The organism is Geothrix sp. SG200 (assembly GCF_022808935.1).
Classification (GTDB): domain Bacteria; phylum Acidobacteriota; class Holophagae; order Holophagales; family Holophagaceae; genus Geothrix; species Geothrix alkalitolerans.
The window spans coordinates 57346-114054 of record NZ_JAKZFR010000002.1; the positions used below are offsets into that span (position 1 = coordinate 57346).

Annotated in this window: 52 protein-coding genes and 1 pseudogene (2 of these 53 cut by a window edge); 19 read left to right on the forward strand and 34 right to left on the reverse strand. The window is 68.6% G+C overall.

All coding sequences use genetic code 11. The features are described from left to right. Nucleotides 1-916 carry the end of an adenosylcobalamin-dependent ribonucleoside-diphosphate reductase gene (locus tag ML539_RS05600; protein ID WP_243321479.1) on the forward strand. It extends 2489 nt beyond the left edge of the window, so the window shows 916 of its 3405 coding nt (coding positions 2490-3405); its start codon lies beyond the left edge, outside the window; its stop codon occupies nt 914-916. Nucleotides 917-989: 73 nt separating this feature from the next. Here ML539_RS05600 and nudC read toward each other — a convergent pair whose 3' ends face one another. From nudC to ML539_RS05630, 6 genes are all read right to left on the reverse strand, one after another. Further along, entirely contained in the window at nt 990-1772 is a 783-nt protein-coding gene (gene nudC / locus ML539_RS05605; protein ID WP_243321482.1) for an NAD(+) diphosphatase, read from the reverse strand. Between the two features lie 24 nt (nt 1773-1796). Next, on the reverse strand, nt 1797-2030 hold the full coding sequence (locus tag ML539_RS05610) for a hypothetical protein (protein ID WP_243321483.1): 234 nt from the start codon (nt 2028-2030) through the stop codon (nt 1797-1799). 62 nt (nt 2031-2092) lie between these two features. Then, nucleotides 2093-3199 (reverse strand): hypothetical protein, encoded by a 1107-nt coding sequence (locus tag ML539_RS05615; RefSeq protein ID WP_243321485.1) that lies wholly within the window; start codon nt 3197-3199, stop codon nt 2093-2095. 1 nt (nt 3200) lies between these two features. Continuing rightward, a complete protein-coding gene (locus tag ML539_RS05620; protein ID WP_243321487.1) occupies nt 3201-3470 on the reverse strand; it encodes a MoaD/ThiS family protein in 270 nt (89 codons plus the stop codon). A 62-nt stretch (nt 3471-3532) separates the two neighbouring features. After that, nucleotides 3533-3751 (reverse strand): hypothetical protein, encoded by a 219-nt coding sequence (locus tag ML539_RS05625; protein WP_243321490.1) that lies wholly within the window; start codon nt 3749-3751, stop codon nt 3533-3535. Between the two features lie 117 nt (nt 3752-3868). Then, the gene (locus tag ML539_RS05630; RefSeq protein ID WP_243321492.1) at nt 3869-4858 is read right to left on the reverse strand and encodes a malate dehydrogenase; all 990 of its coding nucleotides are present in this window, start codon (nt 4856-4858) and stop codon (nt 3869-3871) included. Between the two features lie 176 nt (nt 4859-5034). On the opposite strand from ML539_RS05630, the gene ML539_RS05635 reads away from it, so the two are divergent. Then, a complete protein-coding gene (locus ML539_RS05635) occupies nt 5035-8085 on the forward strand; it encodes a ligand-binding sensor domain-containing diguanylate cyclase (RefSeq protein ID WP_243321495.1) in 3051 nt (1016 codons plus the stop codon). A gap of 3 nt (nt 8086-8088) precedes the next feature. Here the strand turns inward: ML539_RS05635 and mtgA are convergent, their stop codons facing one another. Continuing rightward, nucleotides 8089-8814, reverse strand: coding sequence for a monofunctional biosynthetic peptidoglycan transglycosylase (gene mtgA, locus ML539_RS05640; RefSeq protein ID WP_243321497.1), 726 nt, complete (start codon nt 8812-8814; stop codon nt 8089-8091). A gap of 55 nt (nt 8815-8869) precedes the next feature. Between mtgA and ML539_RS05645 the strand changes: the two genes are divergently transcribed. Next, nucleotides 8870-10018 (forward strand): hypothetical protein, encoded by a 1149-nt coding sequence (locus ML539_RS05645; RefSeq protein WP_243321499.1) that lies wholly within the window; start codon nt 8870-8872, stop codon nt 10016-10018. An 85-nt stretch (nt 10019-10103) separates the two neighbouring features. Here the strand turns inward: ML539_RS05645 and ML539_RS05650 are convergent, their stop codons facing one another. From ML539_RS05650 to ML539_RS05665, 4 genes are all read right to left on the reverse strand, one after another. Further along, the gene (locus ML539_RS05650; protein ID WP_243321501.1) at nt 10104-10340 is read right to left on the reverse strand and encodes a cysteine-rich CWC family protein; all 237 of its coding nucleotides are present in this window, start codon (nt 10338-10340) and stop codon (nt 10104-10106) included. Nucleotides 10341-10410: 70 nt separating this feature from the next. After that, a complete protein-coding gene (locus ML539_RS05655; RefSeq protein ID WP_243321503.1) occupies nt 10411-10761 on the reverse strand; it encodes a DUF2200 domain-containing protein in 351 nt (116 codons plus the stop codon). A 150-nt stretch (nt 10762-10911) separates the two neighbouring features. After that, nucleotides 10912-11328 carry a hypothetical protein gene (locus tag ML539_RS05660; protein WP_243321504.1) on the reverse strand — a complete coding sequence of 139 codons (417 nt, stop codon included), beginning with the start codon at nt 11326-11328 and terminating at the stop codon, nt 10912-10914. A gap of 162 nt (nt 11329-11490) precedes the next feature. Beyond that, a complete protein-coding gene (locus tag ML539_RS05665) occupies nt 11491-14718 on the reverse strand; it encodes a S41 family peptidase (protein ID WP_243321506.1) in 3228 nt (1075 codons plus the stop codon). Nucleotides 14719-14993: 275 nt separating this feature from the next. On the opposite strand from ML539_RS05665, the gene ilvA reads away from it, so the two are divergent. After that, on the forward strand, nt 14994-16532 hold the full coding sequence (gene ilvA / locus ML539_RS05670; protein ID WP_243321508.1) for a threonine ammonia-lyase, biosynthetic: 1539 nt from the start codon (nt 14994-14996) through the stop codon (nt 16530-16532). A gap of 430 nt (nt 16533-16962) precedes the next feature. Here the strand turns inward: ilvA and ML539_RS05675 are convergent, their stop codons facing one another. Genes ML539_RS05675 through ML539_RS05685 form a run of 3 tightly spaced genes read right to left on the reverse strand, consistent with a single transcriptional unit; the run spans nt 16963 to nt 18562 of the window. After that, a complete protein-coding gene (locus ML539_RS05675; RefSeq protein WP_279341524.1) occupies nt 16963-17670 on the reverse strand; it encodes a 16S rRNA (uracil(1498)-N(3))-methyltransferase in 708 nt (235 codons plus the stop codon). Next, nucleotides 17667-18200: a GNAT family N-acetyltransferase gene (locus ML539_RS05680; protein ID WP_243321511.1), complete on the reverse strand. Its 534-nt coding sequence runs from the start codon at nt 18198-18200 to the stop codon at nt 17667-17669. Before ML539_RS05680 ends, ML539_RS05675 begins: the two co-directional genes overlap by 4 nt. A gap of 5 nt (nt 18201-18205) precedes the next feature. After that, the gene (locus ML539_RS05685) at nt 18206-18562 is read right to left on the reverse strand and encodes a TfoX/Sxy family protein (protein ID WP_243321512.1); all 357 of its coding nucleotides are present in this window, start codon (nt 18560-18562) and stop codon (nt 18206-18208) included. Between the two features lie 61 nt (nt 18563-18623). Here ML539_RS05685 and ML539_RS05690 point away from each other — a divergent pair, with 61 nt between their 5' ends. After that, complete coding sequence (locus ML539_RS05690) at nt 18624-19526, forward strand: bifunctional enoyl-CoA hydratase/phosphate acetyltransferase (RefSeq protein WP_243321514.1); 903 nt, start codon at nt 18624-18626, stop codon at nt 19524-19526. A 5-nt stretch (nt 19527-19531) separates the two neighbouring features. On the opposite strand, the gene ML539_RS05695 is transcribed toward ML539_RS05690, so the two are convergent. The 5 genes and pseudogenes from ML539_RS05695 to ML539_RS05710 all read right to left on the reverse strand — a co-directional run bounded on the left by ML539_RS05695 (nt 19532) and on the right by ML539_RS05710 (nt 25050). Beyond that, nucleotides 19532-20386 (reverse strand): hypothetical protein, encoded by an 855-nt coding sequence (locus ML539_RS05695; protein WP_243321515.1) that lies wholly within the window; start codon nt 20384-20386, stop codon nt 19532-19534. Between the two features lie 56 nt (nt 20387-20442). Continuing rightward, entirely contained in the window at nt 20443-21585 is a 1143-nt protein-coding gene (gene buk, locus ML539_RS15650) for a butyrate kinase (RefSeq protein WP_347710744.1), read from the reverse strand. A 36-nt stretch (nt 21586-21621) separates the two neighbouring features. Further along, nucleotides 21622-22662 (reverse strand): annotated as a pseudogene (locus tag ML539_RS15655) (phosphate acyltransferase); the annotation flags it as partial. A 64-nt stretch (nt 22663-22726) separates the two neighbouring features. After that, complete coding sequence (locus ML539_RS05705) at nt 22727-23362, reverse strand: hypothetical protein (RefSeq protein WP_243321521.1); 636 nt, start codon at nt 23360-23362, stop codon at nt 22727-22729. Nucleotides 23363-23400: 38 nt separating this feature from the next. Continuing rightward, complete coding sequence (locus ML539_RS05710) at nt 23401-25050, reverse strand: hypothetical protein (RefSeq protein WP_243321522.1); 1650 nt, start codon at nt 25048-25050, stop codon at nt 23401-23403. Between the two features lie 211 nt (nt 25051-25261). Between ML539_RS05710 and ML539_RS05715 the strand changes: the two genes are divergently transcribed. The 6 genes from ML539_RS05715 to ML539_RS05740 all read left to right on the forward strand — a co-directional run bounded on the left by ML539_RS05715 (nt 25262) and on the right by ML539_RS05740 (nt 32599). Continuing rightward, the gene (locus ML539_RS05715; RefSeq protein ID WP_243321524.1) at nt 25262-27295 is read left to right on the forward strand and encodes an SPFH domain-containing protein; all 2034 of its coding nucleotides are present in this window, start codon (nt 25262-25264) and stop codon (nt 27293-27295) included. 85 nt (nt 27296-27380) lie between these two features. Continuing rightward, on the forward strand, nt 27381-28226 hold the full coding sequence (locus tag ML539_RS05720; RefSeq protein WP_243321527.1) for a tetratricopeptide repeat protein: 846 nt from the start codon (nt 27381-27383) through the stop codon (nt 28224-28226). A gap of 80 nt (nt 28227-28306) precedes the next feature. Further along, on the forward strand, nt 28307-28726 hold the full coding sequence (locus tag ML539_RS05725) for a DUF1801 domain-containing protein (RefSeq protein WP_243321529.1): 420 nt from the start codon (nt 28307-28309) through the stop codon (nt 28724-28726). 46 nt (nt 28727-28772) lie between these two features. Beyond that, nucleotides 28773-29423: a class II aldolase/adducin family protein gene (locus ML539_RS05730; RefSeq protein WP_243321531.1), complete on the forward strand. Its 651-nt coding sequence runs from the start codon at nt 28773-28775 to the stop codon at nt 29421-29423. A gap of 135 nt (nt 29424-29558) precedes the next feature. Next, the gene (gene mtnA / locus ML539_RS05735; RefSeq protein ID WP_243321532.1) at nt 29559-30554 is read left to right on the forward strand and encodes an S-methyl-5-thioribose-1-phosphate isomerase; all 996 of its coding nucleotides are present in this window, start codon (nt 29559-29561) and stop codon (nt 30552-30554) included. A gap of 59 nt (nt 30555-30613) precedes the next feature. Beyond that, entirely contained in the window at nt 30614-32599 is a 1986-nt protein-coding gene (locus tag ML539_RS05740; RefSeq protein WP_243321534.1) for a TonB-dependent receptor, read from the forward strand. On the opposite strand, the gene purF is transcribed toward ML539_RS05740, so the two are convergent. The 4 genes from purF to ML539_RS05760 all read right to left on the reverse strand — a co-directional run bounded on the left by purF (nt 32589) and on the right by ML539_RS05760 (nt 37191). Then, nucleotides 32589-34025 (reverse strand): amidophosphoribosyltransferase, encoded by a 1437-nt coding sequence (gene purF, locus ML539_RS05745; RefSeq protein WP_243321537.1) that lies wholly within the window; start codon nt 34023-34025, stop codon nt 32589-32591. The two genes, ML539_RS05740 and purF, sit on opposite strands and share 11 nt — an antisense overlap. Nucleotides 34026-34112: 87 nt before the next feature. Continuing rightward, nucleotides 34113-34490 (reverse strand): hypothetical protein, encoded by a 378-nt coding sequence (locus ML539_RS05750; RefSeq protein WP_243321540.1) that lies wholly within the window; start codon nt 34488-34490, stop codon nt 34113-34115. Further along, entirely contained in the window at nt 34487-35506 is a 1020-nt protein-coding gene (locus tag ML539_RS05755) for a glycosyltransferase family 9 protein (protein ID WP_243321543.1), read from the reverse strand. Before ML539_RS05755 ends, ML539_RS05750 begins: the two co-directional genes overlap by 4 nt. Next, entirely contained in the window at nt 35503-37191 is a 1689-nt protein-coding gene (locus ML539_RS05760; protein ID WP_243321545.1) for a glycosyltransferase family 39 protein, read from the reverse strand. The genes ML539_RS05755 and ML539_RS05760 overlap by 4 nt, the downstream gene beginning before the upstream one ends. Before the next feature lie 53 nt (nt 37192-37244). Between ML539_RS05760 and ML539_RS05765 the strand changes: the two genes are divergently transcribed. Then, a complete protein-coding gene (locus ML539_RS05765; RefSeq protein ID WP_243321547.1) occupies nt 37245-37487 on the forward strand; it encodes a hypothetical protein in 243 nt (80 codons plus the stop codon). A 67-nt stretch (nt 37488-37554) separates the two neighbouring features. On the opposite strand, the gene ML539_RS05770 is transcribed toward ML539_RS05765, so the two are convergent. Genes ML539_RS05770 through ML539_RS05800 form a run of 7 tightly spaced genes read right to left on the reverse strand, consistent with a single transcriptional unit; the run spans nt 37555 to nt 45217 of the window. Then, nucleotides 37555-39222, reverse strand: coding sequence for a glycosyltransferase family 39 protein (locus ML539_RS05770; RefSeq protein ID WP_243321549.1), 1668 nt, complete (start codon nt 39220-39222; stop codon nt 37555-37557). A gap of 15 nt (nt 39223-39237) precedes the next feature. Beyond that, nucleotides 39238-40290: a bifunctional UDP-4-keto-pentose/UDP-xylose synthase gene (locus ML539_RS05775; RefSeq protein ID WP_243321552.1), complete on the reverse strand. Its 1053-nt coding sequence runs from the start codon at nt 40288-40290 to the stop codon at nt 39238-39240. 60 nt (nt 40291-40350) lie between these two features. Continuing rightward, complete coding sequence (locus tag ML539_RS05780) at nt 40351-41253, reverse strand: CorA family divalent cation transporter (protein WP_243321553.1); 903 nt, start codon at nt 41251-41253, stop codon at nt 40351-40353. Continuing rightward, nucleotides 41253-42317, reverse strand: coding sequence for a zinc-binding dehydrogenase (locus tag ML539_RS05785; RefSeq protein WP_243321555.1), 1065 nt, complete (start codon nt 42315-42317; stop codon nt 41253-41255). The genes ML539_RS05780 and ML539_RS05785 overlap by 1 nt, the downstream gene beginning before the upstream one ends. A 10-nt stretch (nt 42318-42327) precedes the next feature. Beyond that, nucleotides 42328-43326 carry an NAD(P)H-dependent glycerol-3-phosphate dehydrogenase gene (locus ML539_RS05790; protein WP_243321557.1) on the reverse strand — a complete coding sequence of 333 codons (999 nt, stop codon included), beginning with the start codon at nt 43324-43326 and terminating at the stop codon, nt 42328-42330. Beyond that, nucleotides 43313-43978, reverse strand: a complete 666-nt coding sequence (gene plsY / locus ML539_RS05795; RefSeq protein WP_243321559.1) for a glycerol-3-phosphate 1-O-acyltransferase PlsY — start codon at nt 43976-43978, stop codon at nt 43313-43315. The genes ML539_RS05790 and plsY overlap by 14 nt, the downstream gene beginning before the upstream one ends. 12 nt (nt 43979-43990) lie before the next feature. Next, on the reverse strand, nt 43991-45217 hold the full coding sequence (locus tag ML539_RS05800) for a CinA family nicotinamide mononucleotide deamidase-related protein (RefSeq protein WP_243321562.1): 1227 nt from the start codon (nt 45215-45217) through the stop codon (nt 43991-43993). A gap of 29 nt (nt 45218-45246) precedes the next feature. Between ML539_RS05800 and ML539_RS05805 the strand changes: the two genes are divergently transcribed. After that, nucleotides 45247-45543: a hypothetical protein gene (locus ML539_RS05805; RefSeq protein WP_243321563.1), complete on the forward strand. Its 297-nt coding sequence runs from the start codon at nt 45247-45249 to the stop codon at nt 45541-45543. On the opposite strand, the gene ML539_RS05810 is transcribed toward ML539_RS05805, so the two are convergent. Then, nucleotides 45522-46049: a DinB family protein gene (locus ML539_RS05810; RefSeq protein WP_243321567.1), complete on the reverse strand. Its 528-nt coding sequence runs from the start codon at nt 46047-46049 to the stop codon at nt 45522-45524. The genes ML539_RS05805 and ML539_RS05810 overlap by 22 nt on opposite strands. Before the next feature lie 10 nt (nt 46050-46059). Then, nucleotides 46060-47481: a pyruvate kinase gene (pyk, locus tag ML539_RS05815; protein ID WP_243321570.1), complete on the reverse strand. Its 1422-nt coding sequence runs from the start codon at nt 47479-47481 to the stop codon at nt 46060-46062. A 140-nt stretch (nt 47482-47621) separates the two neighbouring features. Here pyk and ML539_RS05820 point away from each other — a divergent pair, with 140 nt between their 5' ends. From ML539_RS05820 to ML539_RS05830, 3 genes are all read left to right on the forward strand, one after another. Further along, nucleotides 47622-47846 (forward strand): helix-turn-helix domain-containing protein, encoded by a 225-nt coding sequence (locus ML539_RS05820; RefSeq protein ID WP_243286319.1) that lies wholly within the window; start codon nt 47622-47624, stop codon nt 47844-47846. Nucleotides 47847-47966: 120 nt separating this feature from the next. Then, nucleotides 47967-48971, forward strand: coding sequence for a type I glyceraldehyde-3-phosphate dehydrogenase (gap, locus tag ML539_RS05825; RefSeq protein ID WP_243321572.1), 1005 nt, complete (start codon nt 47967-47969; stop codon nt 48969-48971). Nucleotides 48972-48974: 3 nt separating this feature from the next. Next, nucleotides 48975-49985: a glyceraldehyde 3-phosphate dehydrogenase NAD-binding domain-containing protein gene (locus ML539_RS05830; protein WP_243321576.1), complete on the forward strand. Its 1011-nt coding sequence runs from the start codon at nt 48975-48977 to the stop codon at nt 49983-49985. Here the strand turns inward: ML539_RS05830 and ML539_RS05835 are convergent. Both ML539_RS05835 and ML539_RS05840 read right to left on the reverse strand, forming a co-directional pair. Next, complete coding sequence (locus tag ML539_RS05835) at nt 49982-51211, reverse strand: aminoacetone oxidase family FAD-binding enzyme (protein WP_243321578.1); 1230 nt, start codon at nt 51209-51211, stop codon at nt 49982-49984. The genes ML539_RS05830 and ML539_RS05835 overlap by 4 nt on opposite strands. A 149-nt stretch (nt 51212-51360) precedes the next feature. Continuing rightward, the gene (locus tag ML539_RS05840; protein WP_243321580.1) at nt 51361-52812 is read right to left on the reverse strand and encodes a serine/threonine-protein kinase; all 1452 of its coding nucleotides are present in this window, start codon (nt 52810-52812) and stop codon (nt 51361-51363) included. 58 nt (nt 52813-52870) lie between these two features. On the opposite strand from ML539_RS05840, the gene lipB reads away from it, so the two are divergent. The 3 genes from lipB to ML539_RS05855 all read left to right on the forward strand — a co-directional run. Continuing rightward, nucleotides 52871-53998, forward strand: coding sequence for a lipoyl(octanoyl) transferase LipB (gene lipB / locus ML539_RS05845; protein WP_243321582.1), 1128 nt, complete (start codon nt 52871-52873; stop codon nt 53996-53998). A 137-nt stretch (nt 53999-54135) separates the two neighbouring features. Then, on the forward strand, nt 54136-55275 hold the full coding sequence (locus tag ML539_RS05850; RefSeq protein ID WP_243321584.1) for an acyl-CoA dehydrogenase family protein: 1140 nt from the start codon (nt 54136-54138) through the stop codon (nt 55273-55275). Between the two features lie 151 nt (nt 55276-55426). After that, on the forward strand, nt 55427-56709 hold the 5' portion of the coding sequence (locus ML539_RS05855) for a TolC family protein (RefSeq protein WP_243321586.1). 253 nt of this gene lie beyond the right edge of the window; only the first 1283 of its 1536 coding nucleotides appear in the window; the start codon lies at nt 55427-55429; its stop codon lies beyond the right edge, outside the window.

Sequence of the window (56709 nt, forward strand, 5' to 3'; positions counted from 1 at the left end):
GGCCACCGTGGGCGAAATCGGGAAGATCTACGAAGCCAGCTGGCAGCTCATGCTCAAGGCCGTGGCCCTCTATCGCGACGGCTCCAAGATGAGCCAGGCCATGGCCACCAACCTGGACCTGCTGGACGGCGCCGACACGCTGCTGGACGAGTCCGCCACCGCCACCGAGAAGGCCCCGGCCGTCGCCCAGGCCCTCACTCAGCAGCTGGTGCGCACCTACCGGCGCCGCATGCCCAACCGCCGGGGCGGCTACACCCAGGCGGCCACCGTGGGCGGAACCAAGCTCTACCTCCGCACCGGCGAATACGAGGACGGCAGCCTCGGCGAGATCTTCCTCGACATCCACAAGGAGGGCGCCGCCTTCCGCGCCGTGCTCAACTGCTTCGCCATCGCCGTGAGCATGGGCCTCCAGCACGGCGTGCCCCTGGAAGAGTTCTGCGACGCCTTCCTCTTCACTCGCTTCGAGCCTGGCGGCATGGTCATGGGCAGCGACACGATCAAGATGAGCACCAGCATCATCGACTTCGTGTTCCGCGAGCTGGCCATCAGCTACCTGGGCCGCTACGACCTGGCCCATGTGGAGCCCGAGCAGATCGTGAACGCCGCCACGGGCCTGCGCCCCGGTAGCCAGGCACCCGGCCTGGCCGGCGCCCTGCCCAGCCTGCCCACGGGCACGCCCCTGCCCTTCCCCGAGGCCGGCGGCGCCGAACCCGCCGCCGCTGCGCCCGCCCCTGCGCCGCAGCCGGTCCTCCAGCCCGTGCTCGTGGGCGCGGCCAAGGCCGTCTCCGCTGCGCAGGCTGCCCGCGAGAAGGGCTACACCGGCGACCCCTGCCCCGAGTGCGGCCACCTCACCCTCGTCCGCAACGGCGCCTGCATGAAGTGCCAGACCTGTGGCGCCACCACCGGGTGCAGCTAGTAGACGCCAACCGCAGAGAACGCGGAGAACGCAGAGAAAGACGGAAGGGCGGGAGCGATCCCGCCCTTTGCTTTCATCCGTGTGAATCCGTGTTCATCTGTGGCTGATCCGTCTTTCCCGCCACGGCCGCATCCAGCATCCACCTCGCGATGCTGAGGGGGGCGGGCAGGTCGGGGAGGGCATCGAGGCGGAACCAGCGGGCGTCCTCCAGTTCGGCGGGATCGGGCCGCAGCTCGCCGTCGAGGTGGTCGGCCAGGAAGGCCACCATGAGGCCGTTGGGGAAGGGCCAGGGCTGGCTGCCGAAGTAGCGCAGGCGGTGGACGCGGATGCCCAGCTCCTCGGCCACTTCGCGGTGGACGGCCTGCTCCAGGGATTCGCCGGGCTCGGTGAAGCCGGCGATGGCGCTGTACACGCCGGGCTTGAAGTGGGGCGAGCGCGCCAGGGCCAGCTCCCGCGCCGCCCCTGCCCCGCGCTGGATGAGCACGATGATGGCCGTGGCGTTGGAGGGGAACACTGTCCGCCCGCAGGCCGGGCAGCGGCGGCCATGCCCTGCCTCGGGCCCTTCGCAAGGCTCCAGGGCCGTGGCGCAGCTCCCGCAGAAGCGGTGTCCCGCCGCCCACTCCAGCCACTGGCTGGCCCGGCCCGCCCGGGCCCATGCCTCCGGGTCCATGCGCGGGAAGGCATCGCGCAGGCCCACGGCCTCCACGCCCTCGGGCACCGGATGATCCTCGGCCACCCTCAGCGCCAGATGTCCCTCCGGCAGGCGGAGCTGAAGCTCCGCCTCGACCTCGGGAAGAACCGCCTCTGGCGCAAGCCAGAGGCGGTTCCCCTGGAAGATGATCCGCCGTTCGCTCACGCCGCCTCTCTCCGGGATCAGGCCTTAGTGCCGGTCACGCCCCTTGCGCTCCCGCCCCTCGCGCTTCTGGTGACCTTTGTGCTTGCTGTGGTCCCGCTCACGGCTGGGCCTCCGCTCGGCTCGGCGGCCGTCCCGGCTCGGCGCGGGGCTCTTGGAGAGGCCCAGGGGATCCGGCAGGCCCAGGGGGTTGGGGAGCTGCGCCATCAGCAGGGTGCCGCCGAACATCAGGGCGGCCAGGGTGCGGGCCATTCGGGTCACGGATTCTCCGGGAAGCGGCGGGCGGAGGGTCCGCCGCGCCAGTCGTCCATGGTACCCGGCCGCTACACGAACAGCACCGCATGCACCGGCGGCAGGTGCTCCGCGAGCGTGATCCAGTCATCGCCGCTGTTCTCGCTGATCCACACGGAACCCGTGGTGGAGCCGAAGGCCAGGCGCTCGCCGCTGTCGTCGAGATCCAGCCCGTGGCGGTAGACCAGATCGTAGGCCCAGGATTCGGGCAGCCCGCGACCCAGCGTCTCGAAGGTTCGGCCGCCGTCGCGGGTGCGGTTCACCACCACGCGGCCCTCCACGGGGATGCGGCGCTCATCCTTGATGGCGGGCACGAACCAGGCCGTGTCGGGATCCTTCGGATGCACCACCACGGGGAAGCCGAAGACCGAGGGCTTGACGTTCTTGATCTCGGTCCAGGTCATGGCGTCGTCCGTGCTGCGGAAGATGCCGTTGTGGTGCTGGACCCACCAGACGTTCGGCGCCCCGGGGCACTGCACCATGCGATGCGGGTCCTGGGATTCCGGCGCCTCCACCAGCTCCGGCGGCGCGTAGTCGGCGCGCATGCCCTTGGTGTGGGCGGTCCAGGTCTTCCCCAGGTCCTTCGTGCGCCACACGCCGCCGCTGGAGACGGCCACCGCCACGCGGTTCCCGTCCCGGGGGTCGACGAAGATGGAGTGGATGCCGGGCGAGTCGGCGCCCCCGCCGGCCCACTTGCGGCGCTCCGGCATGTGCCAGAGCGATTCCACCAAGTGCCAGGTGGCGCCGGAATCCTCGCTCCAGAAGAGGCCGCCCGGCAATGTGCCCGCCCAGAGCAGGCCCGGTTGCGAGGCCAGCCCCGGGGTGAGGCACCAGAACCGGATGAGGCGCCAGGGGATCTCCCGGCCCAGGAAGTCCTTCTCCACATGGCCCTCGGGCGGGGTGGGATAGGCGGGCACGCCGACCTCCTCCCAGCTAGCGCCGCGATCCTTCGATCGGTGCAGCTTGGCCCCGAAGTGGCCGTGGTCCAGGGCCGCGTACCAGGCGCCGTCGCGGGGATCCTGCATGGCCAGGGAGACGTTGTCGCCCAGGAAGGACACGGATTCCAGGTCCCAGACACCCCGCTGGGTGCGGCGGGCGGAGAAGAGCCCCTTTCGGGTGGAGATCAGCAGCTGGTCCATCTCAGCCTCCGGAAAGGGCCTGCATGACGTAGATCTCGCTGGCCTCGGACACGGAATCGCTGAGCCCCCAGCGATCCGTGATGGGCGCGCCATCCACGAAGACGGCCATGTGGAACCTCAGGGCGCCATGCTCATCCAGCACGTAGCCCCGCAGCCTCGGATACAGGGTGAAGGCCGCCTCCAGGCTCTCCCGCACCGTGCCGCCCACCACCGCGCATGGCGGGCAGGCCACGTGGCGCTGGAGGTTGCGGGTGAAGGCGACATGGGCCATGCGAATCCTGGAAGCCCGGCCACTGTCCTCCAGGGATTTCTACCTGTCAAGACACGAAAGGTCTAGTCGAACCAGTCCGGATCATCTTTCGGTTCGCCTTTCCTGGCGGACTTCCTCCTGGCCGCCTCGAGTTCGGCTTGGGCGGCCACGAATTCCTCGTCCTCCAGCCGCGTGGGATCAGGCAGGGGGTGTCCGGCCAGATCGTGCAGCGGCGCCGCCCGCCGCTCCACTCCGACGATCCGGCTCCAGGGCTTCTTGCGCCGTTCGACCTGTTCGATCATGGTCCACCTCCGGCTCAAACCAAGCATAGGTTCCAGACCCCGGTTCGCCATTGTAAAAAAGCGCAGGGGGATCGCTCCCCCCGCGCTTCCACTTGGTTTCCCTGCTGAAGGGGATTCCTACTTGACCAGGCCCAGGTCCTTCACAGCCTGGCGCTCCTCTTCGAGCTCCTTGGCGGTGGCGTCCATCTTGGCGCGGCTGAAGGCATTGATCTCCAGGCCCTTCACGATCTCCACCTGACCGTTCTTCACGGTGACGGGGAACCCGTAGACCAGGCCCTCGGGCACGCCGTAGCTGCCGTCGGAGGGGAAGGCCATGCTGGTCCAGTCGCCTTCGGGGGTGCCCAGGGCCCAGGAGCGCATGTGGGCGATGGCGGCGCTGGCGGCGCTGGCGGCGCTGCTGAGGCCGCGGGCCTCGATGATGGCGGCGCCGCGCTTGGCGACGGTGGGGATGAAGGTCTTCTCGTACCACTCGTGGTCATTGACCAGCTCGTAGGCGTTCTTGCCGTCGACGGTGGCGTGGTAGAGGTCTGGGAACTGGGTGGTGCTGTGGTTGCCCCAGATGGTCATCTTCTGGATGGCGGTGACGGGCTTGCCGGTCTTCTCGGCGAGCTGGGAGATGGCACGGTTGTGGTCCAGGCGCACCATGGCGTGGAACTGGCTGGGCTTGAGCTTGGGCGCGTTGGACAGCGCGATCAGGGCGTTGGTGTTGGCGGGGTTGCCCACCACCAGCACCTTCACGTTGCGGCTGGCCACTTCGCTCAGGGCCTCGCCCTGGGGCTTGAAGATGCCGCCGTTGGCGTTCAGCAGGTCGCTGCGCTCCATGCCGGCCTTGCGCGGCAGGGCGCCCACGAGCAGCGCGTAGTCCGCATCCTTGAAGGCGACCTTGGGATCATCGGAGGTGACGACGCCCGCCAGCAGGGGGAAGGCGCAATCCTTGAGTTCCATGACCACGCCGTTCAGCGCCTTCAGGGCCGGGGTGATCTCCAGGAGCTGCAGGATCACCGGCTGGTCCTCGCCCAGCATCGCGCCACTGGCAATGCGGAAGAGGATGCTGTATCCAATCTGGCCGGCTGCGCCGGTCACGGCCACGCGAACGGGGGGCTTCATGAGATTCCTCCTGAAAGATGGTTCATTCTATACCTCGCGCTGACACTGAAAACCGACAGGTCGGGAATCCGTGATCTAGATCCCCCCACTGGTCAGTCCCATGGAAAGATTCGGCCATCCCACCAATAGGAAAGATCCGGCGTCCATCATCCGATAGGATGGAATCTGACCGTTCCATGCGCCTCCTCCTCCACCTCGCCCGCCTCCTCCTGCTCGCCAGCCTCGCGCTGGACGCTCCGGCTGCAGGCCTTCCCGTCTCCGGGCGGATGGTCTTCCGAAGCTACGGCCCGGCGGAGGGCCTGGAGCACACGAGCCTCAGCACCATCGCCCAGGACGCGGAGGGCTTCCTCTGGGTGGGGACTGAAGGCGGCGCCTACCGCTTCGATGGCACGGGCTTCCGCTTGTGGAGCCTCCCCGAAGGCCTGCCCTCGGCCTGGGTCCGTGCGTTCGGCCCCAACGAGGACGGCAGCCTCTGGATCGGCACCCGAGCAGGCCTCTGCCTGCTGCGCCAGGGCCAGATCCAGACCCTCGACCCCGCAGATCCCCTGGCCAGGGCGCAGATCCACCAGATCCTGCTCGACACCCAGGGCAGCGTCTGGGTCGCCGCGGAGTCGGGGCTGTTCGAGAGCGAGGATGGCGAACCCCACTTCAAGCCGGCCCCAGGCTGGCCGGGCGGCCCAGCCTATTCGCTGGGCCTGGACGGCGAGACCCTCTGGGTGGGCGGATCATCCGTCCTCTACCAGCGCGGCGGAGATGGCACCTGGAAGGCCTGGTCGGCCCACGAAGGGGTGCCCGCCGAGCAGGTGAAGGCCCTGCTGAAGACCCGCTCGGGCACCCTGTGGGTTCGGACTCCCAGCCAGCTGCGCGTGCTCGCCCCCAAGGGCACGCGCCTGACCCTTCCGGCTCTGGGTCTCCCACCCCTGGGCGTCAGCTTCTACGAGGAGTCCCTCTGCCCCGACGGCGACGGCGGCGTGTTCGTCCCCACCGCCAAGGGCCTGCTCCACTTCACCGATCGCTCCTGGAGGATCCTGGACGAAAGCCGCGGGTTGCCCTCGGGCTGGGCCAACCAGGCCTTCGTCGACGCCGCGGGCAACCTCTGGGTGGCCAGCCTGGGGCTGCACCGTCTCCTCGGCCGTGGCGCCTGGGAGAACTTCACGCGGCTGGACGGCCTGCCGGCGGACAACATCTGGGGCCTGCTGCGGGACCGCTCCGGCGTGCTCTGGGTCGACACCAGCGGCGGCCTCGCCCGCATAGAGGCCAAGGGCCCGGCACCCTTCCCCGCAGCGGCAGGGCTGGTGCTCTACGCGCTCAGGGAAAGCGCGGATGGGTCCATCTGGGGGGCCGGTGAGCACCCCTTCCTGGTCCGCATCAGCCCGGATCGGTCACGGCTGACGCGGATCCAGCTGCCTCCCTCGAAGGCTCCGGCGCTCCCTGTGGCACTGCTTTTCGACCGGCACGGCGACCTGTGGGTGGGAACCACTCATGACGGCCTGTGGCGCGTCTCGGATCCCGCCGGTCATCCCGAATTCCACCGGGCGGAGATCCCCGGGACCACCGCGGAGGACGCCATCACCGCCCTTCACGAGGACGCCCAGGGCCGCCTCTGGGCGGCGACAGGACAAGGACTGGCCCGCCAGGACGGCGACACCTGGCGGACCTGGGGGCCAGACATCGGCCTCCGGCCAGCCCCCCTCGCCGCCCTGGCGCCCCTGCCCGACGGAACCGCCTGGGTGGCCTACCGGGAGCCCATGGGGCTCACGCTCGTGGACCTCCGGGGCGAGGCACCCAGGGTGGTGCGGCACTGGACCCGCAAGGAGGGCCTCGCCAGCGATTCGGTCTACAGCCTGGCGACGGATGCCGCAGGCCGCCTGTGGGTGGGCGGTCCCCGGGGCGTCCAGTGGGTGGATGGGACGGAGCACCGCCTGTTCAGGCGGGAGGACGGCCTGACGAGCACGGACTGCAATCCGTTCTCCACCTGGGTGGACGCGGATGGAGGCGTCTGGTTCGGCTCCACGGCGGGACTCCTCCACCACAGCCCCGAGCGGCGGTTCCAGGCCCAGAATCCGCCTTCGACCCTCTTCGTCTCCTTCCGGCTGGGGGACCGCCAATGGAGCCACCCTTTCGCGGGCCCCGTGGACCTGGGACCCGTGCCCTACGGGAACCGCACGCTGGCCGCCCACTTCACCTCCCTGACCTTCGAACACGAAGGGCGGATCCGCTTCCAGTCCCGCCTGACCGGCCTCGACGAGGGCTGGGTGGACATCCCGACCCAGGACCTCCGCTACCAGGCCCTGCCGCCCGGCCCCTACCGGCTGGAAGTCCGGGCCCTGCTGGATGACGGCACGGCCGGTCCCGTGGCCGCCGTGACCTTCCTGGTGCTGCACCCATGGTGGCTGCGCTGGTGGGCCTGGCCCGTCTGGGGCGGCCTGGCCGTGTGCGCTGGGTTGATGGCCTTCCGGTGGCGGTTGCGCCTCCTGGAGAAGCGCAACGAGGAACTGAAGGTCCTGGTCTACCAGCGCACCGAAGCCCTGGAGCTGAGCAACCTCGCCCTGGCCACCATCTCCACGACGGACCCCCTCACGGGCCTGCGCAACCGGCGCTACCTGGAGGAGGAGCTGCCCCCGGTCATCGCTCTCGTCCTGCGCGCCCAGCGCGACCACCTGGCCGCGGAGCACAGCGCCAGCGAGACCTGCCTCGTCTTCGCCATGATCGACCTGGATCACTTCAAGCGCGTGAACGACACCTGGAGCCACGCCGCGGGCGATCTGGCCCTGAAGCAGGTGGCGGACGTCCTCCGCCACGAGGCCCGCGAGTCCGACTTCCTCATCCGGTGGGGCGGCGAGGAGATCCTCTTCGTGGGCCACACCGCCGATCTCGACGGCGCCGCCACCGTGGTGGCGCGCCTCCACCAGGCCATCCGGGAGCACGCCTTCAACCTGGACCTGCCGCAACCCATCCAGATCACTTGCTCCATCGGCTTCTCGCTCTTCCCCTTCCAGTCAGACCACCTCGAGGCCGCCTCCTGGGAGGACCAGGTGCGCGTGGCCGACCGCTGTCTCTACGCCGCCAAGCGCTCCGGCCGGGACGGCTGGGTGGGCGTCGCGGCGCATTCCGGCCTGCCGGAGGGCCTGGCCCAGCGCTTCGATCAGGGCCCCGCCCTCTGCGCCCAGGCCGGCGCCGTCGAGCTGCGCCACAGCCCCCGCGAGGGGGATCTGGTGTGGCACTGAGGCCTACAGCTTCGCCTCCATCTCCTTCACCATCTGCTCACCGCCCAGCTGCCGCATCTGGTTCAGGATCCAGGCCTGGCGTCCCCGGACGTACTCGCTGGGTGCATTCGCGCGGAACTTGCGGGGGTTGGGGAGCACGGCGGCCAGCAGGGCCGCCTCGCCGGGCGTGAGGCGCTTGGCGGGCTTGCCGAAGTAGGTGCGGGCCGCGGCCTCGGCCCCGTAAACACCGTCCCCAAACTCCACGATGTTCAGGTAGACCTCCAGGATCCGCTTCTTCGACCAGCCCAGCTCGATCATCAGCGTGAACCAGGCTTCCGCGCCCTTCCGCGTCCAGGAGCGGCTGTTCCACAGGAAGAGGTTCTTGGCCGTCTGCTGGGAGACCGTGGAGGCGCCGCGCTTCTTGCGGCTGTGCTCGTTGTGCTGGACGGCCTTCTCGATGGCGTCCCAGTCGAAGCCGAAGTGGTCCGGGAAGTTCTGGTCCTCGGCGGCGATCACCGCCGCGCCCAGGCTGGGCGAGATGTCCTCCAGGGGCACCCAGCGATGATGGGAGACATAGGGCCTGCCGCTGGACCAGGATTCCACCCGGCGCTGCACCATGAGGGCCGACACGGGCACGGGCACGAAGCGGAACACGGCCACCAGCACCACGCTGGCCCCCAGGAACAGGCCCAGCATCCAGCCCAGGACCACCAGGATCCGTCTGCCCCACCCGCGCTTCTTCTTCGCCATCCCTCCAGGATGCCAGCCCCGCCGCCCTGTGGCATCCTCGCAGGCGGAGGAAGGCATGAGCGAAGCCCTGACGGGACCCGAACTGGTGGCGCTGGTGCGGCGGGTGTTCCAGCCGCGGCCGGAGGACAAGGCCCTGGCCATCCTGGTGGACCTGCCGGACCTGCACGTGCCGGACGACGCCGGCTGGATCGAGCGCCGCGCCATCGCCCAGGCCTGGGCTGACACGCTGAACGCCCACCGCCATGAACTGGGGCTGGAGACCCGGCTGGTGGTCTACCCCAACGTCCACACCAACAACGGCGACCTGCCCGAGCGCGCCTGGATCCACGCCGGCGGTCCCCTGCCCTCCGCCGATTCGCTGGACCCCGCGGCCTCCGTGAGCTTCGCCGAGCTCTACGCTGGCCACCCCATCCTCATCGCCCTCACGAAGTTCTCCGCCACGGCCCCCCTCAAACTCGCCGCGAAGACCCACCCCATCCGCGCCGCCACCATGCCAGGCTTCCGCTCGGACATGATCCCCGCCCTGCGCCTGGACTACACGGAGGTGAACCGCCGCGTGAACCTCCTGAAGGAGCTGCTGGACCGGGCCGAGGGCGCGGCCTTCCGCTTCGGCACCCCCGACGGCCCCTGCGAGCTCTTCGTGGACCTGCGCCACCGCACGGGCCACGCCTCCGGCGGCCTGCTGCCCGCGCCAGGCGCGGCGGGGAACCTGCCGTCGGGCGAGGCCTACATCGTGCCCTACGAGGGCGAGCGTGACGGCGATCCCAGCCGAACGGCGGGCGTGATGCCCGTGCAGTTCGGGGCTGAGGTGGTGCGCTACCGCCTCGAGGGCAACAAGGCCCTGGAAGTCGTCTCCGAAGGGCCGAAGTCCCGGGAGGAGGCCGCCCACCTCGCCAAGGAGCCCGCCTACGGCAACCTGGCCGAGCTGGGCCTGGGCGTGCTCGCCGCCTTCGGCGTGAAGCCCATCGGCGAGATCCTCCTGGACGAGAAGCTGGGCCTCCACCTCGCCTTCGGCCGCAGCGACCACTTCGGCGGCCAGGTGGGACCGAAGGACTTCAGCGGCCCCGAGGCCGTCATCCACATCGATCGCGTCTATGTACCCGAGACTCAGCCCGACGTGAAGGTGCTGTCCGTGGATCTCGCGATGGCCGACGGCAGCGCCGCGCCGCTCATGCGGGATGGAGCCTACACCGTCGGATTCTGATCCCATGCCGCAGGGAGTTTTGCCACGGATGAACACGGATAGACACGGATGAAAGCCAGCGCGCCTGATCGGTGTTCATCTGCGGTCATCCGTGGCTGACTTCCTTACGTGGCGGCGCCTCGGCGCAGCGGCGGCAGAGACAGACCACGTTCCGGAGTTTCTCGGGGACCAATGCCAGCGAAGCCGGGTTGAAGGTGGCGGTGGTGCACCAGCAGGGCGCGTCCAGATGGCCGCAGGCGGCGGGGGCACATCCGTTCGGCCCGCCGCAAAGGGGGCAGGTCTGTCTCTGGGCGGCGGTCAGGCTCTGGTCGTCGAGGGGCATGGTCGGAACTCGGAATGGCGGTTCAGGGACGCAAGGTGGCGATGGTGGCCTGCAGGCGGGCCACCCCCTTTTACTGGCGCAAGATCTTGTCCATGGATCTGCCCTTCGCGAGCTCGTCGATGAGCTTGTCGAGATACCGGATCTTCTGCGTGATGGCGTCCTGGATGTCCTCGACCCGAACGCCGCACACGACCCCCTTGATGTGAGAACTGTTCGGGTGGATCGCCGGGGCCTGGTCGAAGAAATGCTGGAAATCAATATTGACCGCGGCGTGGTGGCGGAGCTGCTCGCGGCTGTAGCCCGTCAGCCAGCAGATGATGGTGTCCACCTCCTCCTTCGTCCGGTTCTTGCGCTCGGCCTTCTGCACGTACAGCGGATAGACCGTCGTGAAAAGCAGCTTGGAGATTTCGCGAGGGGGCATGGGGAGTCTCTTGGTTCGATCGTTTCAGGGATGCCTGTCGAATGAGGCTAAACGGACCCGCCTGCACCGAGACGCTGAGCGGAGCCGAGGTAGCGAGATGCTGAGAGAGAGCGAATGGCAATGCAGGCGGGTTCTGGCTTGAGCGGGAGGTTAGGCGTCTGCATTTGAATCGCCATTCTGGCTTGAAGTGTGGAATGCCATGGTGATGATTGACGGAAAAATAAAGCCCTTGAGATAGGAGAGCGGATGCCTACCCAGGGTGAAATCGACGGGCAGTTTCCCGAAGTGCGCCCAATAGTGCGTCGCAACAAGCCCGGTGATAGCGGCCCACATTCCATACAATGCCCAGCGTTTACCAAAGACGACGAGCAATAAACTGAGAGTAATCATTACTCGAAGGACCGATTGCACGTATTCGAATGTTGTATGCGTACTAGTTCCAACACTTAAATACAGATCGCACAGGGTATAAATGTGGTAACAGATCAGCAGTCCGGCGAGAATAAAGATGATCAGGCGCCGGAATAACAGAAATCGGCTCGTCTTCATTTTAGGCAGTGTGCTCACTTCGGCCCTCCTTTCTACAGACGCCTAAGTTCCTTTAGACGGAGATGAACGAAGAGGACGCTATTGGGATCACTCTCCCACCACCGTCCTTCCTCGTCCATCGCCAGCTGCCTTGTCTTTTCTTGGTGCCTTGGTAGTGATCCTTCTTTTACCGCGAACGGCTCATCGCTTCGGATACGCCGGCACCGCGGGGAAGGCAGGTGTGGGGTTGTCGCGCAGCTGCTTCAGCAGGGCCTCGATGCCCACTTCGAGCTGGCGGTCGTGGCCCTGCAGGAGGCTCGCGGGGTCGTTCTCCACGGTGAGGTCGGGGTCGGCGCCGTGGTTCTCCACCCACCACTTTCCTTCACGGCCGTAGAAGCCGTTGTTGCTCTGCTCGACGCGGCCGCCGTCCAGGGTGAGCTGGGTGTTGATGATGCCCACGAGGCCGCCCCAGCTGGGCACGCCCACGATGGTGCCGAGCTTGCGCGCCTTCACGTGCTCGAGGAAGGCTTCGCCGTCGCTGCCGTTCTGCTCATTCGTGAGGAAGACGTAGCGACCGTCGCTGGCGGTGCCGGGGTAGCGGAAGGGCCCCATGCCGCGCAGCACGTTGAAGCCCACCTGCTTGCGCTCCAGCTTGTCGATCATGAAGAACTCGGTCCAGCCCCCGCCGTTGCCGCGCACATCGATGACGATGCCCTTCTTGTAGCGGAAGGCGCGCCAGTACTTGTCGAACTGGCCGATGTTCTGGTCGCCCATGGCCGTGAGGTGCATGTAGCCGAGCTGGCCGTTGGAGGCCTTGTCCACGGCGGCGATGTTGCCGGCCACCCAGTGCTCATAGCGCAGAGATCCGTCATTGGGGACGGGTTCGACCTCGATGATGCGGGCGCCATCCAGGGTGGGCTTCGCGTTCACCGTCAGCGTGACCTTCTGGCCCTTGATGACCTGGAGGCGGGACTCGATGGCCTCGGGAGCCTTGAGGGGCTTGCCGTCGATGGCTAGCAGGTAGTCGCCCTCCTTCACCTTGGGCGCGGGATCGGCCAGCGGCGCCTTGAGGTCGCGAGCGTAGGCCGTGGGGCCATAGACCTTGGTGAAGCGGTAGACGCCGTTCTCGGCCTTGAAGTCGGCGCCGAGGAACCCCGGGTGGACCGGACTGGGCGCCAGCTTGGCCGGGCCCAGGTCGCCGCCGGACACATAGGTGTGGCTCACGCACAGCTCGCCCACCATCTGGCTCAGCAGCCAGTTCAGCTCCTGGCGGGAGTTCAGCTCAGGCAGCCAGGCGCGGAACTTGGCGCCGATGGCGTTCCAGTCGTTCCCGTTCATGTTCGCGTCATAGAAGAAATCCCGGTACCAGCGCCAGGTGTCCTCGAAGATCTGCCTCCACTCGGCCCGGGGGTCGGCGATCATGATCATCCGCTCCAGGTCCAGCTTCTCGGGCAGGGCCTTGGAGGTGAACACAGCCGCGGCCTCGCCCACGTGGAAGTTCGGCCCCTTGCGGAGGAGCAGGCGCTTGCCCTCGGCATCGAAGGTCCAGTCACTGACGGCGTCATTCAGCACCACCTCCTTGTCCTTCTTGGCGGAGGCGTCATAGAGGTGCAGCTTCCACTTGTCGGCGCCGCGGGGTGCGTAGAACTCCTCCACCACGTTGTCGTCCCAGCCCCCGACCTCGTCCCAGCCGACGATGCCGCGGCCGGCCTTGAGGTGGAAGAGGTTGCCGGGCTTCACAGGCAGGGGCGCGATGCGGTCGGACAGCCCGGCCACATCGATGCGGAAGGCGGAAGCGCCCGAAAGCGAAGACACGGCGGAGGTCTTGTCATCACCGGCCCGCAGCTTCACCGCCATGACCTGCACCGGCGCGGACTGGATGTGGTTGTCCTGGCTGGGATCGAGCTGCGTGTGGAAGTTGCTGTAGCTCAGGAAATAGAGGGTGCTGCCGTCCTGGTCGAAGGCGGGGTTCACGCAGTCGTAGAACCCGTCCGTGAGGGCCACCTTCTGCTTCGTGGCGAGGTTGAACAGGATGATGCGACCGTTGCGGCTGGGCTCCACCACCGAGTAGGCCACCCACTGGGAGTCCGGCGCCCAGGTGTAGTCGCTCACCTCCCAGGAGAACTGGTCGTTCTTCAGGTCGTGGAATTCGTCCACCTTGGTGAGCTTCTTCGTGGCCACGTCCATGACGTAGATGGCGAAGCTCTTGTCGCCGAAGAGGATCTTCGTGCCGTCCGGACTCCACGTCAGGTGGTAGAGGGCGGTCTTGAGACCTGTGGGGATGCGCTCCGCCGCGCCGCCCTCCGCGGGCTGCACGTAGAGGTCGTAGTCGCCGCTGGCGTCGCTGAAATAGGCCACGCGCTTGCCGTCCGGCGACAGGCGCGGGAAGCGCTCGCGCACGCCCGGCGTCTGCGTGAGGTTCTTCGCAGGCTTCGCCGCGTCCGTGGGGAGCAGGAAGACCTCGCCCCGGGCCTCGAAGACGGCGGTCTGGCCCGTCAGGCTCATGGCCTGGATCCACTCCTTGGGATTCACGGGATGGCGCGCCACCTTCCAGCCGTCGCTGGCGGTGGTGACGGGTACGGCATGGACGGTCTTCGTGGCCAGGTCCAGGGCCTGGAGGTATCCGCCCTGTTCGAAGACCACCGTGCGGCCGTCCGTGCTGGGCTGCTGCACGTCGAAGTCCTTCAGGTCCGTGAGCTGCTCCACAGCCTTGGTGGCGGGATCGACCGCATAGAGGTTGGTGATGCCGTCGGCGCCGCGGTCGGACTCGAAGAGCACCTTGCCGTCCGCCCAGATGGGGGCGCCGTTGCGGCCCACGTAGTCCGTCAGCTTCGTGAAGCCGCCGGTCTTCAGGTCCGCCAGCCAGAGGTCCTGGTGCAGGCCGCCCTTGTAGCGCTTCCAGTAGTACTCGACATGCCCCTTGGAGCTGTAGGCCAGGCGCTGGCCATCCGGCGACAGCGTGCCCTGGACGGCCCGCGGGACCGCGAGGGCCGCGGGTTCGTGGCCTTCCAGATCGACGGTGAAGAGCCGCTCGATGGGGCGGCGGTCGTACCCGCCGAGGGCCTTGACCACCACCTGGAGGCTGTCCGGCGTCCAGCCCTGCACGGAGGCGTACCCACTCCAGGTGAGGCGCTTCGGCGTGCCGCCCTCGGCGGGCATGACATAGGCTTCGGTGACCCCGTCGTACTGGGCGCTGAAGGCGATCCACTTGCCATCGGGGCTGAAGCGGGCCGCGGTCTCCACGCCGGGATGCGATGTCAGGCGGCGGGCCGCGCCGCCCTTGAGGGAGCCCAGCCAGAGGTCGCTTTCCCAGGTGAAGACCACGCGATCGCCATGCACATCCGGCGAGCTGACGAAGCGGGGCGCGCGGTCCTGGGCCACGAGGGCGCAGGCCACGAGAAGCACGGCGGAAGCACGGAAGCGCGGCATCAAAGACTCCGGTGAAGGGTGGATCACTATACATCGCTTCACGAGGAGGGAGCGAGCCCCACGTGGACGAAGTCCCGAATCGCCTTGTGGCGCCTGGAAATCGATGCTAGGTTGACCTTCCAACAGGCTTTCCATGTTCCACGCCGGTCCCGCCATCATTAGCGCCGCCAACGCGATCATTCCGTCGCGCGAGGGGGCATAGGCCGGATCCGATCCACGATTCCAAGCCCCCCGCACCGCAAGGTCGGGGGGCTCTTCTTTATTCAGGAGTACCCATGAGCCCAGACACGGTCCAGCCTCCCCAGGATCTCCTCGAGCGCATCCTCACGGCCCTGGTCTACGACGTGGCCATCGAGTCGCCCCTGGAGGCGGCGCCTCGGCTGTCGGGCCGGGTGGGCTGCCCCGTGTGGCTGAAGCGCGAGGACCTCCAGCCCGTGTTCTCCTTCAAGCTCCGGGGCGCCTACAACAAGATCGCCCAGCTTGAGCCCTCGGAGCGGGCCAAGGGGGTCATCGCCGCCTCCGCGGGCAACCACGCGCAGGGCGTGGCCCTGGCCGCCCGGAAGCTGGGGTGCGAGGCAGTGATCGTCATGCCCGTGACCACGCCCCGCATCAAGGTGGATGCTGTGCGGCGCCTGGGCGCGGAGGTCGTCCTCCACGGGGACTCCTTCGACCAGGCCTACGCCCACTCCCAGACCCTCATGGCTGCCGAGGGCAAGGTCTACATCCACCCCTACGACGATCCCGACGTGATTGCGGGCCAGGGCACCATCGGCCTGGAGCTGCTGCGCCAGATGCCCCGGGGGCTGCGGGCGGTGTTCGTGCCCGTGGGCGGCGGAGGCCTCATCGCCGGCATCGCCGCCTACCTCAAGCGCCTCCGGCCGGAGATCCGGATCATCGGCGTGGAGCCCGCGGACGCGGACGCCATGACCCGCTCCCTGGCAGCGGGCCACCGGGTGAAGCTGGAGCGGGTGGGCCTCTTCGCGGACGGCGTGGCCGTCAGCCAGGTGGGCGCCCTGCCCTTCGAGCTCTGCCGGCAGCACGTGGACGAGATGGTGCGGGTGGACACCGACGAGATCTGCGCCGCCATCAAGGATGTCTTCGAGGAGACCCGGTCCATCCTGGAGCCCTCCGGGGCCCTGGCCCTGGCGGGGCTCAAGGCCTGGGCGGCCCACCAGGGTGCGGATCCCGACGGGGGAAACCTGGTGGCGATCCTCTCCGGCGCCAATGCCAACTTCGACACCCTCCGCTTCGTGGCCGAACAGGCTGAACTGGGCGAGAAGCGGGAGGCCATTCTCGCCGTCACCATCCCAGAGCGGCCCGGCAGCTTCAAAGCCTTCTGCGAGCTCATCGGCGCCCGGTCCGTCACCGAGTTCAACTACCGCCTGGCGGATCCGGACCGGGCCCACATCTTCGTGGGGCTGCAGGTGGCGGACCGCTCGGAGATCGAACCGCTGCTGGCGCGCCTGCGGGCCGAAGGCTTGGAGGCCCGGGACCTGAGCGACAACGACATGGCCAAGTTCCACGTGCGCCACATGGTGGGGGGCCGCGCGCCCTCGGCCACCCACGAGCGGCTCTACCGCTTCGAGTTCCCCGAGCGGCCCGGCGCCCTGCTCCGCTTCCTGGAGCGCATGAGCCGCGGCTGGAACATCTCCCTCTTTCACTACCGCAACCACGGCGCCGACTACGGCCGCGTCCTGGCCGGCATCCAGGTCCCCCCCGAAGATCAGGCCGCCTTCCAGGCCTTCCTGGACGGCCTGGGCTACCAGTTCGTGGATGAAGGGGAGAACCCGGCGTACCGGCTGTTTTTGGGCTGAGCCTGAGGTCTATCTCAATACGAAGAGGAAAGGATTCACCGCCAAGGGCACCAAGAATACTCCTACCTGATTATCGGGAAGAGTCACCCTGAAAGATCAAACCGCGAATAACGCGAATGGGCGCGAAACGCGGCGAGGATGGGCCGCCTGGGCCTTCGGCCCCCAGTCGCGCGGTGCGCGGCTGGCCACGCGCAGGGCGGGCATGCCAGCTCTTGAAGGCTGTCGGGCCCGCCCTGCGTGTAGAGGCGGAAGCTCGGTCGTTCGCCATTCGTGCGCCCGCAGGGCGATTCGCGTCATTCGCGGTTACCTGCTTTTCAGGCTGAGTGAGGCCGATAGCCCAGTACTCGTATTTTAAGTGTGCGTTTACAGCTCTTGGGTCCTTGGCGACTTGGCGGAGATCATTTTCTCAAACGTACGTTCTCAAGCCAGATCAGAACAGCTTTCCCACCAGCGCCGCCAGGGCGGTCTCGGTGCGGAGGATGCGGGGGCCGAGGTCCAGGGGCTTCAGGCCGGCCTTGAGGAGGCTCTGCACTTCGGCCTCCACCCAGCCGCCCTCGGGGCCGATGGCGAGGGTGACGGGGGCCGCCAGCACCTTCGGCGCAGTGGCGCCGGTTCCGGGATGCGCCATGAGGCCCGTGCCGCCCGCCAGCAGATCGGGCAGCTCGTCCTCTACGAAGGGGCGGAAGAGCCGCGCCAAGCGCAACTCCGGCAGCACCGTGTCCTTGGCCTGCTCCAGGCCCAGGATCAGCTGCTCGCGCAGGTTCTCGGGCTTCATCCTGGGGCTGGCCCAGTAGGCCTTCTCCACCTTCCAGGCGTTGAGCAGCACGATCCGCGCCGCGCCCAGGCTGGCGGCGGCCGCCACCACGCGGTTCAGGACTTTGGGTCGAGGCACCGCGACGAGCAGGTTCAGCGGCAGCTTGGGCGGCGGCGCCTGGTCCAAGGTCAGCTCCAGCTCCAGGACCTCGCCGTCCAGGCGCAGCACCCGGCCCCGGCCCATCTTCCCGTTCAGCAGGCCCACGGCCAGCTCGGCGCCAACACCGGCACGATGGACCTCGCGGACATGGGCCAGGCGCCGACCCGCGAGGCGGGCCCGATCCGGGGCCACCATGTCCTCCGGCAGCAGCAGCACCAGGTTCAAGGCAGGTCCCGGCCCAGGTCCAGGGCCAGGATCAGGTCGCGGTCGACCTGGTTCCCGATCTGGAAGACATGGTCGCCGACTTCGCGGAAGCCGCTGCGGGCGTAGAAAGCCAGGGCCTTGTGGTTGTTCTCCCAGACACCCAGCCAGAGGACGTCCGCGCCCCAGGCTTGCGCCATCTCCACCGCCTCCGCCATCAGGGCCGCGCCGCGGCCCCCGTCCTGGGCCGCGCGCAGCACATAGATGCGCTGCAGCTCCACCGGACGCTCGCCGGGGACACCCGGCTCCCGGTGGCCCAGGCGCAGCTGGAGGAAGCCCATGGGCACACCCTCGACCTCCAGGATCCTGGCGGGCCGGGCCGGATCCTCCAGCTCGGCCTGCTGGATGGCCTCACCGTAGGCGGTCGCCAGGAAAGCCTCCAGGTCCGGGCCGGAGGTGTGCTGTTCGAAGGTCTCGCGGAAGGTGCGGGTCGCGAGGTCGGCAAGGATGGCGGCGTCTTCCGGGGTGGCGGGTCGGATGGCGATGGCAGGCATGGACGCTAATTTCGCTTGGGGTTGGAGCGGGGGCTCGTCTTGGCGCGGGCGGCCACGGCGATGGCCTTGGCCATCCAGACCGCGAGCTGGTCCGGGTCCTCCAGCACCTCGACAGGCAGCTCGTAGTACTGCATGGGCCGCGCGGGATCGCCGAAGGGCATGAAGGGCCCCATGCCGGCGGCCTCGAAGTCGGGGCGGTTCGTGTCGTCCGCCTTGAAGTAGAGCGTGTCCTCCGCGGCCAGGGCGAAGGCGCGTCCGTCGGCGAAGAAGCAGAGACCGCCGAACATCCGCCGGGAGTCCACGGGGCGGATCCGCCCCATCTGCTCCAGGAGGTATGTGCGGTAGCTCACGGAAACGGCCATGGCGACATGGTACTCTCCTCGCGGCACCGCCGGGACGCCCGGCGTTTTCACAGGATCCCCCATGCGGATCAACACCCTAGACGATCTCCTCCGCGCCGTGAAGGACCGCCCCCGCAAGCGCCTGGTGGTGGCCTGGGCCAATGACGCCCACACCCTGGAGGCCGTGAACGCCGCCGTGGAAGCCGGATTGGTGGAGGCCATCCTCGTGGGCGACGAACCCGTGATGGTGAAGGTCTGCGGCGAACAGGGCATGGCGAAGGAGCGCTTCCGCATGGTCCACGCCGCCTCGGACACCGAGGCCGCGGACAAGGCTGTGGCCATGGTGCGCTTCGGCGAGGCGGACCTGCTGATGAAGGGCCTGCTCAGCACCGAGAAGTACATGAAGGCCATCCTGAACAAGGACCAGGGTCTGCTGGACCCCGGCGCCATCCTCAGCCACGTGACCGTGATGGAGCACCCGGGCCATCCCAAGCTGCTCATCGCCGGCGACGTGGCCGTGATCCCCGAACCGGAGTTCAAGGAAAAGGTGGCCATCCTCGGCTACCTGGTGCGGACCGCGAAGGCCCTGGGCGTCGAGATCCCCAAGGTGGCCGTGCTGGCCGCCTCCGAGCAGGTGCAGCCGAAGATGCGCGCCAGCGCCGAGGCCGCCCTGCTCTCCAAGATGGCTGACCGCGGCCAGATCAAAGGGGCCCTCGTCGACGGGCCCATGGCCCTGGACGGCGCCATCGACCCTGAATCCGCGCGCATCAAGGGCATGACCGGCCCCGTGGCGGGCGACGCAGACTGCCTGCTCTTCCCCAACCTGGAGGCCGGCAACACCTTCTACAAGGCCGGCACCAAGCTGGGCGGCGCGGAGATCGCCGCCGTCGTGGCCGGAGCCCGGGTCCCCTGCGTGCTCAGCAGCCGGGGCGACACCGCCAAGACCAAGCTCAGCTCCATCGCCCTGGCGGCCCTGCTGGCTTAAAGCACCTACTTCTTCTCGACGTTCAGCTCCGAGAAGGTCATGAGGATCTGCTGCTTGTTCGCGCTCCCCATCCAGACGCTGAGGTCCAGGGCCACAGGGAGCGGAAGGTCCTGGACGGCCTTGTTCGTGATCAGGACCTTCAGGCGCAGGGAGGAGTCCGCGGACACGTAGTCGCCGTCGTAGCTGGCCAGCACCAGCCCGCCTGGCTGGCGCTCGAAGGTGGGCCGGATGGAGGAGTCGAAGGCCGGACTCTTCACCTTCATCTCGGTGATGGTGAACGTCCGGTCCATCTGGAGGTGCACCTTGACATCCCCCGTCTCCTCCCAGTCCACGAGGTAATGGGAGCCCGCATCCATCACCCGGGCGGAACCGCCTGCGGGCGGGAACGGGGTGTTCACCATGAAGGGAGCCCAGGTCTGGAAGAAGCCCGTGAGGGTCTGCTCCATGCCGCTGTACACCTGGTTCAACCCGGCCGTGGTCTGGGGATTCGGGCTGTCCACGGTGTTGTGCGAGACCTGGGCATCGCCCTGGGGGCCCACCCGCACGTCGAACCGGACCTTCGCGAAGAGGTCCATGGCCGCCTTGTAGCCCTCCGGATTCGCCTTCGCCTGTTCCGCCAGCATGGCGGCCCAATCCGGCGTCGCGACAAAGCGGTAGCGGTTGAAGCCCTTCCCGGCCAGGTTCACGTAGGCAGCACGGGCCTTCTGGAGCACGCCTTCGGGGTCGGGCACGGCCTTGGGTGCCGGTGCTTTTGGCGCCGCTTTGGGGGGCGCGGCCAGGAGCACGGGTCCCCAGGCCGCCGGTCCGAGTCCGGCCGAGGCGAGGAGGAGGATCGGGGCAACACGGCGACGGTGGCTCAAGGGGCCCTCCGGAAGGTCAGGTTTCGACGATGGATGGCCCCAGTCTAAGGGCGTTCTCAGGCTGGCGGGTAGTCCTTGGCCATTTCCCGGCCGGAGAGGACGCGCAAGGCACCCTTGGCTAGGGCGGCCATCTCGTTCTCGCCGGGGTAGACCTTCACGGGGCAGCCGAGGGCGGCGGTCAGGCGGGTCAGCTCCGCCACCAGCTTCGGGGAGCGGGCCATGCCGCCCGTGAGGAGGATGGCGTCGATGGAGGCGCCCTCGAAGGCGGGCGCCAGCGCCGTGATGGCCTTGGCGATCTGGTAGATCATGGCGTCATAGACCAGCGTGGCTTCGACGTCCCCGGCCTCCACCCGGCGCTCCACCTCGCGCATGTCCGAGGTGCCCAGGAGGTCGATCATGCCGCCCCGGCCCTTGTTCTTGAGCTTCAGCTCACCCTTGGTGTACTTGCCGGAGAAGCAGAGGTCGATGAGCTGGCCCGCAGGCAGGGTGCCCGTGCGCTGGGGCGAGAAGGGCCCTTCTCCGTCCAGGCCGTTGTTCACGTCGATGTAGCGGCCCTTGCGGTGGGCGCCGACGGTGATGCCGCCTCCCATGTGGGCCACGATGACATTCACGCGCTCGTAGAAGGTCTCGTGCTCCTCGGCGTAGCGCCGGGCCGTGGCGATCTGGTTCAGCGCATGGCTGATCACGCGGCGGGGCAACTCCTTCAGGCCGGAGATCTTCACCTTGGGATCGGCCTCGTCCACCACCACCGGGTCCACGATGTAGGCCGGGGTGCCCGTGCCAGCCACCAGCTCGGCGGCGATGAGGGCTCCCAGGTTCGAGGCGTGTTCCCCGCGGGTTCCTTGTTTCAGGTCCTCCAGCATGGGAGGGCCCACCCGCCAGGTGCCGTGGGGAATGGGCCGCAGCAGGCCCCCCCGCCCGGCCACGGCGTCGAGGTCCGCAGGGGTGAAGCCCCGGTCCCGCAGGAAGCACAGGACCGCATCCTTGCGGAAGGCGAACTGCTCGGTGATGGGGTGGCCCTCGAAGGGCTTCAGCTCTTCGGCGGAATGCTGGAGCTCCTCCGTGAACCGCTCCTCATCGCCTTCGAAGATCGAGGTCTTGGTGGACGTCGATCCGGGGTTCAGCACCAGCACGCGATGGCGCCGGAAGAAGGTGTCCTTGGGCGTCCGCTTCCACTCGCCGTAGGCGTGCAGGCGCATGACGGAGGCCTTGACGGCCAGGCGGATGTCCTCGGGCGTGCAGTCCATGGGCAGGTCCACGCCCTGGAACCAGAGGCCGAACATGACGGGGAACTTCTTGGCCTCCGGGAACCGCGTGGCGTAGAGGTGGTAGAGCAGGTTCCCCATGTCCAGGTTGGGGCACACGATCACATTGGGGACGCCTTCCCAGGGCAGGCCGTCCGCATGGTACAGGTCCGCGGAGCGGCGCGAGAGGGCCACGCTGACCTTCACCTCCCCACGGATGTGGATGCTGGCGTAGCGCGTGTGGTGGGCGATGCGTTCCGCGAGGATCTCCGGCACCAGCTCGGCGGCCTGCCGCACCAGCTCGGGCGACGGTCCCTCGTCGCTGCCGCGGTTGGAGTACGACACCATGGCACAGCGGATCTCCGGCAGCACCTCCTCGGGGATGAGGTCGCGGGCCACCGCGCAGGTGCCCACGGCCACTTCCGCCAGCGTGCGCGGCGTCATCGTCGCGTTCACGCCCACGTCGCCGAACACCACGATGTTGCGGGGGTAGACCTCCTCGGGATGCTCGTCCGGCAGCACGAACACGCCCGCCTCGCAGGCGACGCTGCGTTGGGACAGGATGTCCACCATGGGGCGGAAGAAGGCCTTGGGTTCGTGGATGGCGCCGCCCACCACCATGTCGGCGTGCCCGAGCTTCACGGCCCAGATGCCGAAGCGGCCGGGCTCCCGGACCAGGTCCCGGGCCTCCGCGATCCCGATGGGCCGCTGGTGAGTCCTCCCGAACTCCACGCAGGCCGCGGCGAAGGACTCCACCAGGTCCGGCCGGGAGGCGGGATCCACGAAGGCGCTCTCGGAGAGGGTGTAGGCCACCCGGTCCGCGCCCAGGTGCGCCAGCCGCTGGGCGGCCACGGCCCGGACCTCGGCCTCGGGCGCGAGGAAGACAGGGCGGATGAAGCGCCCGAGAAAACAGGCGGCTTCGAGGGTGCGGGGATCCAGGGCCTCCGGGAACATCACCGTGGGGCGGTTCCGGGGCACGGCCAGGAGACGACTGTCGAGGGACGCTTCGATGTCAAACATGGGGCTCCGCATCGCTTGAAAAGCCTTGCAGCGCAGAGTCTAGCAGGCAGCGGATTCTATTTTGCCGATCCCGTGGTCACATATCCTGCGACCGGTCTGCGACTTGGGCCGACTCCACCCAGATCACCTCGCAGGAACCGTCCCCGGTATCCGTCCGGCTCAGGCTGCTCACCCAGTGCCAGCCGTCCTTCCCGTCCGCCCGCACGAGCTGGCCCTTCAGGTGGACCAGCTGTCCCACCCGGGCCGCCTTCAGGCGCCGGGCGACACCTCCGTTCGCGGGGATCATGTGCATGTTGGCGCTGTGGCTGACGACCTGGGTTTCCGGGACGGGCATGCGCGCCGATCGCCAGAAGTACCAGCGGTCCCGCTGGTCGATGGTGAAGGCCTCCAGAATGCGCGAATCGGACATGGGGCCCCACCCCAGGGCCAGGTCCACGGGCGACAGCTCCGCCGCCCGATCGAAGCGGTAGCGCTCCTTGCCCAGGATGCGCGCATGGATATCGAAGGCGGCGAGCGGCGTGATGGTGTGGTTCTTGAAGGTCCAGGTCGCCGTCGATTCCGGAGGTTCCTGGACCGGTTCCTCCGGCGCGAGAGCGCCGGCAGGCTGGGATACGGCCCGCTGGTCCCACCACAGGAACGCGGCGACCAGGACCAGGCCAGCCATGACCAGGCCTGCCCGGCGCTCACGCCACCTCTCGAGCCATGCATCCATGGTCCAAGGCTACTCTGACCAGCCGCCCGGATCCTGGATCAGAACTTCACGACATCCGTCGCGACGAACTGGTGGTGTTCCGTGCCCGGCTCCCGAACCAGCGGGTAGGCGATGGTCAGCAGGAACACCCGCCCGACCGAGCTCTTCAGGTTGCCCAGGCGCAGGCCACCGCCCACGTCCACGTAGGTGCGGCTCCAGCGCCCGGTGTCGGTCCGGTGGATGGCGCCGGCGTCCGCGTAGGCCACGAACCCGAGCCGCAGGATGCCGAGCCAGTCGTAGGAGGTGTTGACGCGCTCTTCGAGGGAGGCCATCCACCGGCGATCCCCCAGCAGCAGGTGGTTCCCGTACCCCCGCATCCCGTCCATCCCGCCCAGGTAGAGGTAGGACTCGGGCTCCGGCCGGCGGACTGCGTCCAGCTGCACATAGGCCGCCTGGGTCTGCGCCCGGAAACCCTGGTAGTAGGTGGTCAGGCTGAGCGTCGCGAGGGCGTCGCGCCAGCCCTCGGGCTCATGCCGGGTCGCCCCCTTGGCCCGGAGCAGGATGAGGGAACTTTCCCCCGGCGCCCATCCCTTGGAGGCGCTGACCCGGACGAAGGGCGAGTCGAGGTCGCTCCCCAGGCTCTTCAGATAAGAGCCCACACTGACACTCGCGGCCCACCCGAGGTTGTAGTCCTCGGAGTGGGTCATGCCCGCGAGGTCCCGGAACGTCCGGAACCGGTCCTCGAACAGGCTCCACGAGACGTGGAGGCCTCGCAGCCGGCGATCTGTCAACGAGGGAACGGGGAGGTTCCCGGCATCCAGAGTCTGGATCGGGCCGTACGCGGATCGGCTCAGGTCCAGCCCTCCGCCCAGCCGCACAGCCCGACCGTCCATCACCGCGGCGGCCATGGAGCCTTCGACCAGGAGGCCCTCCTGCCGGGAGGCGAAGGCGTAGGCGGTGCGCTCCTGGTTGTAGACCGACTGGATGGCGTCCGAGGACGAGGCCCTGAACGTCATGGACCATGGTGTTTCCAGCCCCCGGTACGGCTTCGAGAGCTCGAGGTAGCGGGTCTTCCCGTCCGAGAGCACCTGATAGCGCGAATCCAGCGTCCATTGGGTTCCGAGGATCTGCCGGTCCAGGTACTGCATCGTCTCGATGGAGCGCTCGGGGGTGCGCTCGTGGGACAGGATCAAGTCTTTCCCGTAGCCCAGGAAGTTGGCCTCGTGGAGGGAGAACCCGAAATTCCGCTGCCCGCCCACCTGGGTGAAGCCCGCGCTGCCCTTCAAGGTCCAGGCATCCCGGGTGCGGACCACGGCCCTGACTGCCCCGGTCTCGTCCACCTGAGGGTCGATCTGGGCGTCCTTGAAGAACCGGAAGGTCCGCAGGTTCCGCTCGGCCTCATGGATCAGCCGGGCCTTCACGGGATCCCCCGGCTTGAAGGGGATCTCCCGGCGCACCACCTGCTCCCGCGTCTGGATGTGCAGGAAGTTCGCGGTACGACCGATCCAGTGGTTCTCGTGGGGAAGGGAGAGATCGAAGACATCCCCCACGCGGATGTCGATTCCTGCGATGCGGGCCTGTCGGGCCTCCAGCTCTTCCCAGGTGGGCGGCGCCTGGGCGCCGAGCGTGGTGCCGACCAGGAACCCCGCCAGGGCAGCCCTTCGGCAGAAGCGATCCGGACGTCGGCCCCTTTCCTGCGCGATGGACATGCCCAAAGCCTAGGCGAAATGGTGACGGCCGTCACGGCGGATGGGCGGGATCCGCCTATGATTCGTGCCTTCGTATGGTTCTTTCCGCGCAGGATTCCAGTCATCCGCTCCTCCCGGAGCCGGGACGCAGGACCGCGGAAAGCTCCCCGAATCCGGGCGGGACGGCGCGCCGGAACGGTAACCTATCCCAAACCCGTCCCCTGGAGTCCTCATGGACCTCACCTGGCTTTCTGCCAACCCCGGCCTGACCCTGCTGACCCTGCTCGCGATCACCTTCGCGGTGCTGCTCCTCAGCAAGTGGATCCGCTACATCCCGAACAACCGCGTGGGCATCGTGGAAAAGCTCATCAGCCGGAAGGGCTCGGTCAAGACCGGCCTCATCGCCCTCAGCGGCGAGGCCGGCTACCAGCCCCAGCTCCTGCGCGGCGGCTGGCACCTGCTCACGCCCTTCCAGTACCGCATCCACAAGATGCCCCTGGTGACCATTCCCCAGGGCAAGATCGGCTACATCTTCGCCCGCGACGGCCACGACCTGCCGCCCTCCCAGGCCCTGGCCAGCAATGCCCACGGTGCCGACTTCCAGGATGTGGTGGCCTTCATTCAGGGCGGTGGCGAAAAGGGCCCCCAACGCCAGATCCTGCGCGAGGGCATCTACGCCATCAACCTGGCCCAGTTCGTGGTGCTCACCGAGGACCGGCTCTTCTACCTGCCCCTGGATCCCGGCGAGTTGGACACCTTCCAGAAGATGAGCGCCATCATCACCGAGCGCGGCGGCTGGCGCCCCGTGATCATCAAGGGCACGGACGACGCCGTGGGCATCGTGACCGTGCATGACGGCCCCAGCCTGGCCAGCGGCGAGATCATCGCCCCCACCGTGGGCGAGGACCCGCATCAGGCATCCAGCTACCACAACAACTTCCAGGACGCGGACAAGTTCCTGGTGGCGGGCGGCCAGCGCGGGCGCCAGTACCAGGTGCTGGTGGAAGGCACCTACTACATCAACCGCCTCTTCGCCACGGTGGAGCTGATCCCCAAGACCGTGGTGGAGGTGGGCACCGTCGGCGTGGTGGTGAGCTACACCGGCGCCATCGGCGCCGACATCAGCGGCCAGGAATACCGCCACGGCGAGCTCGTGGCCAAGGGCAGCCGCGGCGTGTGGAGCGAGCCTCTGCTGCCCGGCAAGTACGCCTTCAACACCTACGCCGGCAAGGTGCTCATGGTGCCCACGACGAACTTCATCCTGAAGTGGTCCAAGGGCGAGGTGGGCAGCCACAAGTTCGACGAGAACCTGGCGGAGGTGAGCCTCATCACCAAGGACGCCTTCGAGCCCAGCCTGCCCCTCTCGGTGGTGGTGCACATCGACTACCGCAAGGCGCCCCTTGTCATCCAGCGCTTCGGCGACATCAAGAAGCTGGTGGAGCAGACGCTGGATCCCATGGTCAGTGCCTACTTCAAGAACATCGGCCAGACCCGCACCCTCATCCAGCTCATCCAGGACCGCAGCGCCATCCAGGAGCTGAGCGGCTCGCAGATGAAGGAGAAGTTCGCCCAGTACAACCTCGAACTGCAGGAGGTCCTCATCGGCACGCCCACCAGCGGGGCGCCCGGCGGGCAGATCGAGCAGATCCTCGTCCAGCTCCGCAGCCGCCAGATCGCCGACGAGCAGGTGGAGACCTACGGCCGCCAGCAGAGCGCCGCGGTGAAGGAGCGGGAGCTGCGCGAGGCCGAGGCCCGGGCCAAGCAGCAGACCCTGCTGACGGAATCTGCCATCGGCATCGAGGTGCAGAGCAACCAGGGCAAGGCCGATTACGCCAAGGCCCAGCAGCAGGCCGCGCAGATCCAGACACTCGCCGGCGCCGAGGCGGAGAAGGTTCGCCTCATGGGCGAGGGCGAGGCCAAGCGCATCAAGGTCATGGCCGAGGCCCAGGCCGAGCAGGCCGCCCGCGTGGGCATCGCCCAGGCCATGGCCATCGAGGAACAGGTCCGCGCCTACGGCGGACCCCAGTTCCAGCTGGTGCAGCAGGTCATGAGCCGTTTCGCCGAAGCCATCGAGAAGTCCCAGGTGGACGTGGTGCCCAAGATCCACATGGGCGGTGGAGAGAAGGGCGGCGGCAGCCTCATCGAGAGCCTGCTTGGCCTCCTGCTCAGCGAGAAGGCCGGCCAGCTCGCGGGCGTGGTGCCCACTGCGGCCAACCCCGAGGCCGAGGCCTTGAAATCAGCCCTGAGGCAGAACCTCACGAAATGACCCATCCCGGGTTTCCAGGAGAAGGGGCGGCGATGCCGCCCCTTTCGCTGGTAGGTTTGGAGGATCAATTCCTACCTGTTTCCGGATGCCCATGCTCGCGCTGCTCCTGCTGTCCCCCTTCGCCCAGGTCCAGTCCCAGGGACTCGCCATGCCCATGCCCGCCTCGGCGGAGGCTCTCTACAAGGCTGGCGACTGGGCCGGCCTCGCGGACTGGTTCGAGACCGTGCCGCCCGCCACCCGGGGAGCCCACTACGAGACATGGATCCAGGCCCTCCAGCGGAGCCGGCGCTGGGAGCGCCTCGTGACGGTCTGCGAAGCGCTCCAACCGCAGCTGGAGGCCAAGTCCGGCCCCCGTCTGGGCATCTACCGCCTCTACCGGGCCCAGGCCCTGAGCCAGCTGGGCCGTCATGCCGAGGCCGCGGCCGCCCATGCCGAGAACGGCCGCCTGGGCTACCCAGACGGCTTCTCCAACGCCTGCACCGAGGCGAGGCTGTCCCAGGACTGGAGTTCCCTGCTGGCCTACGCGACGGAGCTACTAGCCAGGAGGCCCGATCAGGCCCTCGGACTGGCCTGGAAAGGCGAAGCCCTCGCCCGGCTGGACCGGTTCCCCGAGGCCGAGCCGATCCTTCGCGAGGCCCTGGTGAAGGATCCGAAGATCGCCTACGCCTGGAACAACCTGGGCCGCTGCCTCAATGAGCGGAAGGCCTGGGGGGAGGCCTGTGAAGCCCTGGACCGGGCCCTGGCTTTGGATCCCGGCCAACTTGAGGCCCTCTTCAACCGCGGCCGCGCCCGCTTCGAGCTGAAGCTCTACAAGGAGAGCCGGGACGACTTCCGCGCCGCACTGGCCCTGCGCCCGAACGACCCGGTCATCGCCGAGAACCTGCGCCAGGCCGAGCGCTACGCAGCCCTGCCCGCACCCAAGTCGCGCTAGGCCTGGGTCATTGCGAGGCATGCCAAGACACGCCCCTGCCTCCCCGGCCTTGACTTGTCCCGACCTTCCAGGGTGAGCCCATGAAAAAGACAGACGCGAAGCAAGGCCAGTCGGCTTCGGAACTCATCTCTGGACGGATCGCCGAGCTCGGCAACTGGCGGGGGGAAACCCTCGATAGGATCCGCAGGCTCATCCGGGAGGCCGACCCGGACATCGTCGAGGAATGGAAATGGATGGGTACGCCCGTCTGGTCGCACGATGGCATCATCTGCACGGGCGAATCGTACAAGAAGGCTGTGAAGCTCACCTTCATCAAGGGCGCGTCTCTGGAAGACCCGGACCATCTCTTCAACTCGAGCCTCGAAGGAAACGCGCGCCGCGCCATCGACATCCACGAGGGAGACGAGATCAACGCATCCGCCTTCAAGGCGCTCATTCGCCGAGCGGTCGTCCTCAACATCGCCGGCAAGCCGAAAACCACGAAAAAAGCGAAGCCATAGGAGACCTCAGGCCAATTTCCGTTCTTCCTCAGGCGATAATCCCGTCATGGACGCCAACGGCCCACTCCACGACCTCCTCGACGGCTGCCGCCGGCTCCATGCGGGCGGTCTCCTGGCGGCCTCAGACGGCAACCTCTCCGTGCGCCTGCCCAACGGCCTCATCGCCATGACGCCCAGCGGCGTCCCCAAGGCCAAGGTGCGCCTGGAGGACTTGGCCCACCTCACGCTGGATGGCGAGATCCTCTCGGGCCGTCCCAGCAGCGAGCGGGCCATGCACCTGGCCATCTACCGGGCGGTGCCGGAAGCGAAGGCGGTGGTCCACGCCCACCCGCCCACGGCCATCGCCTGGACCCTGGCCCGGCCTGAGCTGGCCGAACTCCCCTCCGACGGCCTGCCCGAGGTGATCCTCGCCGCGGGCCGCATCCCCATCGTGCCCATGGCCATCCCCGGTACCGAGGCCATGGGTACGAACCTCCTGCCGTTCCTGCCCGGGCACCGCCTCATGATCCTGGCCCGCCATGGCGGCCTCTGCTGGGGCGAGCACCTGGACGAGGCCGTGGGCGGCCTCGAGCGCCTTGAGCAGGTCGCCCAGATCCTGTGGAAGGCCGAGGCCCTCGGCGGCGCCAAGCCGCTGGCTCCTTCCGAACTCGAAGGGCTCCGGGCCCTGCGCGCGAAGCTCGGGTCGAGGATCATTTGAACTCGATTGGAACGACAACCGCCAACCGCAGAGAGCGCGGAGAACGCAGAGGGGCTCTTGTTCATTTCTCTGCGCTCTCGGCGTTCTCTGCGGTGAATCCACCTTTCATGCCCCCCGCCGGATTGAGAACTGCCCATGAACCCTTTTGAATCCCTCGGACTGAAACACGACGGCCGCACGCTCTGGGTGCTGGACCAGACCCAGCTTCCGGACGCGGAGGTCTGGCTGGACGGCAGCGACCCGGAGGTCATGGTGGGCCTCATCAAGCGGTTGGCCGTGCGCGGCGCGCCGCTCATCGGCGTGGCGGCCGCGGCGAGCCTGGCCACCTTCGCGCACCGGAGCGCCTCTGCTTCCGAGTACGCGGCCGCCTGCGCATCCCTGCGCGCAGCCCGGCCCACGGCCGTGAACCTCATGTGGGCCATGGACCGAATGAAGGATGCGGCTGATCCCGTGGCCGAAGCCCAGGCCATCTTCGAGGAGGACGTGCGCCTCTGCGAAGGCATGGCCCAGCACGGTGCGGCGCTCATCCAGGACGGTGAAGGCATCCTCACCCACTGCAACACCGGCGGCCTGGCCACCGCGGGCATCGGCACGGCCCTGGGTGTCATCCGCCGGGCCCACGAACAGGGCAAGCGAATCCACGTGTATGCGGACGAGACGCGGCCCCTTCTGCAGGGCGGCCGCCTCACGGCCTGGGAACTGCGCAAGCTGGGCATCCCCTCGACCCTCATCACCGACAGCATGGCGGCCCTGCTCATGCGCGACGGCAAGGTGCAGCGGGTGCTCGTGGGCTCGGACCGCGTGGCCGCGAACGGCGACTTCGCCAACAAGGTGGGCACCTACGGCGTGGCCGTGCAGGCCCGGCACCACGGCGTGCCCTTCCACCCCGTGGCGCCCTTCAGCACCGTGGACCTGGCCTGCCCCAACGGCGCCGCCATCCCCATCGAGCTGCGTTCAGAGGCCGAGGTGCGCGGCTACGGCCCCTGGCGCTGGGCCCCGGAGGGCATGCCCGCCTGGAACCCCAGCTTCGACGTCACGCCGGTGGGGCTCGTGACTAGCCTTGTTCTGGATCGAGGGGTCTTCACGGCCGCACAGCTGGAGGCCGGAGCGCTTCGGAGTCTCCTCTCGTAGTGCCGATTCTTTCCATCTCTGGTTCAATGAGGGAAATCACCTCATGAACCGGAGATTTTATGACATTGAAGCCCACGGCTCTGGCGGGACTGGCGCTTCTTCTGGCCGCCAGCGGCGCTCTGCCTGCCCAGGAATCGCCGGAAAGCGGCGCGCCCGGCCAGGAGAAGCCGCGGGAGTCCTGGGCCGCCGAATCGAGGCCCGTGGCCGTGTCCCGCACGCCAGGCCAGGTGGTGATCTTCGACGAGGACGACATCCTCCGCTCCGGAGCCCGCACCCTGGGCGAGTTCCTGCTCCGCGAGCTGCCCTCCCAGGTGCAGAGCCAGGGCGGCCCGGGCCTGCCCTCACGCATCTACCTGGGCGGCAGCCGGCCCCAGGACACTCTCGTCACGATCGATGGCATGCCCCTCATGGACCCCGGCCGCCTGGGCCAGGACCTCAGCGAGGTGCCCCTGCTCGGGATCACGCGCATCGAGGTCATCACCGGCTCGCCCAGTTCCGGTGCCAGCGGCCAGGGCGGGACCCTGGCCCTCTTCACCGGCAAGCCCCCCCGCCCCGGCGTCTCCGGAGACCTGGGCGGACTGGGCGGGAACAACGGACAGGGCCAAGGCACGGCCACGCCCGGCTACGCCTGGGAGGGCGGTTACCTCCGTGGAGGCAACCTCAGCGCCGAGGAGAAGCAGGCCGTCCCCACAGACCGGCCCTACCGCCAGGTCACCAACTTCCTCGGGCTCGGCCAGCGTTGGGGTTCGGCCACCTGGAGCCTTGCCTGGCGCGGCACGGCCTTCGGCGTACCGGAGCCCTACCAGGAAGTCTCCGACACGCTGCGGATCTACAATCCATCCCGGGAGAGTCGCCAGCGGAGCGACAGCGGGCAGCTGAGGCTGGACTGGGATCTGGGGCGCGGCATGGCCTTCGAGATGGCCCTGGGCCTGGCCCGCTTCCGCCACGAGCAGCCGCCCGTCGGTTCGGCCACACCCACGGCCTTCGAGGGCCGGGACACCCGCTTCCAGTCGGCTTTGCACCTCCGGACCGGTTCCCGCTCGAGCCTGAGCCTGCGCCTCGATGGCCAGGACCTGCGGCAGGACGGGGACCTCGATCCCGCCATCACCGGCCTGGCCAAGGGCACTCAGGTGGGCCTGGGCCTGGAGTGGCGCTTCGAACCCCGGCCCGGCACCTGCCTGCTGGGCCAGGCGCGGGCCACGCAGGATCGCCAGAACCTGGACCTGGGGGGCTCGGGCACCGAGGTGCTCCGCGCCTCCGGCCACACCCTCCGGCTGGGCATCAACCAGGAGCTTGGCTACGGCTTGCGGCTCTACGCCGCCGGCGGGAGTGGCCGCACCGCCCCCGCCCTCCTGGAGCAGTTCCGGAACAGCCTCGTCCCGGGGACGGCCCCCCTCCGTATGGAGCAGGTCACCTTCTTCCAGGTCGGCCTAGGCTGGGGCCGGGGTGCCTGGTACGGACGGCTGGAGAGCCAGCAGCAGACCGGGAAGGACCTCGTCGGTCCGTCCGGGCTGACCTACGCGAACCAGGACCGGGTCCGGGTGCGGGGGACGGATGCCGCCTTCGGCTGGCGCTCGGCGAAGAAGCTGGGAGTGGAGGCCTTCCTGCGCACCCAGGAGGCGCGCGACCTGAACGCGCCGGACGGCCAGCAGTACCGCACGGCGGCCTCCCAGCGCCGGCCCTTCTCCTCGCACGGGATCAGGGGATTCATGGGCTGGAGCCACGTGCAGACCGAGGTCCACTACACCCTGCAGGGCCACCAGTACTCCTCCTTCGGGGACGGCGGCGGCCGGGCTGCGGCCAACGGGTTGCCGCCGGTCATCCGCGCCACTCAGGTGGTCTACCGGGACATGGGGATGTCCACCACGGTGACCGCCGGCCGGCATTGGACCTTCGTCCTCCGCGGCGAGCACCTGCTGCAGCCACGAACCAGCGCCGACCAGTGGCTCACCGCCAGCCGCGAAGGCCAGAACGACGCCTACATCATCGACGGCTACCCCGCCGCCCCGCCGAGCTACTCCATGGAGGCCCGGTTCAGGTTCTAGCCGCGGCGGGGGTGTTGGTCTTGGCCGCGAACCCCTCGGGGGGATAGATGTAGTCCAGGTCGAAGCAGGCGGTGCAGAACTCCTGGCGGCGGCCCGGCAGCAGGCCCTCGAAGTCGGCCACGTCCAGCCATCGCAGGCTGTCGGCACCCAGGTACTCGCAGATCTCCGATTCGGACATGCGGTTGGCGATGAGCTCTTCGCGGGTGGGGGTGTCGATGCCGTAGAAGCAGGGGCCGATGACCTTGGGCGAGCCGATGCGGACGTGGATCTCTTTCGCGCCGGCAGACCGCACCATCCGCACGATCTTGCGCAGGCTGGTGCCACGTACGATGGAGTCGTCGATGAGTACCACCCGCTTTCCCGGAAAGAAATCCGGCAGCGGGTTGAACTTCTGCTTCACGCCCTCGTCCCGGCTGGCCTGGGTGGGCTTGATGAAGGTGCGGCCCACATAGTGGTTCCGCAGCAGCCCCATGCCGAACTCGGCCTTCTTGGTCCTGGCGTACCCCAGGGCGATGAAGTTGGAGGAGTCCGGGACGGGCATCACCACGAGGTCCTCGCCGTTGGTCAGGGCGCCATCCTTGGCGGCCATGCAGGCTCCGATGCGTTCCCGGGCCTGATAGACCGATTCCCCGAAGATGGTGCTGTCGGGCCTCGAGAAGTAGATGAGCTCGAAGACGCAATGACGGGCCCGAAGCGGGGCGGAGGCCACGGAGACCACGGGCCGGCCCTTCTCCAGGCGCAGGATCTCGCCGGGCTTCACCTCCCGCAGCCGGCGGGCTCCGATGATGCCGAAGCCGCAGCACTCCGATGCGAAGACCGTTCCTTCGCTGGCGGGCTCGCCCTCCCCCTCGTGCCCCAGGTGGCCCATGACGAAGGGGCGGAAGCCATGGGGATCGCGGAAGGCGTAGAGGCGATCCTTGTACATCAGCACCGTGGAGAACGCGCCCTTCAGCTCGCCCTGGACCCGGGCGATGGCCTGCTCGATGCTCAATCCGTCCCGCACGTGGTAGAGGGCGATGAGCCGTCCGATCAGCTCGGCGTCGTTGTCGCTCTTGAACACCACGCCGTCCCGCTCCATGCGCGCCCGCAGCTCCCCATAGTTGATGAGGTCGCCGTTGGAAGCGATGGCCATGACCGGCCCTTCCGCCAGCTCGATGGCATGGGGCTGGGCGTTCGCCACGTCGCTGCAGCCCGCGGTGGGATACCGGACGTGCCCAATGGCCGTCGCGCCCGAGAGGCGGGCCTGGGCCTCCTCGTCGAGCACCTGCTTCACGAGCCCCATGCCCTTGTGGGCCACGATGCGGCCCGCGGCGTCCCGGGCGGCGGCTCCGCAGCTCTCCTGGCCCCGGTGCTGGATGGCGAAGAGGATGGAGGAGACGATCGACGTGGCTCCCTCGGCTTCAAACACACCTGCGATGCCACACACGCTCAGCCTCCTGAAACAGATGCTCCAGGATACCAAGCGGCCCGCGGCCTCCGGAGACCGCTACGCTCTGGTCGGAGACCGCAGCGTTTAATGCCCCCGGCCGCTCAGGGCCTGGAGCCCCACGCCGACGACGATGATGATGAGGGCCACCCAGCGCATGGGGGTCATGGCCTCGCCGAGGAAGGCCCGGGCCATGAGGGCGTTGGCGACGAATCCGAGCGCCAGGAAGGGATAAGCGTAGTTCACCTGCACCATGGACAGGGCGCCGAGCCACACGACCACGCTCACGGCGTAGCAGGCGAGGCCAGCCAGCACCCAGGGTTCGAGCATCAGCCTGAACAGAGGGCCGACGGCCAGCTGCATGCCGCCAGCGGCCTGGAGGCCCTTCTTCAGGCAGATCTGCGCGGCCGCATTCAGCAGCACGCCCAGCACGATCAGGGGAATGGCCTTCAGGTTGGGGCTCACGGAGTCTCCGGGACAGGGGCGGCGAGGTGGGCTTCCAGGGCGTCCCAGATGATGCCGGCGGGCACCTGGGTCATGCAGGGGTGGTCCGGCAGCGGGCAGTGCCACTTCTGGCACTCGAGGCAGGCGAGGTCCTCCTTGCGCACCACGGTCACCTTCGGCCCCCGGGGCGCCGTATGCCGCGGGATGGTGGGCCCGAACACCACCACCACCGGGGTGCCGACCACCGCCGCCAGGTGGGCCAGCCCGGAATCGTTGGCCAGCACCGCCTGGGCGCCCGCCAGCCATGCGGCGCTCTGGGACCAGGGGATCCGCGCCGTCAGGTCCAGCGCCTCGGGCACGCGCTGGCGGAAGGCCTCGGCCCGGGTCACGTCGTCTCCGGGACCGCCCAGCACCACGATGCGGAAGCCTGCCGCCAGGGTGCGGTGGGCGAGATCCACCAGGAGGTCCAGACCCAGGCGCTTGGCCCCCGCGGCCGCGCCCATGGCGAAGGCCACATAGGAATCCCGGTCGAGGCCGTGATCCCGGCGGGCGGCCTCCACGCAGGCGAGGCTCTCCTCCCTGGGGCGAAACGGGAGGAAGGCCGGGGAGCCCAGCTCGGGATAGCCGAGTCGCACGATGTCGCGGTAGCGGTCGAGGGAATGGTCATCCCGCTTCCAGTACTTGAGGCTGGATGTGAGAAGAAGGGAGGCCCCCCCATCTCCGCAGCCCACCCGGCGCGGCACCCTCGCCACGAACGCAGCGGCCGGGGCGCGCAGGCTCTTGGCCAAGGCCAGCAGGGAGGCCGGCTGGTGGTCCCGCAGCAACCGGGCGCCTTCCAGCAGGCCCGCCTTCTTCGGGGGATCGGCCACGACACCAACGTAGCCTGGGGACCCTTCGAACAGCTCCACCGTGGCCGCCGGCCCCCAGGCCACCAGGGGCTGGCCCGCGGCCAGAAGGGGCGCGGCGGCCTGGTGCATCAGGATGGCGTCGCCCACGAAGCGGGGCATGCGGATCCAGTGGGCGCCGGCCGGAATCAAGACCTCCTCCTGAGGAGCAGGATCTCGCCGCCGCCCGTGGGCACGGCCAGCAGCACTTCGAACCGGCGGCGCAGAGCCGGAGTCATGCCCCAGGCGTCCTGCTCCCACTCGCTGCGCTGGGCCACCAGGCGGGCCTCCGGGTCGAGGGTCTCCAGGGCTTCGGCCCGCCGCAGTTCCGGCATGAGGTGGTCCGTGTAGACCATGACGCCGCTGCGGATGGTCTGCCAGTAGAAGACCTGGCGCCCGGCGATCAGGGGCTGGACAGCCCCGGTCCAGCGGCGGTAGCTCTTCTGCGGATCCAGCAGCCGGAAGCCCCAGGTGCCACCCACCAGATATAGGAGGCCCAGGCTCAGGGCCGCCGCAGGAACGAGGCGCCTGGACTGCTGCCTCCAGGCCAGCACCGCCACGGCGACCGTTCCCGCCCCCAGGACCAGGGCCATGAGGCGGATCGGACCCTGGAAGGCCGCCAACTGGGTCTGCACCTTCGCGCCGCCCGCCCCCGTTGCCGCGGCGGTCAGGGCCAGGGCCGGCAGCGCGAGGCCGAGCGTGAGCAGAAGGCCCAGCCGCCGGGCGCGGGAGTCCTCCAACCGCCGGAACAGGTCGCCGACGAGCAGGGCCAGGAAGGGGTAGCCCATGAGCAGGTACTTGCCCTGCTTGCTCTGCACGGCGCTGAGGAAGACGAAGGGCACCAGGAAGGCCAGCAGGGCGAAGCGCTTCGCGGGGTCCCCCAGGCACCGCTCCCGCCGCAGGTGCAGGGCCAGGGCCGGCAACAGGAGCACCCAGGGGAAGAAGTCGCCCAGGGCGTACTCGAAGTACCGCCACCAGGGCTGGATGTGATCCCAGGCGTGCGTGGCGCGCTGGAAATTCTGGAAGATGATCAGCTCGTAGGCGTAGTGGGCTCCGCCCTTGAGGCCTGCGGCCACGTACCAGGGCGCCACCAGCAGCAGGGTGAGGCAGAGGCCCGCGACGATGCCCGCCCGCCGCAACACCGCAAGGTCCCTCTGCCAGGCCAGGAAGGCCGCAAGCACCAGGACGGACAGCACCGGTGCCAGCGGCCCCTTGGCGAGGAAGGCCAGGGCCAGCCAGAAATAGGCCTTGAGGAACCAGCGGCGGTGCTCGCCGGAGGCGGCCTCGGCGCTGTGGCCCCGCAGGAGGAGGTAGCCCCCCAGCCAGGCCAGCCAGCTCCAGGCCAGCAGAGCGGAAAAGAGCATGTCGATCTGGATGAACTGGCTCTGCCAGAACCAGAGGGGCGTGGTGGCGAGCACCAGGGCCGCGGGCTCGGCCGTCCCCGGCTCCAGAAACCGGACAGCCCAGCGCCGGAAGGCGGACAGGAAGGCCACGGCGGCGATCACGGAAGGCAGACGGAGGGCCCAGGCGGCCACGCCCTGGGTGAAGCCCAACCCGCCGGTGAGCGCGTCCAGCAGCACTGAGGAACCCTTCATCACCCAGTAGTAGAGGATGGGCTTCTCGCTGTAGGGAACTCCGTTGAGGTAGGGCAGCAGCCAGTCGCCGCGGAGGCGCATCTCCTTCACGCACTGGGCGAAGTCCGGCTCGTCCGGAGCCCAGAGATCGCGCATGGGCAGCACCGCCAGCAGCAGCAAGGCGAAGAGCAGCTCAGGCGCGTGGGCCCGCAACCACTCCGCGAAGCGGCCCCTGGAGGGCGAGGCGTTCGGATGTCTGTCCATCCCTCCATCTTCCCTCATCGTGGGGAGATCCCCAATGGGCTTACAATGGAGGCATGGCGCCCGCCCTCCTCAGCCTCCTGCTCCTGGCCGCCCCCGTTCCCGCGGACGGCGTGAAGGAGGACATCAAGCAGGCTGCCCGGCAGATCGGCCAGGGCTTCAAGAAGGGCGGCAAGGCGGTGGGTCACGCGGCCAAGGAAGGCGGCAAGGCCGTCGGCCGCGGCGCCAAGACTGCCGGCAAGGGCGTGGCCAAAGGCGTCAAGGAAGCCGGACACGGGGTCAAAGAGGCCGTGAAGTAGGCGTCCTCTCCACCGGAGCCGGAGCGAGAAGCAACCGACCCGAGAGGGAAACGGTGAAGGTGCGGACTTAGCGCCGCCTGGCCACCACCGCGGCCGGACTCTGGCCCACCACCTCCCAGCGCGCCCTTTCCTCCGGGGGGAGCCCCTTCCAATTGGCGGCCTTGGCCATGACGAACACGGGGCGCTCCGGCGCCTCGGCCTTCAGGAGCTCGGCCATGGTGCCCAGGGCGTCCGGGTTTTCGTTGAACCAGCGGGGCGCCACCGAACCCAGGTGGTCGCGGCCATAGGCCAGCTCACCGGTGCCCGCCACCACCACCGCCCGGGTGCGGGCGTAGAAAGGGAGGCCCTGGAAATAGTTGCCATAGCTGATCCACTGGGCTTCCGGAGGTGCAGAGCGGGCCAGATCAGCCACAGACTTGCTGGGGCCCACGGCCACCTGAGCGGTGGCCGTCAGCAGCCACAGGGCGATCCCCATGGTGACCATGAGGCGCGGCCCGGTGAGGCCCTTGAGGTGACGGGACCAGAGGCCCAGCCCGATGAAAGCCAGGCCAGGCAGCGCCAACCACCAGGATCCCTTCAAGCCGGTGTGGAGGGCCACGGCGGCCGAGAGCAGGAGGGCGCCGAGCCCCATCAATTCCCAGCCCATGCGGCGCAGAGCCGCGGGAGCTTCGCTTTCGCGCTCGAAGGCGCAGGCCAAGGCGGCCAGGGGCACGAGGACGGGCAGGATGTAGGGCGGCAGCTTGGAGCCGGACAGGCTGAAGAAGGCCAGGGGCCAGACGAACCCCATGACAGTGGCGCCGACGACCCACCGGGCCATGGGGTCCTGGGCCTGGGGGCCCCTGCCCCTCAGGAAGGCCCAGGCGCGCTTGAGCCCGACCATCGAGATCGACAGCCAGGGCAGCAGCCCGACGGCGAGGACCCCGATGAAATAGAGCTTGTCCAGCAGCCAGTTGTTCGAGCCCTGGCGGGCATGTTCATGGGTCAGGAAGCGGGTGAAGTGCTCGTGGATGAAGAAGAATTGAGCGTGGCCGGGATTGGCGCGGTCCACGAACCAGAACCAGGGCGACACCAGGACCAGGTAGAGCAGCCAACCCAGGGGATCGAAGGCCGTCCGCAGGATGGCCCGGCGAAGGGCGGCGTCCTTCCAGCCGAAAGGCAGGGAGAACACCAGGATGCCCCCCACGAGGATCACCTGGGCCAGCCCCTTGGTGAGCATGGCTCCGGCCATGAGCGTGAAGGCCACCAGCGTCCAGCCCAGGCCGCCCTTCCCCTCCCGGCGCCGGACCACGGCCTCGACCAGGGCCGCCAGGGCCGCCACCAGGAAGGCGCTGAACAGGGCGTCCAGCGTGAGGAGCTGGCCCACGAGGAACGCCAGCAGTCCGGTCGCAGCCATGAAGGGCGCCCAGCGGGCATCCCGGGTGCCGAGGCGCCTGGACAGCCGCCAGGCCGCCCAGATCATGAGGCCCGAGGCCAGGGCCAGGGGCAGCCGGGCGGCCGCGCCGTTCTGCCCGAAGAGTTTCATGCCGAGGGCGGACAGCCAGTACTGCAGGGGCGGCTTCTCGAAGTAGAGCACCCCGTTCAGCCTGGGCGTCAGCCAATCGCCCGTGGCCAGCATCTCGCGGGGGATCTCCGCATAGCGCCCCTCGTCCGGCTCCCACAGCGGCCGCACCAGGAGCGGGAGCAGGCCGAGGAAAGTCCAGAGGGCGAAGAGGGTGTACCGTTCGCGGCGCGTCATGGGCGCGGATCGGGCCTAGTTCTCGGTCTCGACGATCTTCTCCAGCGCCTTGTGCTCTTCCACGAAGAAGTCGATGGCCTTCTTGAGAGAATCCTTCATGGACACCTTGGGCTGGAAGCCGAAGGTCTGCTGCATGCGCTTGATGCTCGGCGTGCGGCGGGCGACGTCCTGGTAGCCCTTGCCGTAGAACTCACCGCTGCCGGTCTCCACCATCGTGCCTTCGGGGATGCCGCGCTCGATGCGGAAGGGGTGGTCCTTCCAGATGGCGATCATCATCTCGGCGATCTCGCGCACGCTGTAGTCATTGGCGGGGTTGCCGATGTTGAAGATCTGGCCGTCGGCCTTGCCGCCCTCGTTGCGCAGCACGGCCATGAGGCCGTCCAGGGCGTCCGCCACGTCGATGAAGCAGCGGCGGGCCGTGCCGCCGTCCACCAGCTGCAGGGGTTCGCCGTTGAACAGGTTCCAGCTGAATTGGGTCACCAGGCGGCTGCTGCCCTCCTTGGCGGTGTTCAGGCTGTCGAGCTTGGGGCCCATCCAGTTGAAGGGCCGGAAGAGCGTGAACTTCAGGCCCTGCTGGAAGCCGTAGGCCCAGATGACGCGGTCCAGCAGCTGCTTGCTGGTGCTGTAGATCCAGCGGTTCATGGGGATGGGGCCCGTCACCAGGGGCGACTCGTGCTCGTCGAATTCCGCGTCGGGGCACATGCCGTAGACCTCGGAGGTGCTGGGGAACACCACGCGCTTCTTGTACTTCACGCACTGGCGGACCACCCGGAGGTTCTCCTCGAAGTCCAGCTCGAAGACGCGCAGGGGATCGGTGACGTACACCTTGGGCGTGGCGATGGCCACCAGGGGCAGCACCACGTCGCACTTCTTGATGTGGTACTCGATCCACTCCTTGGAGATCGTGACGTCGCCCTCCACGAAGTGGAAGCGGGGGTTGGCGAGGTGGTCGGAAACCTTGTGCGTGCCCAGGTCCAGGCCGTACACCTCCCAGTCCGTGTCCTGCATGATGCGGTCCACCAGATGGGATCCGATGAATCCATTGACACCGAGGATGAGGACCTTCACGGGAGCTCCTTGCGCAAACGTTTCAGTCTAGCCGCTTACCCAGACGGGCGCAGCAGGCGCCTATTTCAGCCAGCCCTTCCGGCGGAACCAGGCCCAGATGGCCAGGGCGGTGAGGAGCATGGCAACGATGACCAGGGGGTATCCGAAGCGGTGCTCCAGCTCTGGCATCCGCTTGAAGTTCATCCCGTAGACCCCTGCGATGAACGTGAGTGGCAGGAAAAAGGCGCTGAAGACCGTGAGAACCCGCATGACCTCGTTCGTCCGCTGGCTGGCCAGGCTGATCTCCAGGTTCATGAGGTGGGTGGCGCTCTCCAGCAGCTCGTCGGCCCAGGTGTGCAGGCGATCGGCCTCCTCCACCACGTCCGCCAGCAGGCCCTGGTCGTCCCGGGCCTGCTCCTTGAGCGGGCCCAGGGCCGTCGTGATGCGCCCGAGGGTCCGTTTGATGACCGCGCAGCGGCGCTTGAGTCCGTAGACCTGCCGGACGCCCTGGTGGGGGATCTTGCGGTTGAAGAGGGCGGCCTCGATCTGGTCCAGCTTCTCCTCGCTCTCGCGCAGGGGCTCGTCGAAGGAGGCCACGGCCTTGGCGCAGAGGGCCAGCACCAGCTGTTCCGGGCGGAGGGCCTGACCCGTCGCCGCCCGCCCGGCGGCCTGGGCGAAGAAGGGCTGCTCCCGGCGGTGGACGGTGATGACCGCGCCCTCCATCATCAGCACCACCAGGCGGCGGGTCATGGCCTGGATGGTGTCACCCCGCTTGGCCACTTCGTCGTAGGCCCGCAGGATGAGCAATTGCTGCCCGGGGAGCCGCTCGAATTTGGGCAGATGGGGCTGGTTGAGCAGGTCCCGCACCGCCGCGGGATGGAGCCCGTAGCGTCCGGCCACCTCGGCCATTTCGGCGGCCGTGGGATCCACCAGATCCACCCAGGTGAAGGTCGAGCCTTCCGGAAGCGGCAGGTTCCTCAGCATCAGGGCACCCGGCACACCACCTTGCCGAAGCCTTGGCCGGCCTCGAGGTGGCGCTGGGCCTCGGGATAATCCGCCAGGTCGAAGGTGCGGTCGATGACGGGCCGGAAGGGCGGGTTGGTCGGGTTCTTCTTCAGCAGGGACAACAGGGTCCACAGGTGTTCGCGCCGGCCCATGTACGAGCCGCGGATCTGGATCTGCTTGGCGAAGAGGGCTCGCAGGTCGAAGGAGGTCTCCCGCCCGGTGGTGGCCCCACAGGTGACGATGCGGCCCCCGCGCGCGCAGGCGCTGAGGCTGGTGGCCCAGGTGGCGGCCCCAGTGTGCTCGAAGACCACGTCCACTCCGCGCTTGCCGGTCAGGTCGCGCACCTTGGAAGCCAGGGCTTTCAGGTCGCCCCGGACGAGGACATGCTCGGCACCCAGGTCCCAGCACTTCATGGCCTTGGCCTCGCTGCCCACCACGGCGATGGCGGTGCCGCCCAGGGCCTTCACCAGCTGGATGGCCGCGCTGCCCACCCCGCTGCCCCCGCCCCACACGAGGGCGGTCTCCCCGGGCCGGAAATCGACTTTGTGGACGAGCATCTCCCAGGCCGTGAGGAAGACCAGGGGAAAGGCCGCGGCCTGATCGAAGTCCCAGTTCGGGGGGATGGGCAGCAGGTTGGCGGCGGGCACCAGCACATGGGTGGCGGCTGTGCCGTCGCAGACATGGCCCAGCACGCCGTACGAAGGGCAGAGCATGTCGTCGCCCCGCAGGCAGGCCGGGCACACGCCGCAGCTCAGGCCCGGCGCGATCATGGCGCTGCCGCCCACCTCCACGCCCGGGGGCAGGACCGTCCCGTCGCCAGCGGCCGCCACCACGCCCGCACCGTCGCAGCCGGGCGTGAGAGGAAGCGGCAGGGGGAACCCCGGCAGGCCGAAGGTGGTCCAGAGGTCCAGGTGGTTGAGCGCCATGGCCTTCAGTTCCAGGCGGACCCAACCCGGTCTCGGCTCCGCGGGGGTGAAGGCTTCGCGGACGGGCGAGCCCGCGGGGCCGTGCTGGAGGATGCGGAAACGGAACGGATCGGCCATGGAAGGCCTCCTATTCAGACTTCAACGACCTCGTCATCAGCCGCCGCACGGCTTCCTCGGGGCGCTCGCCGTTGAGGAGGCGGTGGACTTCAGAGGCAATGGGCAGGTCCAGGCCGTGCTCCTTGGCCAGGGCCAGGGCGGCGTCCGTGGTGAACATGCCCTCGATGATCTGGCCGCCCAGGGCATCCCGGGCCGCCTCCACACTGTTCCCCTTCCCCACCAGCTCGCCGAAGGTGCGGTTGCGGCTCTGGGGGCCCGTGGCCGTGAGCAGCAGGTCGCCCATGCCGGCCAGGCCCATCACCGTGGACGGCTGGCCGCCCAGCACCTCCACCAGCCGGGCCATCTCCGCCAGGCCCCGGGTGATCAGGGCCGCCCGGGCGTTGTAGCCCAGCTTGAGGCCGTCCACCAGGCCCGCGGCGATGGCGAGGACGTTCTTGAGGGCGCCGCAGAGCTCCGTGCCCACCACGTCCCGGCTGAGGTAGATGCGCAGTCTCTCGGAGGAGAGCTGGGCCTGGAGCGCCATGGCCCGCGCGTCGCTCACGGTGGGCGGCAGGGCCATCACGATGGCCGAGGGCACCCCCCGGCTGACCTCGTCGGCGAAGGTGGGGCCGGAGAGAACACCCACGGGGATGTCCAGCACTCCCGTCAGCGCCTGGGACAGCGTCTGGTGGGTGCTCTGGAGGATGCCCTTGCTGACGTGGATCACGAGCTCGGCCGCCTGCGGCACCTTCGGACGCAGCATCCTCCAGGCATCCGGCGTCACCTGCGTCGGCATGGCCGAGATCCAGAGCGGGGCGCGGAAGGCTTCGGTCGGATCGTCCGACGTCTGCAGGTTCTCGGGGAAGGCCACGTCCTTCAGGCGGAGGTGCCTGCGCGTGGCGGCCATCTGGGCCATTTCGTCCGGGAAATTGCCCCAGAGCGCCACCTTTGCGCCCGCGCGGGCCCAGGTGATGGCCAGGGCCGTGCCCCAGGCGCCGGAGCCGAAGACGCCGATGTCAGCCCTGGACATTCGCGTCCTCCTTCTTCGCGCCCCATAGCTTGGATTCAGTGCCCGCCTGCAGCCGCAGGATGTTCTCGCGATGCTTCCAGATCACCAGGATGGCCAGGGCGGCCCAGGGAAGGACCGGCGCCGGCCCTTGGCCCAGTAATTCCGCCACGGGAGCGTGGGCACCTCGGATCATGAGGAGGTGTACCGGCACCATGGCCGCGGCCAGGATGCTGCCCAGACTGACATGGCGCGTGAGCCATAGCGCGAAGAGGAAGGTCCCCATGGGCAGCAGCACCATGGAGGCGTCCGCGGCCAGGATCACGCCCAGGGCCGTGGCCACGCCCTTGCCGCCCTGGAACCTCAGCCAGGGCGTGAACACGTGGCCCAGCACAGCCGCCAGAGCCATGAGGGACAGCAGGTCGACACCCACGCCCGCCTTCTTCGCCAGAAACACGGGCAGGAAGCCCTTGGCGATGTCCAGCAGCAGGGTGACCACGCCCAGGGCCTTGCCGCCCACCCGGCTGACGTTGGTGGCCCCGATGTTGCCGCTGCCATGGGCGCGCACATCCCCCTTCCCTGCCAGCTTCACCAGCAGGAGACCGAAGGGGATGCTGCCGCACAGGAAGGCGGCCAGGCACCAGAGGATCGGGGAAGGCACGAGTGGCGATGGCATGGACGCAGTGTATCAGCCGATCCGCGAGACCCGCCTCAGCAGGTCCAAAGCCCCGGCCATTCCCCGCAGCTGCACGTCCACCCGGTCACCGGGGATGGTCAGGGCCTTCGCGACCGTTCCCTCTGGTCCAGCCAAGGCGATGAACAGGGCTCCCACTGGGGCGCCCCCTTCGGCACTCGGGCCGGCATTGCCGGTGATCCCCAGGCCCCAGGTGGCGCCCAGCCGGGCTCGGACCTTCTCGGCCAGCTCTCGGCTGGTGGCTTCGGACACGGTGCCATCCAGGCCCAGCTGGCCTGCATCCAGCCCCAGCAGGGCCACCTTGGCGTTCGCCGAGTAGACCGTGGCGCCCCCCAAGAACACCTCGCTGGCGCCGGGAATCGCCGTGAGGCGGGAGGCCAGCAGGCCACCCGTCACGCTCTCGGCCACGGCCAGCGTCTCCCCCCGGGCCTTCAGGCCCGCCAACACCGCATCCTCGAGGTTGCCATCCCCCACGCCCACCAGGTCCTCGCCCAGCACGGGAAGGAAGTCGTCCCGGGCGGCCTCCAGGGCCGCGGGATCGGAGCCGCGGGCCAGCAGCTCGACCTGGGTGAGGCTGGCGAGGATGGTCCAGTCCAGGTGGCCGTGCCGCTGGCGAACCTCGCGGATGCGCTCGTCCAGGGCGCTCTCAGGCACCCCCGCCACCACCATGCGCAGCGTGTGCGTGGGAGCCCCTGCCAGGGCACGCAGGCGGGGTTCCACCTGGTCCTCCCACATGCGCTTCATCTCCCGGGGCACCCCCGGCATCATCACGATGCGCACGCCGGGATGCCCCTTCGGGCCCTCCCACCACACGCCCGGAGCCGTGCCCACGGGGTTGCGCAGGGCCTCCGCGCCCTTGGGCAGCAGGGCCTGCTTGAAGTTCGACTCGGGCGGGACGCGCTTTCGGGCGGCGTAGAAGGCCAGCATGTCCTCGCGGCTCCGCGCGTCCTCGCGCAGCTCCACGCCAAGGACCTCCGCGAAACACTCCTTGGTGAAGTCATCAAAGGTGGGCCCCAATCCGCCCGTGGTGAGGATGACGTCCGAGCGCGTCAGGGCCTCGCGGAAGAGCGCGGCCAGATCTTCATGGCTGTCGCCCACGGCGGTCTTGCGGTGGAAGGCCAGGCCCAGGGAGGCCAGGCGCTCCCCCAGCCACACGGAATTCGTATCCAGGCGGCGCGTGGTGAGCAGCTCGGTGCCGATGGCGATGCATTCGATGCGCATCGTAGAATCATGCCCGATAAGGAGCGGCCATGATCATCCCGGATCTCGACGACCTGGTGCTGGAATCGGACGAGGAGTCCGGCATCCAGGAGCTGGGCCGTTGCTTCCTGGCCCGCGGGCCCTGGACCACGGTGGCGTTCCTCGTGAAGACGAAGACTGATCCCGAAGGCGACTGGGAGGGCCCTTCCCTCTGGCTGCACCGGTACCAGAAGGTGGCCCAGGGCTGGAAGCTGGTGAGCCGCTTCCGCACCACGGAGCCCGCCCAGCTGGAGAAGCTGGCGGACGCCCTGGAAGGGTGGAAAAGCTACTTCAGCACCGACAGGTAGCGCTCCCGGATCACCGTCAGGTGGTGGGCCGCGTGGCCGAGGGTGATGTAGGGAATGCAGCGGGCCGTGATGGCTCTGTTGTTGGTGATGCCCTGGTTCCCCCAGGCGGCGTCCGGCAGGCTGCGGAACAGCGCGAGGCTGGCGGTCCGCAGGGCCCGCCATTCCGCGATCAGGTCGGTCATGGCGCGCGTGTCGGCCTGGGCGGCAGCGGCATAGGGATCTTCGTCGAAGCCCGGCATGGGAGTCGCGTCCCCCCGACCGATGCGCAGGCAGCGATAGGTGAAGATGCGCTCGGCATCGATGATGTGCTGGAGCAGGTCCTTCAGGCTCCACTTGCCGGGGGCGTAGCGGAACCCGCCCTGGGCGTCGGACAGTCCCCCGAACAGGGCCGCTACCTCCTCCTGTTGCGCCTGGAGGTGGGCCAGCACATCGCCCTCACCGGCCTCGGCGATGTAGGTGGCGTAGCCTTCGGCGTATTCACCGGGGAGCGGACGGGTGAGGCTCATGGGCTCTCCTTCAGAAGGTCATCACCTTCATGGTGTTCGTGCTGCCGGTCTTCCACAAGGGCAGGCCCATGGTCATGACCACGCGGTCGAGGCTCCCCAGCTCGTGCTTGGCCACCAGCAGCTCGCGCACCACGGACACCATCTCGTCCGTGCTGCTCACCCGGGGAATGAGCAGGGCCGTGACGCCCCGCAGGAGGCCCATGCGACGGGCGGTGACCTCGTCCACGGTGGCGCCCAGCACCGGCGTGCGACCCGCCAGGCGACTCACCATCCGGGCGGTGCCGCCGCCCTCGGTGAAGGCCACGATCCAGCGGGCATTGATCTCATCCGCCGTGCGGCAGGCGGCGAAGGCCACGGAGATGTCCGTGCGGGAAAGCACCTTCTCGGCCAGCTCGTCGGGCAGCGTGGAAGTGCGCTGCTTCACGTTGCTGTCCGCCTCGGCGGCGATGCGGGCCAGCCACTGGACGGCTTCCACGGGATGAGCCCCCGTGGCGCTCTCGGCGCTGAGCATGACGGCGTCCGTCCCATCCCAGATCGCGTTCGCCACATCGCTGGCCTCGGCACGGGTGGGCTGGGCATGCTCGATCATGCTCTCCAGCATCTGCGTGGCGGTGATCACCGGCTTCAGGGCCTTGCGGGCGGCCCGGATGATCTCCTTCTGGAGGCCGGGAACCCGCTCCACGCCAAGTTCTACGCCCAGGTCGCCGCGGGCCACCATCACGCCCCAGGAGACGTCGAGGATCTCGCCCAGGTGGGCCAGGGCCGTGGGGTGTTCGATCTTGGCGATGATGGGCTGGGTTCCGCCCAGGTGCTGGATGATGGCCTGGAGCTGCTGCACGTCGGAGGCCCGGCGGACGAAGCTCTGCGCGAACAGGTCCACCTCGTGCTCCACGCCCCACCGGATGTCGGCGTGATCCTTCTCGGTCAGCGGATCCACATTGATGTCCATGCCGATGGGATGGACGCCCTTCCGCGCCTTGAGGGGGCCGCCGATGACCACCTCGGCCTTCAGCAGGTCTGCGCCCTTGGCGAGGATCTTCACCGTGATGGCGCCGTCGTCCAGGAGCCAGAGCTGGCCAGGTTCCGCGCCCTCGAAGAGCTCGGGATGCGGCAGGGGCGCGGCCCAGGCCGCGCCGGCGGGAACAGTGGCGCCGGGCGCATGGAAGACTCCTTCGGTTCCCTCGGCCAGGTCCACGGGCGCTTCCAGCAGGCCCACCCGCCACTTCGGACCTTGCAGGTCCAGGAACACGGGAATGGAGCGACCGAGTTCCGCAGCCAGAGTCCGGACTTTCTGGAGGGCCTCCAGGCGCGTCGCAGGATCTCCATGGCTGGCATTCAGCCGGACCGCATCCGCCTCGCGAAGGGATTCCCGCAACCGGTCGCCTTGCATCAGGGCGGGTCCCAAGGTCATCACGAGTTTGGTCTTGCGCACATCAGCTCCCATTTCATGCACAGGCATTCCACACACTTTTCCACAGTCTGCGCCTGCGTTTTGAGGTTGTCACGGGGCTTTCACTCTTTTCATCGCGGTGCTACCTTCTTGGTCCCGATACAGATGATGGAGAAGACGGAATGCGCGAGAAGCTGCGTATCCTCGTGGCGGAGATGGTGCGTGGCGGTGTGCCTCTGGAGCTGGCGCGCCGCGAATTCGAGCGGGTGTACCTGGAGGAGGTGCTGGCGACCCACGAGGGGAACCACAGCGCCGCGGCCCGAGAACTGGGCATCCATCGGAACACGCTCGCCAAGAAGCTGGAGGCTCCGACGAGCCGGCTCAAGCGCGTCAGCCTCGCCAGCTGACCTCTCTTCCGCCCGGGGACGAAAACCCGGCTCCGCCGGGTTTTTCATTTCGTAGACCGCGCCGGGTTTTCCTTCGACAGGACCGCCCCGGATCGGTACAACTGGGAATCGGAGGGCGCCATGAAGAAGGTGGCCATCAACGGGTTGGGACGGATCGGGAGGCTGGTGCTGAGGCACCTCATGAAGGTGCCCCATGTGCGCGTGGTGGCGGTGAACGACCTCACGGATGCCGCCACCCTGGCCCATCTGATGAAGTACGACTCCGTGCACGGTCCCGCGGACTTTCCGGTGGCCTCGGACGGGAACTACCTGGTGCTGGACGGGCGCCGCATCCGGGTCTACGCGGAGAAGGATCCCCAGCTCATCCCCTTCGGGGCCCAGGGAGCCCAGGTGGTCCTGGAATGCACCGGGAAGTTCACCAAGCGGGCTCAGGCCGCCGTCCATCTCCAGGGCAGCGTCAGCCACGTGATCATCAGCGCGCCCTCCGGCGACGCGGACCGCACCATCGTCATGGGCGTGAACGAATCGACGGTGGATCCCGCGAACGAGCACGTGATCTCCAACGCGAGCTGCACGACGAACTGCCTCGGCCCCCTGGTGAAGGTGATGGACGAGGCCTTCGGCATCGACTACGGCTTCATGACCACGGTGCACAGCTACACCAACGATCAGCGGGTCCTCGACCTCCCCCACAAGGATCTCCGCCGGGCGCGGGCCGCGGCCCTCAGCATGATTCCCACCAGCACCGGCGCGGCCAAGGCCATCGGTCTGGTGCTGCCCCACCTCAAGGGCCGCATGGACGGCCTGGCGGTGCGCGTCCCCACCCCCGATGTGAGCATCGTCGACCTCACCGCCACCCTCAAGTCCGACGCCACCCTGGAAGCGGTGCAGGAAGCCTACCGTTCGGCCGCCGAGACCGGTCCCCTGGCGCCCTACCTGGAGGTGCTCGACGCGGAGCTGGTGAGCGCGGACCTGCGGGGACGGACCGCCAGCACCCTGTACGATCCCTACCTCACGAAGGTGCTGGGACCTCGGCTGGTCAAGGTCTTCGCCTGGTACGACAACGAGTTCGGCTACGCCGCCCGCTTGAAGGACCTCTGCGTCCACCTGCTGGAGCGCCTCTAGCCGATGACCGCCCTAGCCCTGAATGGCCTCGGCCGCATCGGCCGTTTGCTGGTGCGTCGCCTGACGTCGACCCAGCCCGGCGCGCTGGGCGCCGTGAACGACCCCGCCCCCATGGACCAGCTCGTCCACCTGCTCCGCTATGATTCCGTCCACGGCCTCAGCCTCGAGACCATCGAAGGTCTCACCGAGGGCGGGCAGGATTTCCTGCTGCTGGGCGGGCGCCGGGTGCCCCTCTTCCACGCCGCGGATCCGGCCCTGATCCCCTTCCCGGCCGGCACCCGCCTCGTGGTGGAGGCCAGCGGCCGCTTCACCCGGAAAGTCGACGCCACCCGGCATCTCAAAAATGGCGTGTCGCACGTCGTGATCAGCGCCCCCAGCCCCGACGCGGACTACACCGTCATCGCCCCCGTGAACGGGTCCGGACTCGACCTGGCCCGCCACCAGGTGATCTCCAACGCGAGCTGCACCGCCCACGCCACGGCCCCCATGCTGAAGATCCTGGACGACGCCTTCGGCCTCGACCACGCGGGCATGAGTACGGTGCATGTGGTCACCAACGACCAGCGCCTCCTGGACCTGCCCCACAAGGACCTGCGCCGCGCCCGGGCTGCCTTCCTGAGCATCATCCCCACCACGTCGAGCGCCTTCGGAGCCCTGCACCGGGTCATGCCGGATCTTCCGCCCGCCTTCGACGGCGTGGCGCTCCGGGTTCCCACCCTGAACGTCAACCTGGTGGACGTGGTGGCCACCCTCCACCGCGAGGCGGATGCCGCCGCCCTGAATGCCGCCTTCGCTTCCGCCGTGGCCGGCCCATGGAAGGGCCTCGTGGACCTGGCCCCGCCCCACGCGGTCAGCAGCGACATCACCGGCCGGGCGGAAAGCGTGCTGATGGATCTGGAGCTCACCATGACCCTCGGCCCGCGCTTCGTGAAGGTCTTCGGCTGGCACGACAACGAGACAGGCTATGCAGCCCGGCTCTGCGAGCTGGTCCTGGACCTGGCGAAACAGGTCTAGATCGTCCCCGCCGCGTACCCGGTGCTGAAGGCAGCCTGAAGGTTGTAGCCGCCCACAGGGCCGTCGAGGTCCAGCAGCTCGCCGCAGATCCTCAGGTTCACCCAACCGCGCAGGGCCATGGTGCGCGGGTCTACGGCGGCCAGGTCCACGCCCCCCGCCGCCACCTCGCCACGGGCCAGCGGAACGGGCTGGGGCGCGCCGAGTGGCAGGGCCGTGACGAGGCCCACTAGTGTCCTTCGCCCGCCCTTGGAGAGGTCCTTGAGCATGAGGTCGCGACCGATTTCCGCCTCCGCCAGCAGATCCTCCACCACCCGCTCAGGCAGATGCCGCTGAAGCCAGGTGGCTGCCCGCAGGCGCGGATTGGCGCGGGCCTCCGCCTGGAGCGCGGCGTCCACCGCCTCCGGCGCCTCGAGAAGGCTGGCATGCGCCAGCCAGGCCGCACCCCCGCGACGGGCACGCTCCACGGCCTGGCTCAATTCCAGGGCGGCGGGGCCGCTGATGCCGGTCCTGGTGAAGAGGACATCCCCCGCGAAGGCGGCCAGCCGGCGCCCGGCGGGCCCCGCGCACAGGCGCAGCTCGCCGTTCCTCAGGGCCACGCCCTCCCAGGCGGGGCGCGGACGCGCCAGCGGGATGGGCGCCAGCGCCGGGAACCAGGGCTTCACGGGGACGCCCAACCCCCTCAGCCACCCCAGCACCTCCCCCCGCGTGCCGGTCTCGGGATAGCTCGCCCCACCGGTGGCGAGGATGACGTGATCCGCCTCCACCCGCGCCTCGCCCACGCGCAGAGCCGCCAGACGTGGCGCGCTGCCTTCCAGCGCGGTCACGCGGGCCCCTGTTCGCACGGCCACGCCCACCCGGCGCACGAGGGTCTCAAAGGCGGCCACCACGGCTGCGGCGCTGCCGGGGCGGTCCTGGGGGAACACCCGGCCGTTCTCCCGGGTGTAGGTTTCCACGCCCTCCCGACGCAGCAGCTCCAGCACGGCCCCATTGCCGAAGGCATGGAGGGAGGGACGAAGGAAGCGGGCCTGGTCCCCGGAGAAGGCCGCCAGCAGGGCCTTCGGTGGGCCGTCATGGGTGATGTTGCACTTGCCGCCGCCGCTGATGCGGAGCTTCACGCCCAGCCGGCCGTTGGCCTCCAGCAGCGTCACGGCGTGCCCCTGCGAAGCGGCCCGCCAGGCCGCCACCAGCCCCGCCGCACCACCGCCCACCACGATCACGCTCGCCATGGGTCCATGATGGCGGAGAATCTGGTCCTCAGTCCTCAGTCCTGAGTCCTCAGGTGCACGGGCTGATGCCCGTGCTGAAGAGAAAACGCGGCCTGTGGCCGCATTCATATCTCACTGAAGGCTGAAGACTGGGGACCGAGGACTGGCCTCTACTGGAAGATCCCCTTGAAGAACTTCCGGATCTTGCCGTCACCGGCGCCCTTCTTCCCCCGGTGCTTCTGGAGCTGGATGGGTTCCGGCAGGGACCGGTGCCGCTCCGGAACCGCGATCCAGGGCTGGTACCCTTCCAGTTCGAGCCGAAGCTGGTGGCTGCCCTCTCCGGGAATCTCGATGGCGGCAGGCGTCTTCCCCTTGGGCTCTCCGTCCAGCAGGATCGCGGCGCCCGCCGGCTCGGTGGCCACCTGGACCTGAAAGGGCGCCGGCTGGAGCCGGAGGGTCAGGTCCTTGTCCTCCGTCTTCAGGTGATAGGCCAAGGGCAGATAGTCTGGCTTCTCCAGGCGGAGCAGGTTCGCCTTTCCCTTCACCACCACCTGACGCAGCGGCGTCCGCCCCAGGGACGTACCGTCGAGGAACACCTCGGCGCCCCCGGGTTTCGATTCGATGGACAGCACCCGGCTGGGTTCGGGCCGAAGCACCAGGAACCCGAGCGCGAGGGCCGACAGGAGCGCGCCCCCAGCCCAGAGCCATCGGCGCTGTGGAGAGGCGGCGGCCGGGTGCTCGAGCCTCAGCGTGCCCGTGGCCTTCACCGGAGCCGTGGAGGCCAGCTGGGCCAGGTGGGCCGCGCGGCGCTCCGGGGGCAGGGGCAGCGCCTCGATGAGGGCCGCCAGGAATGAGGAGAGGTCCGGGTACCGCTTCTCCGGGTTCTTGTCCAGGGCCTTCCCGAAGACCTCGGCCAGACCGGAAGGGAAATCCGGTGGCCAGACGGGGGCCTCGTGCACGATCCGGTAGAGGGTTGCTCCGACGCTGTCTCCCGCGAACGGAAGCGTACCCGTCAGCATCTCGAAGGCCGTGAGCGCCAGGGCCCAGCGGTCCGCGGCCGGAGTGGCCCTCTCGCCGTTCAGTACCTCCGGGGCGGCGTACGCCGGGGTGCCCAGGAAGGTCGATGTGGTGGTCAGCCGTCCCGTCTGGTCGCCCCGGGCGATGCCGAAGTCCATGAGCTTCAGGCGCCCGTCCCTGGCCACCATGAAGTTGTCGGGCTTGATGTCCCGGTGGAGGATCCCCAGGGCGTGCACGGCGACCAGGGCATCCGCGGCCTGGATCAGCAGACCCGCCGTTTCGTCGGGGTCCAGCGGGCCGCGCCGGATCCGGTCCGACAGCGATTCTCCTTCCACGTATTCCATGACGAGATAGGGCCCCAGGTCCTGCGCCTCGCCCACGTCGTAGACCGTGATGGCGTTGGGATGGTTCAGCCGGGCGGAGATCTCCGCCTCGCGCTTGAAGCGGAGCAGCACCTCCGCGTCGCCAGTGCCTTCCCGGACCACCTTGATGGCCAGGGCCCGCTTGAGCAGGGGGTCCTCTGCCAGATACACCATTCCCATCGCGCCAGAACCAAGCGTGCCGAGGACCTTGAAGCGGCCAATGGTGGAAGGATCCAGACTCATCCTTCCAACGATCATGCCAGAGGCGGAGGCGACCCGTCGCCCCGGCTACACTCGAGACATGTCCGAAGTCGGTTTCTCCAATCCCCGTCCCGCCCAGCTCCGCCGGTTCGGACGGGTGTTCTACCCCGCGGGCCTCCGCATGCAGAAGGCCCTGGCCGCCCATGTGAGCGAGCCGGGAAATCCCGACCAGCTTGTGCTCCTGGAACACGATCCCGTGTTCACGCTGGGCAGAAACGCCACGCCTGCGGACATCCACATGAGCGACGATTTCCTGGCCGCCCAGGGTGTGAGCGTCCACCGCACCGATCGGGGCGGCGAGGTCACCTACCATGGCCCCGGCCAGATCGTGGCCTACCCCATCTGCAACCTCCGGGGCGGGCGCGAAGACGTGGGCCGCCTGGTGCGTGGGCTGGAGGAGGCCATGATCCGCACCGCGGCGGACTTCGGCGTGGTGGCGGACCGGCTCAAGGGCGCCCCCGGCATCTGGGTCGACACCGCCCGGGGCCTCGAGAAGCTGGGCGCCATCGGCCTCCACCTCAGCCGCTGGATCACCACCCACGGCATCGCCTTCAACGTGCGCCCCAACCTCGACCACTTCCGCTGGATCACGCCCTGCGGCTTCACCGACAAGGGCGTCTGCAGCCTCCAGTCGCTGCTGGGCGAGGACGCGCCCACCTGGGAAGTCGCGGCGGACCGCCTCCAGGCCCACCTCGTCACCTGCCTCGCCATGGACCTGCGTCCGGTCCGCGAACCCAGCCGCAGCGTCTCCGCCATGACCTGGCGGCGCGGCGCAGTGGGCCCCGAGATCCTGATGATGCTCCGCGTCCCGGCGCACGGGCTCTGGTGGCAGAGCGTCACGGGCATGATGGAGCCCGGCGAGACGCCCGAGCAGACCGCCCACCGGGAGCTGATGGAGGAGACGGGCCTCACCGGCACGCTGCGCCCCCTGGGTCTCTCCCACAGCTTCTGGGTGGACCCCGCCATCGTGCACTTCCCGGACGCGGAGCCCAGGTTCAACACGGAGACCTGCTTCTCCATGGAGGTGTCCGCCGAGACCCCCGTCCGCCTGGAGCCCCTGGAGCACAGCGAGTTCAGGTGGTGCGCGCCGGACGAGGCCCTGGCCCTCATGAAATGGGAGGGATCCAAAGCCGCGCTGGGGCTTCTGAAGAAGGCCCTCGGCTGTTGAACGCATCCCTCTCCCGGAAAGCTTGAGGATCCCCAAGCCTGGGTATGGGCGGTCTGTGGTTCCAACCTTAGCGGAGCGCGGCGCCAAGGCCACCAGACCCCGCCTTGCTAACCTGGGATGTTCAACCGGAGCCGCCCATGTTCCCCCAGTTCACCGAGGACCAGACCGCCATCCGCGACGCCGCGCGGGACTTCGCGATGTCCGAGATCGAACCCGGAGCCTCGGCGCGGGACGCCAGCGGCGAGTTCCCCAGCGACATCGTGAAGCAGCTCGGAGAGATGGGCTTCATGGGCATGGTCGTGCCGGAAGCCTACGGTGGCGCCGGCGTGGACTTCCTCAGCTACATCCTGGCCCTGGAGCAGGTGGCCTATGCCGACGCCTCCGTGGCCGTGACCATGAGCGTGAACAACTCCGTGGCCTGCGGGCCGATCCTGGCCTTCGGCACCGAAGCCCAGAAGCAGAAGTACCTCAAGCCCATGGCGAACGGCGAGATGATCGGCGGTTTCATGCTCACGGAGCCCGACGCGGGTTCTGACGCCGCGGCCCTCAAGACCCGCGCCACCAAGGTGGACGGAGGCTGGAAACTGAACGGCGCGAAGGCGTGGATCACCAACGGCGGCGTGGGCCGCTACTTCGTCACCATGGCTCGCACGGATCCGGACAAGGGCAAGAAGGGCATCAGCGCCTTCATCCTCGACGCGGACCAGCCGGGCGTGGTCATGGGGCGGCCCGAAGCCAAGATGGGCCTGCGCTCCAGCAAGACCGTGATGGTGGCCCTGGAGGACGCCTTCGTGTCCGAGGACGCCATGCTGGGCAAGTCCGGCGATGGCCTGAAGGTGGCCTTCGGCGGCCTGGACGGCGGGCGCGTGGGCATCGCGGCCCAGGCCCTGGGCATCGCCCAGCGGGCCATGGACGAGAGCGTGGCCTACGCCAGGGCCCGCATGTCCTTCGGAAAACCCATCGGCGAGCACCAGATGATCCAGACCTACCTGGCGGAAATGGAGGCGCGTCTCCAGGCTGCCCGCCTGCTGGTCTACCGTGCCGCCGCCCTCAAGGGGGCCGGCAAGCCCTGCACCGTGGAGGCCGCCACGGCCAAGCTCTTCACCACGGAAAGCGCCGTGTGGATCTGCGACCGGGCCGTCCAGATCCATGGCGGCTACGGGTACTCCCGGGAATACACCGTCGAGCGGCTCTACCGGGATGTCCGTGTGACCACCATCTATGAAGGCACCAGCGAGATCCAGCGCATGGTCATCGCCCGGGAAATTTTGAAGTAGACGCTCTTTTCAACGCACGATGAAATAACACTTGCCCTCATCTTGCGAGGGAGGCATCCTGCTTGTGCGGGGCCACCTAAACGGGCCTGCAAGCTGGTCCGTAGGCACCTTGTCCCCGTGGCGGCTCTTTTTGTTCTTCTAAGGAGTGGTGATGACGCGTCCCCTGATCCTCCCGGCCCTGTTGGTGGCCTTCTCCCTGGTGGCGCAAGAAGCTCCCAAGGCGGATGCGGGCGCGCCCGCCGGCGCGAAGCTGACCCTCCAGGCCGCCATTGAGACCTCCCTGAAGAACAACCTGCAGGTGCAGATCGCCGTCGAGACGCGGGACTACACGCGGGCTGGCCTGACCATCGAGCAGGGCGCCTTCGACTGGAACCTCAACAGCAGCCTCAGCATCGGGAAGTCGGAGGATGCCAGCCGGACCCAGACTTTCCTTGGCGGCCCCTTCACCTCTTCCGAGACCACCACGTTCAACCGCAGCTTCACCCTGGGTTCCACCAAGGCTTTCGGCTGGGGCGGCAACCTCAGCCTGAGCTACGCGCCCACCTACCGGTTCAGCAAGGGAACCGTGAACGGCGGGCCGGAAACGCCCTTCACCACCAATCCCTACGACGGCAGCTTCTCCGCCACCTACTCTCAGAGCCTGCTGAGGGGTTTCGGCAGGGCCGCGACCGAAAGCCGCCTCATCGTGGCGCGCAAGAGCGCCCAGGCCGCGGATCTCAATTTCCAGCTCTCCATCATCAGCCTGGTTGCCAGCACCGAGTCCCTCTACTGGGACCTGGTCTTCGCCCAGCGGAACCTGGAGAACAAGCAGCAGGCTCTGGCCCTGGCCCAGAAGCAGCTCAAGGAGAACCAGATTCGCGTGCAGGTGGGCACTCTGGCCCCCATCGAGGTGACCTCTTCCGAAGCCTCCGTGGCCCAGCGCGAGCAGGACATCATCTCGGCCGAAGCGCAGGTTCTGAACGCCAAGGACGCCCTCATCCGAGCCCTCTATCCCTCGTCCGAGCGGCCCCCGGCGGGTCTGGAGCCGGCCGACTCGCCCAGCATCAAGCCCCTGGAACTGAACGAGGCCACGGCCGAGAAGCAGGCTCTCGCCAACCGCCTCGAGCTCAAGACCGCCCGCCTCGACCTGGAATCCAAGCAGGCCCTGGAGACCGCCGCCAACAACCGCATCCTGCCCCAGCTGGACGCCTTCGCCTCCTACACCGGCAACGCCGCCTCCCAGATCCCGTCGGAAGGCCTCACCGCGGTCAACAAAGACCTCACAAAGGGCACCTACCCCGGCTATACGGTGGGCCTCCAGTTCTCCATGCCCATTCAGAACCGGGCGGCCCGGGGCAGCCAGGCCCAGGCCCGCGCCAACCGCCGCCAGAGCGAGCTGACCCTCCGCGACCTGGAGCTGGGCATCACGCTCGAAGTCCGCCAGGCCTTCCGCAA

Coding starts and splice junctions, on each gene's coding strand:
- ML539_RS05625 (WP_243321490.1), bottom strand. CDS start 3,751: ATGATCGAACAGGTCGAACGGCGCAAGAAGCCCTGGAGCCGGATCGTC.
- ML539_RS05615 (WP_243321485.1), bottom strand. CDS start 3,199: ATGGACCAGCTGCTGATCTCCACCCGAAAGGGGCTCTTCTCCGCCCGC.
- ML539_RS05850 (WP_243321584.1), top strand. CDS start 54,136: ATGTTCCCCCAGTTCACCGAGGACCAGACCGCCATCCGCGACGCCGCG.
- ML539_RS05760 (WP_243321545.1), bottom strand. CDS start 37,191: ATGGACAGACATCCGAACGCCTCGCCCTCCAGGGGCCGCTTCGCGGAG.
- mtgA (WP_243321497.1), bottom strand. CDS start 8,814: ATGGCGAAGAAGAAGCGCGGGTGGGGCAGACGGATCCTGGTGGTCCTG.
- buk (WP_347710744.1), bottom strand. CDS start 21,585: ATGCGCCTGCACGCCTACGGCGAGTGGAAGCGGACGCCCAAGGACACC.
- ML539_RS05645 (WP_243321499.1), top strand. CDS start 8,870: ATGAGCGAAGCCCTGACGGGACCCGAACTGGTGGCGCTGGTGCGGCGG.
- ML539_RS05770 (WP_243321549.1), bottom strand. CDS start 39,222: ATGACGCGCCGCGAACGGTACACCCTCTTCGCCCTCTGGACTTTCCTC.
- ML539_RS05800 (WP_243321562.1), bottom strand. CDS start 45,217: ATGCGCATCGAATGCATCGCCATCGGCACCGAGCTGCTCACCACGCGC.
- ML539_RS05780 (WP_243321553.1), bottom strand. CDS start 41,253: ATGCTGAGGAACCTGCCGCTTCCGGAAGGCTCGACCTTCACCTGGGTG.
- plsY (WP_243321559.1), bottom strand. CDS start 43,978: ATGCCATCGCCACTCGTGCCTTCCCCGATCCTCTGGTGCCTGGCCGCC.
- mtnA (WP_243321532.1), top strand. CDS start 29,559: ATGAACCCTTTTGAATCCCTCGGACTGAAACACGACGGCCGCACGCTC.
- ML539_RS05720 (WP_243321527.1), top strand. CDS start 27,381: ATGCCCATGCTCGCGCTGCTCCTGCTGTCCCCCTTCGCCCAGGTCCAG.
- ML539_RS05725 (WP_243321529.1), top strand. CDS start 28,307: ATGAAAAAGACAGACGCGAAGCAAGGCCAGTCGGCTTCGGAACTCATC.
- ML539_RS05835 (WP_243321578.1), bottom strand. CDS start 51,211: ATGGCGAGCGTGATCGTGGTGGGCGGTGGTGCGGCGGGGCTGGTGGCG.
- ML539_RS05620 (WP_243321487.1), bottom strand. CDS start 3,470: ATGGCCCATGTCGCCTTCACCCGCAACCTCCAGCGCCACGTGGCCTGC.
- ML539_RS05635 (WP_243321495.1), top strand. CDS start 5,035: ATGCGCCTCCTCCTCCACCTCGCCCGCCTCCTCCTGCTCGCCAGCCTC.
- lipB (WP_243321582.1), top strand. CDS start 52,871: ATGTCCGAAGTCGGTTTCTCCAATCCCCGTCCCGCCCAGCTCCGCCGG.
- ML539_RS05705 (WP_243321521.1), bottom strand. CDS start 23,362: ATGGATGCATGGCTCGAGAGGTGGCGTGAGCGCCGGGCAGGCCTGGTC.
- ML539_RS05630 (WP_243321492.1), bottom strand. CDS start 4,858: ATGAAGCCCCCCGTTCGCGTGGCCGTGACCGGCGCAGCCGGCCAGATT.
- ML539_RS05785 (WP_243321555.1), bottom strand. CDS start 42,317: ATGGCCGATCCGTTCCGTTTCCGCATCCTCCAGCACGGCCCCGCGGGC.
- ML539_RS05690 (WP_243321514.1), top strand. CDS start 18,624: ATGCGGATCAACACCCTAGACGATCTCCTCCGCGCCGTGAAGGACCGC.
- ML539_RS05730 (WP_243321531.1), top strand. CDS start 28,773: ATGGACGCCAACGGCCCACTCCACGACCTCCTCGACGGCTGCCGCCGG.
- ML539_RS05655 (WP_243321503.1), bottom strand. CDS start 10,761: ATGCCCCCTCGCGAAATCTCCAAGCTGCTTTTCACGACGGTCTATCCG.
- ML539_RS05715 (WP_243321524.1), top strand. CDS start 25,262: ATGGACCTCACCTGGCTTTCTGCCAACCCCGGCCTGACCCTGCTGACC.
- ML539_RS05740 (WP_243321534.1), top strand. CDS start 30,614: ATGACATTGAAGCCCACGGCTCTGGCGGGACTGGCGCTTCTTCTGGCC.
- ilvA (WP_243321508.1), top strand. CDS start 14,994: ATGAGCCCAGACACGGTCCAGCCTCCCCAGGATCTCCTCGAGCGCATC.
- ML539_RS05820 (WP_243286319.1), top strand. CDS start 47,622: ATGCGCGAGAAGCTGCGTATCCTCGTGGCGGAGATGGTGCGTGGCGGT.
- ML539_RS05665 (WP_243321506.1), bottom strand. CDS start 14,718: ATGCCGCGCTTCCGTGCTTCCGCCGTGCTTCTCGTGGCCTGCGCCCTC.
- ML539_RS05765 (WP_243321547.1), top strand. CDS start 37,245: ATGGCGCCCGCCCTCCTCAGCCTCCTGCTCCTGGCCGCCCCCGTTCCC.
- ML539_RS05790 (WP_243321557.1), bottom strand. CDS start 43,326: ATGTCCAGGGCTGACATCGGCGTCTTCGGCTCCGGCGCCTGGGGCACG.
- ML539_RS05830 (WP_243321576.1), top strand. CDS start 48,975: ATGACCGCCCTAGCCCTGAATGGCCTCGGCCGCATCGGCCGTTTGCTG.
- ML539_RS05685 (WP_243321512.1), bottom strand. CDS start 18,562: ATGGCCGTTTCCGTGAGCTACCGCACATACCTCCTGGAGCAGATGGGG.
- ML539_RS05680 (WP_243321511.1), bottom strand. CDS start 18,200: ATGCCTGCCATCGCCATCCGACCCGCCACCCCGGAAGACGCCGCCATC.
- ML539_RS05805 (WP_243321563.1), top strand. CDS start 45,247: ATGATCATCCCGGATCTCGACGACCTGGTGCTGGAATCGGACGAGGAG.
- ML539_RS05810 (WP_243321567.1), bottom strand. CDS start 46,049: ATGAGCCTCACCCGTCCGCTCCCCGGTGAATACGCCGAAGGCTACGCC.
- ML539_RS05710 (WP_243321522.1), bottom strand. CDS start 25,050: ATGTCCATCGCGCAGGAAAGGGGCCGACGTCCGGATCGCTTCTGCCGA.
- ML539_RS05840 (WP_243321580.1), bottom strand. CDS start 52,812: ATGAGTCTGGATCCTTCCACCATTGGCCGCTTCAAGGTCCTCGGCACG.
- gap (WP_243321572.1), top strand. CDS start 47,967: ATGAAGAAGGTGGCCATCAACGGGTTGGGACGGATCGGGAGGCTGGTG.
- ML539_RS05650 (WP_243321501.1), bottom strand. CDS start 10,340: ATGCCCCTCGACGACCAGAGCCTGACCGCCGCCCAGAGACAGACCTGC.